We start from the raw sequence: 57342 nt of genomic DNA, 5'->3' as shown, positions 1-57342 counted from the left end.
TCTCCTGGCTCGACGACCCCGACAACCCCGACCGCGGACTCATCCGCACCAACTGGGGCCACCGCTGAGCGGTGGGTCCGGCTGCACGTCGACCGGATCCACCGCTCAGCGGACGATTCGAAGCGGCTGGCTGGCCGCGACCTGGATGGCGCCGATGACGCTGGGCAGAGTCTCAGGGTGAGCCCTCCAGCTCCGCGAGATCCTCGGGTCGGAACCAGGCAAGATCGTCATGCTCTTCCAGCGCTGCGTTGACCGGTTCTCCTCTCCAATCGGTCACGAGGAACCCGTGCATGCCTACACCTCAGAGCCGTGGGTGGCCCGACGGCCGACCACGAAGCCCAGCACGCCGCTCAGCAGCACCACGCCGACCAACGACACCACCAGCGCTGCCTGTCGCCGTTCCGAGATGAGGAAGACTCCCGGCGAGGGCTGCTGGTCCAACGGTGAGTAGGCGAACCAGCCGAACTCCGTCTCCGCGCCACCGATCCACAGGACGGCCCCGGTGACGAGCAGAACGAGGACCAGGGCGACCAGACCGGCGACCTGCCGACGAGAGCTCATGCCGCAAATCTAGGTCGGGAACACGGATGTCGTCAGGCCATCCTGCGATCCTGCGGCCCCCGCGATGTCACGCCCGACCCCAGGTCCCGGAGCACCCGGTGACCCCTCGCTCGGCCTACGTCGCCGGGTCGGGCGGGTCGACCCGGACCTGCACGCTGACAGGTTCCTTGCGCGCACTGCGCTTGGCCCGCATCGCGGTCAGGGACGTCGCCAGTGCGTCCCGGTCGGCGAGTGGCACCCGGAGCAGCATGCGCACCGCGTCGTCCGGCAGCGGCAGCGGCCCGAGCCGTTCGGTGCCGTCGGCGAGGTCGGCCTGCTGCACCGCGGCGTCGACCGCACGGCGTTCGCCGCTGACGGCGGCCATCACCACGGTGGGTGGCAGCGACAGGGCGGCGCGGTCGGCGAGCTCGCGGGCGGCGAACCACGCCGGGTCCCAGCGAACCAGGGCCTCGACGACCGGCAGGGTGGTGTGGCCGGGCGCCCCGCACAGGACGACCTGCCCACGTGATGCCGAACCCCGGGTCAACGCAGCAGCCGCCAGCCACCGACGCAGCGCTTCCTCCCCCGCGTCGAGCGTCGGGCGGTCGAGCGAGGCCCAGGCGTCGAGCAGCAGCGTGGCGGCGTACCCACCCTCGGCCACGGGCTCTGCCCCCGGGGTCGCGATGACCAGCGACGGCGCGGCCGCGACCCGCTCGAGCACCGCTCCCGCACCCGAGGTGTGCACCGGCACGCCGGGGAACGCCCGTCCCAGCTCCTCCGCCGTGCGCCGGGCGCCGACGACGGACGACCGCAGCTCACGTCCACCGCACTGGCGGCACTCGAACCGACCGACCCCCCGCCCACACCAACGGCACCCCGGCTCGGCACCGCGCCCGGTCACGGCGATCGGGCCGGAGCAGTGGGCGCAACGAGCGGGGGCGCGACAGGTCTGGCAGGCGAGCGACGGCACGTACCCCCGCCGCGGCACCTGCACGAGCACGGGCCCGGACTCCAGGGCGGTCTTGGCGGTCCGCCACGCGATGGACGGCAGGTGCGCGCTGGCCGCAGCCGGGTCTCGCTCGAGCTCCAGTCCCTCCCCCGCGACGACCACCCGCGGCACCGCGGCGCGCACCGCGCCGGCCGCGGCGATGGGGCGCAGCGCGCCGGTCTCCACCAGCTGCTGCACGGCCACCGTCCGCGTGAACCCCCCGGACAGCACCGCCGCCCCCTCGACGGCGGCCCGGGTCAGCAGCACCTCCCGGACGTGCGGGTATGGCGCGCGAGGCTCCTCGTGGTTGTCGTCGCCGTCGTCCCACCAGGCGACGAGGCCCAGGTCCTTTACGGGGGCGAAGGCTGCGGCCCGGGTGCCGACGACGACGGACACGTGCCCGCGCAGCACCTTGAGCCACGCGGTGTAGCGCGCCTGCGGGCCCTGGTCGGCGGTCAGCCGCACGTGCCTTCCCGGTCCGAGGGCGGCGGTCAGGGCGGCATCCACCCGGGTGACGTCCCGGTGGTCGGGGACGACGAGGACCGCGCCGCGGCCACCGGCGACGGTTGCCGCAGCAGCCGTCGCGAGGGCCGCCGGCCAGTCCTCTGCCGGGTCGGTCGAGGGCAGGGCCAGCCATGACGCGGCCGGGGTCTCCCCCGAGGTGAGCCGGGTGAGGTAGGCCGGCCCGGCGGCATACCGGGTCCAGGCGGGGCCGGGACCGGAAAGGGCCGGCAGGGGGTCGGGCACCGGCGGCTCGAGGGCCAGGGCCTTCTCCGCAGCGGCGTGGCGCGGCGGGACGGACAGGCGCAGGACGTCACCGAGGGTGCCGGCGTAGCGGGCGGCGACCGCCCGGGCCACCGACAGCTGGCGGGCGGTCAGGACAGGCTCGGGCGACACGACCCGACGGATCGGCGCCAGCCGGCCGTCGTGCTCGGCCGCCGCCTTGCGCTCGACGACGAACCCGTCGAGGTCCTGCCCGGCGAACCGCACCTTGACCCGTGCGCCGGGCACGGCGGTCTCGCCGAGCGCCGTCGGCACGAGGTACTCGAACGGGCGGTCCAGGTGGGCCAGCCCGGTGTCGACGACCACCGCCGCGACGGGGTCGACCTCGGCCGTGTCGGTCGCCTTCGGCGGGCGCGGGGCCTTGGGCAGCGCGGCGCGGATCAGCGACAGCTGCTCGACGGCTCCCGGTTCGGACACGTGTGAAAACTAGTCGACCCGGCCGACACTCCTGCGGGGCAGGGGTCGGCCGGGTCGACCGGACGCTGGGTGCGAGGAGCCGGTCAGCCCTTGACCGCGCGCTGCAGCGCCTCGACGCGATCGGTGCGCTCCCAGGTGAAGGCGTTGTCGACGCCCTCGACCGAGGTGCGGCCGAAGTGGCCGTAAGCGGCCGTCGCCTTGTAGATCGGGCGCAGCAGGTCGAGCTGGTCGACGATCGCTCCCGGGCGCAGGTCGAACACCGAGGTGATCGCGGCCTGGATCTTGTCGATCGGCTCGGTCTCGGTGCCGAACGTCTCGACGTAGAGACCGACCGGCTGGGCCTTGCCGATGGCGTAGGCGACCTGGACCTCGCAGCGGCGGGCGAGGCCGGCCGCGACGATGTTCTTGGCGACCCAGCGCATGGCGTAGGCGGCCGAGCGGTCGACCTTCGACGGGTCCTTGCCGGAGAACGCGCCACCACCGTGGCGGGCCATGCCGCCGTACGTGTCGACGATGATCTTGCGGCCGGTGAGGCCGGCGTCGCCCATGGGGCCACCGATCTCGAAGCGGCCGGTCGGGTTGATCAGGCTGCGGTACCCCGAGATGTCGAGGTCGGTGCCGGTCTCGGCGAGCTCGGCCAGGACCGGGGCGATGACGTGCTGCTCGATGTCGGGCGCGAGCAAATCGTCGAGCGAGATGTCGGAGGCGTGCTGCGTCGACAGCACGACGGTGTCGAGGCGGACGGCCTTGTCACCCTCGTAGCCGATGGTGACCTGGGTCTTGCCGTCGGGGCGCAGGTAGGCGACCTGACCGGACTTGCGGACCGCGGTGAGGCGCTCGGCCAGCCGGTGCGCGAGGTAGATCGGCAGGGGCATGAGCTCGGCGGTGTCCTCGCACGCGTAGCCGAACATCAGGCCCTGGTCGCCGGCACCCTGCTTGTCGAGCGGGTCGACTCCACCGGTGCGGTTCTCGTGGGCCGTGTCGACCCCCTGCGCGATGTCCGGCGACTGCTCGCCGATGGAGATCGAGACGCCGCAGGAGGCGCCGTCGAAGCCCTTCTCGGACGAGTCGTAGCCGATGCCCTTGATGGTGTCGCGCACGATCTGGGCGATCGGGACGTAGCTGCGGGTGTCGACCTCGCCGGCGACGTGGACCAGCCCGGTGGTCACCATCGTCTCGACGGCGACCCGGCTGTCCTTGTCCTCCGCCAGCATGGCGTCGAGGATCGAGTCGGAGATCTGGTCACAGATCTTGTCCGGGTGACCCTCGGTGACGGACTCGGACGTGAACAGGCGTGCGGACACTCAAAACTCCTTCGGGGGCAGCGGCTGCTGACTGGGGGCCGCGAGCCGGAGCCGCACGGACCTCGCGAGTGTACCTACGTCACAAGATCTGCTGGACGGCATCCCACACTGCGGCGGAGATCTGCTCCTTGGGGGCGGGCCCCGCATCGATCACGTGGCTCGAACCCAGCCGCAGGATGTGGACGGTGTTGTCGTCGAGCCCGAACGTCTTGTCGGTGCCGACCTCGTTGACCACGAGCAGGTCGCAGCCCTTCCGGGCCAGCTTGGCGCGCGCGTGGTCGAGGACGCTGCCGTCCTGATCGCCGGTCTCCGCGGCGAACCCGACGATGACGGGGCTCGCGTCGTCGCCGCGGCGGGCGACCAGCCCGGCCAGGACGTCGGGGTTGCGCACCAGCTCGATCGTCGGCGCGGCGTCCGGGTCGTCGGCGTCGTGGGTCTTCTTGATCTTGGCGTCGGTGTAGTGCGCCGGGCGGAAGTCGGCGACGGCAGCGGCCATCACGACGACATCGGCCCCGGGCGCAGCCGCGGCGACGGCGGTCTCGAGCTCGAGGGCGGTCTGCACCGGGACGACGAGGACCCCCGCGGGAGCCGCCAGGGTCGTGTTCGCGGCGATGAGCACCACCTCGGCACCCCGCCGGGCAGCCACCGTGGCCAGCGCGAACCCCTGCTTGCCCGAGCTGCGGTTCCCGAGGAACCTCACCGGGTCGATCGGCTCCCGGGTCCCTCCGGCGGTGATGACGACCCTGCGCCCCTCGAGGCCACCCTCGGCGAGCCCCTCGTCCTCGGGTATGGCGCGGAGCTCGGTCGCGTACTTGGGCGGTACCACCGCGGCGGTGCCGTGGGCGAGGATCCGCTCGCACACGGCATACAGGTCGGCGGGCTCGGGGAGCCGGCCGGGACCGGTGTCCGCGCCGGTGAGGCGACCGGACGCCGGCGGGATGACGTGCACCCCGCGCTCCATGAGCGTCGAGATGTTGGCCTGGGTCGCTGCGTGCTCCCACATCTCGGTGTGCATCGCGGGCGCCACCACGACCGGGCAGCGTGCGGTGAGCAGGACGTTGGTGAGCAGGTCACCGGCCAGGCCGTGCGCGGCCTTGGCGACCAGGTCGGCGGTGGCCGGGGCCACGACGACGAGGTCGGCGGACTGGCCGAGGCGCACGTGCGGCACCTCGTGCACGGACTCCCAGACCCCGGTCGCGACCGGCTTGCCGGAGAGCGCCTCCCACGTGGGGGCACCCACGAAGTGCAGGGCCGACTCGGTCGGCACCACGGTCACGTCGTGGCCGGCCTCGGTGAACAGGCGCAGCAGGGAGCAGGCCTTGTAGGCCGCGATGCCACCACTGACACCGAGGACGATGCGCGCCATCGCGCTGTCGCTCCCTGCTCCCCCGCCGGGCTCAGCTCTCGATCGGCTCGGAGGTGACCAGGCCCTCGTTGATCTCGCGCAGGGCGATGGACATCGACTTCTCGTGGACCTGGCTGTCGACGAGCGGTCCGACGTACTCGAGCAGGCCCTCCTGGAGCTGGCTGTAGTACGCGTTGATCTGGCGGGCGCGCTTGGCGGAGTAGATGACCAGGGCGTACTTGGAGTCGGCCTTGGTGAGGAGGTCGTCGATCGGGGGGTTGGTGATGCCGATCGGGTTCGCGACGGTTCCGGACACGGGGGAAATCACTCCTGTTGTTGTTTCGGGGCGCAAGAAGTCAGTGGGTTCGCATCAATGATACGAGTTCTTCGGCAGCGCGACGAACATCGTCGTTGACGATGGTCACGTCGAACTCGTCCTCGGCGGCCAGCTCGACCTTCGCGGTCTCCAGGCGGCGGGTGCGTTCCTCCTCGTCCTCGGTGCCCCGACCGACCAGCCGGCGGACCAGCTCGTCCCAGCTCGGCGGGGCGAGGAACACGAACAGCGCCTCGGGCATCGTGGCCCTGACCTGGCGCGCCCCCTGGAGGTCGATCTCGAGCAGGGCCATACGGTGCTCGGCCAGGGCCTGCTCCACCGGCCCGCGCGGCGTGCCGTAGTGGTTGCGGCCGTGCACCACGGCTGACTCGATGAGCTCGCCGTCCTGCTCCATGCGGGCGAACTCGGCCTGGTCGACGAAGTGGTAGTGCGTTCCCTCGACCTCACCGGGTCGGGGAGCCCGGGTGGTGGCGCTCACCGACAGCCACACCTCGGGGAAGTGCTCGCGGACGTAGGCGGAGAGGGTGCCCTTGCCGACCGCGGTGGGTCCGGCCAGGACGACGAGGCGCCGGGGGCGTTCCTCGCCGGCAGGTGCGGGGCGGCTCACGCCTCGTCGAAGCGGGTGAGCAGCGCGGAGATCTGGTTGGCGCCCAGGCCACGGACGCGGCGGCTCTCGGAGATGCCGACCTCCTCCATGATCTGGCGAGCACGCACCCGGCCGACGCCGGGCATGGACTCGAGCAGCGCGGAGACCTTCATCTTGCCGACGACGTCGTTGCCCTTGCCGTCCGCGATGACCTCCTTGAGCGAGCCCTGCGCGTACTTCAGGCGGTTCTTGACGGCGGCGCGCTCGCGGCGGGCCACGGCGGCCTTCTCCAGGGCCGCTGCTCGCTGCTCGGGCGTCAACGGGGGAAGTGCCACAGCTGTACTCCTTGTGAGGCGTGCGGGAGGGGTCGTGCGAACGTCGTTCACTGGTTCACTCGACTCTAGCAACCGAACGAGCTCGTTTCTCGTCGAGGTGGGGAGGCCGCGGCAAGCCGCAGCGCGGAGGGTGGACCGCGTCAGCGGAGCAGGTCGGCGAGGTGCTCGCTGGTGCGGACGGCCTGCTCCCGGAGCCGGACGACGTCCGGTCCGGCGGAGAGGACCTCACGGCTGGAGGACGGCAGGACGTTCGGCAGGGCGTCACCGAAGACGCGCCGCAGGTCCTCGCTCGTCCCACCCTGCGCCCCGACGCCCGGGGCGAGCAGCGGGCCGTTGCAGCCGGCCAGGTCCAGGCCGAGCTCCTGGACGGCGGACCCGACGGTCGCGCCGACCACGAGCCCCACCGAACCGAGGTCGCCGTGCGACCGGGCCGCTGCGTTCTCCGTGGCGGCGCCGCCCACGATGCTCTCCGCGACGCTCACGTCGCGCAGGGTGGCGTGCTGCACGGTGCGTCCCTCGGGGTTCGAGGTGAGGCCGAGGACGAAGACACCACGACCGGTCTGCGCCGCGAGGTCGAGCGCCGGGCGCAGGGACTCGAACCCGAGGTAGGGGCTCGCGGTGAGGGCGTCAGCGGGCGCCACGGCGTCGTCGCCGAGGTAGGCCTCGGCGTAGGCCGACATCGTCGAGCCGATGTCGCCGCGCTTCGCGTCGAGGATGACCAGCGTGCCGGCCTCGCGCAGGGCGAGGATGGCGCGCTCGAGGACGGCGACGCCTCGGGACCCGAAGACCTCGAAGAAGGCGGACTGCGGCTTGACCACGCCGACGTGCCCGGCGAAGGCCTCGACGCACGTCTCGGTGAACCGGGTCAGCCCCTCGACGTCGTACGTCAGGCCCCACGACTCCACCAGGGCGCGGTGCGGGTCGATCCCGGCACACAGCGGTCCGAACCGGTCGGTGGTGGCCCGCAGCCGCTGGCCGAACGTCACCCGCTCGTGCGCCTGGTCGTGCGCCTGGTCCTGTGTCTCGTCCTGCCGCGCCTGGTCCGCCATCAGCGTGCCACCCTCTCGTGGGCGATACCGACCACGTCGGCAAGTCGCTCGAATCCCTTGTCGTGCAACAGTCCCGCGAGCTCTCGACCGACGCGCACCGGCGCCGACGGGTCGTTGAACGTCGCGGTGCCGACCTGCACGGCGCTCGCGCCGGCAGCGACGAGCTCGAGCGCGTCGCGCCCGGTGCGCACTCCCCCGACGCCGATGATCGGGACGAACGGCAGCCGCCCCTCGAGCATCGCGGCGCGGGTCTGCCAGACCGCGCGGACGGCGACGGGCCGGACGGCCGGGCCGGACAGCCCACCGGTCACTCCCGCGACCTGCGGTCGGAGCAGGTCGGTGTCGATGACCATGCCGAGCAGGGTGTTGATCATCGTGAGGCCGTCGGCACCCGCCTTCACGCAGGACTGCGCGACGCTGACGATGTCGGTGACGTCGGGCGTCAGCTTGGCGAAGATCGGCACGTCCCGCGGCAGCTGCTCCCGCACCAGGGCGATCACCTTGGCCGAGGCCAACGGGTCGCAGGCGAAGACAAGCCCGCGGTTCGCGACGTTCGGGCAGGAGATGTTGACTTCGACACCGACCACCGCGTCGAACGCGTCGCTGGCCCGCAGCGTGGCAGCGACGTCGGCGAACTCGCCGCTGGTGTTGCCGGCGATGGAGACCAGCGTCCTGGCCCCGGCCTGCTTGAGCCAGGCGAGGTCGTTCTCGACGAACGAGGTGATGCCCGGGCCCTGCAGGCCGATCGAGTTGAGCATCCCGGAGGGCGTCTCGGCCATGCGGGGCGTGCCGCGGCCGGACCGCGGGTCGGCCATGACGGACTTGGTGACGAACGCCCCGAGCTCGGCGACGTCGAAGAACCGGCCGAGCTCGCGGCCGTTGGCGGCGCAGCCGGAGGCGGTCATCATGGGGCTCGGCAGGTGCCGACCGGCGAGGTCGACCGACATGTCCACGGCGGACACGGCGGACGCTGCGGACATCGCGGGCGTGGCCGGCACGGTGGTGGTGGTGGTGGTGGTCATCAGTGGCCTCCTGCCCTCGGCGCACCGACGGCGTCGTCGGGCACCCGGCACAGTCCGTCGGAGAACGCGTCCCAGCGCACCCGGTCTCCGCGGAACACCGGTCCCTCGACGCAGGACCGCACCATCTTGGTGACGCCCGACGCGTCGACGACCGGCATGACGCAGGTCATGCAGACCCCGACACCGCAGGCCATCGACTCCTCGACCGCGACCTGGGCCACCGCACCCTCGGCCGTGGCCACGTCGGTGATCGACCTGAGCATGGCCATCGGTCCGCAGCCGTACACGACGGCGGCGCCCGTGCGGCGGATCACGTCGGGCAGCACGTCGGAGACCCAGCCCTTGGTGCCCATGGACCCGTCGTCCGTGGTCACCGTGACCCCGTCCGCGTAGCGGCGCGCCTCGACGACGCCGAAGAGCCTGGACTCGGTCGCCGCGCCGAGGACGACCTCGACGTGGCAGCCGCGGGCCCGCAGCGCCTCGGCCAGCCAGAACAGCGGGGCGCTGCCGTACCCGCCGCCGACGAGGACGCAGGGCACCGGCTCCTTGGGGAGCGGGAAGGCGCGGCCGAGCGGTCCGACGATGTCGACCTCGTCATGGGCGCGCAGCTCGGAGATCCACTGGGTGCCCGGGCCGTGCGCCGCGACGACGACGTCCACCGTCCCGCCGTAGGTCCCGGAGGGGCTGACCTTGTGGATCGAGAAGCAGCGGCGCAGCAGGTTCGCGCTCGTCGGCCCGCCCACGGCGAGGGCGACGAACTGGCCGGGCCGGGCGAGCTCGGCGATGCCCGGCGCCACGAAGGTGAGGTGGTGGTAGGCGCCGGCGCGCCGGGTCGCGATGAGCTCACCGGTCACCTGCACGACTCCCCCACCGGGACGGGTATGGCGCGTGGTGGCCTCGCTCACGCCACACCACCGTCCAGGTCGGCCTGGGTCCGGCCGTAGAGGTCGAGGTCGCGGGCGTGCTCCTGCAACGGCTTCACGGTGAACTCCCCCTTCATCTGGGCCTCGATGCCCTGCACGGCTGCGGCGAGCTCCTGCACCGTGGTGACGATCGGGCGGTCCATCGAGGTGGTCGCCGCCCGGATCGCGTAGCCGTCGGCACGGGCGTTCGGGCCGCTCGGCGTGTTGACGACCATGGCGATCTCACCGTCGAGGATGAGGTCGACGATGCTGCCCTCCGCCGTGGCCCGCTCACTGTGCTTGTGCACGACCTGCGAGGCGATCCCGTTGCGGCGCAACACGTCCGCGGTGCCGGTGGTCGCCACGATCGTGAAACCGAGGTCGGCGAGGCGCTTGACCGGGAAGATCATCGCGCGCTTGTCGCGGTTGGCGACCGACACGAAGATCTTGCCCTCGCGCGGCAGCCCCGACCCGGCGGCGAGCATCCCCTTCGCGAACGCCGTCCCGAAGTCCTGGTCGATACCCATGACCTCACCGGTGGAGCGCATCTCCGGGCCGAGCAGGCTGTCGACGACCTGGCCGTCCTTGGTGCGGAACCGCTTGAACGGCAGCACCGCCTCCTTCACGGCGACCGGCGCGTGGCTCGGCATGGTGCCGCCGTCGCCGAACGGCGGCAGCATGCCCTCCGCGCGCAGCTCCTTGATGCTCGCGCCGAGCATGACCCTGGCAGCCGCCTTGGCGACGGGCACACCGGTCGCCTTGGCGACGAACGGCACCGTGCGCGACGCACGGGGGTTGGCCTCGAGGACGTAGAGGACGTCCTGGGCGAGGGCGAACTGCACGTTCATGAGTCCACGCACGCCGATGCCCTCGGCGAGCTTGAGCGTCGCCTCGCGGACCCGCTGCAGCTCGGCGACACCGAGCGTCACCGGCGGCAGGGTGCAGGCCGAGTCGCCGGAGTGGATGCCGGCCTCCTCGATGTGCTCCATGATCCCGCCGAGGTACATGTCGGTGCCGTCGTAGAGGGCGTCGACGTCGATCTCGATCGCGTCGTCGAGGAACCGGTCCACGAGCACCGGGTGCTCGGGGCTGGCGATGGTCGCGCGGGTGACGTACCCCGAGAGGGTCTCGTCGTCATACACGATCTCCATGCCGCGCCCACCGAGGACGTAGGAGGGGCGCACGAGGACCGGGTAGCCGATCTCCTGGGCGACGGCGACGGCTTCCGTTGCGCTGTATGCGGTTCCGTGGCGAGGGGCCGGAAGGTTCGCCTCCGCGAGGACGCGGCCGAAGGCACCGCGGTCCTCCGCGAGGTCGATGGCCTCGGGGCTGGTGCCGACGATCGGCACACCGGCCTCCTTGAGCGCCTTCGCGAGCCCGAGCGGCGTCTGGCCGCCCAGCTGGACGATGACGCCGGCGACCGGACCGGCCTGCTGCTCGGCGTGCACCACCTCGAGGACGTCCTCGAGGGTCAGCGGCTCGAAGTAGAGGCGCGAGCTGGTGTCGTAGTCGGTGGAGACCGTCTCGGGGTTGCAGTTGACCATCACAGTGTCGTAGCCGGCGTCACGCAGGGCGAAGCTGGCGTGCACGCAGGAGTAGTCGAACTCGACACCCTGGCCGATGCGGTTGGGGCCGCTGCCGAGGATGAGGACGGCCGGCTTCTCGCGCGGCTGGACCTCGGTCTCCTCGTCGTAGGTGCTGTAGTGGTACGGCGTCAGGGCCGCGAACTCCGCGGCACAGGTGTCCACCGTCTTGTAGACGGGACGCACGCCCAGCGCGTGGCGCACCCCGCGCACGACCGCCTCGGGCATGGCTCGCAACGACGCGATCTGGGTGTCGGAGAACCCGTGCCGCTTGGCCAGGCGCAGCAGCGCCGGGGTCAGCTCGGGCGCCGCGGCGACCTGCTCGGCGATGGCGTTGATGAGCTCCATCTGGTCGAGGAACCACGGGTCGATGCCCGTCGCCTCGTGGACCTCCTCGACGGACAGCCCCCCGCGCATCGCCTGCTGGACCGTGACGATGCGGCCGTCGGTCGGCGTCTTCGCGGTGTGCAGGTAGGTCCGGGCCTGCTCGACGCTGGGCTTCGGGCCGTCCCAGTGGAAGCTGCTGCCCTTGCGTTCCATGGAGCGCAACGCCTTCTGGAGGGCTTCGGTGAAGTTGCGGCCGATGGACATGGCCTCACCGACGGACTTCATCGTCGTCGTGAGGGTCGGGTCGGCAGCAGGGAACTTCTCGAACGCGAAGCGCGGCACCTTGACCACGACGTAGTCGAGGGACGGCTCGAACGACGCCGGCGTCTCGCGGGTGATGTCGTTGGGGACCTCGTCCAGCGTGTAGCCGATGGCCATCTTCGCGGCGATCTTGGCGATCGGGAAGCCGGTCGCCTTGGACGCCAGGGCGCTCGACCGCGAGACGCGCGGGTTCATCTCGATGACGATGATCCGGCCGTCGGCGGGGTTCACCGCGAACTGGATGTTGCAGCCACCGGTGTCGACGCCGACCTCGCGGATGATCGCGATCCCGAGGTCGCGCAGTCGCTGGTACTCGCGGTCGGTGAGGGTCAGGGCGGGCGCGACCGTGATCGAGTCACCGGTGTGGACACCCATGGGGTCGAGGTTCTCGATCGAGCAGACCACCACGACGTTGTCCGCGTGGTCGCGCATGACCTCGAGCTCGTACTCCTTCCAGCCGAGGATCGACTCCTCCAGGAGCACCTCGGTCGTGGGGCTGTACTGCAGGCCGGCCCCGCCGATGCGGCGCAGGTCGGTCTCGTCGTAGGCGAAGCCGGAGCCCAGGCCGCCCATGGTGAACGAGGGGCGCACCACGACCGGGTAGCCCAGGTCGTCGGCGGCTGCCAGCAGTTCGTCCATGGTGTGGCAGATGAGCGAGCGGGCCGACTCGCCGCCGCAGCGCTCGACGACGCCCTTGAACTTCTCGCGGTCCTCACCGAGCTGGATGGCCTCGACGTTGGCGCCGATGAGCGGGCAGCCGTACTTCTCCAGGACGCCGGCCTCGTGCAGCGAGATCGCGCAGTTGAGCGCCGTCTGGCCGCCCAGGGTCGCCAGCACGGCGTCGGGACGCTCGCGGGCGATGATCGACTCGACGACCTCAGGGGTGATCGGCTCGACGTACGTCGCGTCGGCGAACTCCGGGTCGGTCATGATCGTCGCCGGGTTGGAGTTGACGAGGATGACGCGGATGCCCTCCTCGCGCAGGACGCGGCACGCCTGGGTGCCCGAGTAGTCGAACTCGCACGCCTGGCCGATGACGATCGGCCCGGAGCCGATCACGAGGACGCTCTTGATGTCTTCCTGCTTCGGCATGTCTAGAGACCGTGTCCCTTCTGCTGGTTGGCCTTCATGAGCTCGACGAACCGGTCGAACAGGTAGCCCGCGTCGTGGGGACCGGCTGCTGCCTCCGGGTGGTACTGCACGGAGTAGGCCGGCAGGTCGAGGCACTCGAGGCCCTCGACCACGTCGTCGTTGAGGCAGACGTGCGAGACCCGCACCCGCCCGTATGCCGTGCCGTCGGCGTCCGCGGGGGCGGTCACCTCCCCGTCCAGGGGCGCGTCGACCGCGAAGCCGTGGTTGTGCGCGGTGACCTCGACCTTGCCGGTGGTGCGGTCCATCACCGGCTGGTTGATGCCGCGGTGGCCGTACTTGAGCTTGTAGGTGCCGAAGCCCAACGCGCGCCCGAGCAGCTGGTTGCCGAAGCAGATCCCGAAGAACGGGATGCGCGCGTCGAGCACCTGGCGCAGCACGGCGACCTCGGCGTCCGCGGTGGACGGGTCACCGGGACCGTTGGAGAAGAACACCCCGTCCGGCCCGTCCTCGCCGATCGCGCGGATCTCCTCGAAGGTCGCGGTGGCCGGGAGCACGTGCACCTCGATGCCCTGCTGCGCGAGCAGGGTCGGCGTCATCGCCTTGATGCCGAGGTCGAGGGCCGCGACCGTGTAGCGCTTCTCCCCCACCGCCGGCACGACGTACGCCTCCTCGGTGGTGACCTCGGCGGCCAGGGCGGCACCGGCCATGAGCGGCGCCTCCTGCACGGTCGAGGTGAGCTGCGCGACGGACTGGTCGGCCCGGTCGCCGGAGAAGATCCCGACGCGCATGGCGCCGCGCTCACGCAGGTGGCGGGTCAGGGCCCGGGTGTCGATGCCGCTGATCCCCACGACCCCCTGCTCGCGCAGGTCGTCCTCGAGCGACTTCTGCGAGCGCCAGTTCGACGGCCGCAGCGCGGGGTCGCGCACGACGTAGCCGGCGACCCAGATCCTGCGGGACTCGCCGTCCTCGTCGTTGACGCCGGTGTTCCCGACGTGGGGGGCCGTCATGACGACGACCTGCCGGTGGTAGCTCGGGTCGGTGAGCGTCTCCTGGTACCCGGTCATGCCGGTGGAGAACACCGCCTCGCCGACGGTCTGGCCGGTGGCGCCGTAAGCCTCACCGTGGAAGGCCCGCCCGTCCTCGAGGACGAGGACGGCGGCACCGCGCGGTGCGAGGTGGGCGGGACTGGTCATGACGTGGATCGTCCTTCTGTCGCAGGGGAATCGGGGTCGTGAGCCGGGTTCTCCGACTCGCGGGACTCGCCGGTGTGCCACCACAGGGCGGACTCGACCCGGTCGAGGTCGGCCTTGTAGCGCGGCAGGAACCCGGTCTCGTAGAGCGCGTCGTCATCGGCCCGCCACTGCAGGATGAGCATCTTGTTGCTGCCGACGAACTTGCCGACCATGCCGCGGTCGCGGCGCACCGCCACCAGGCGCGGTCCGGTGATGACCACGGTCGACTCGCCCTGGCGTTCGATGCGGACCAGGTCCTCGGGGGTCCCACGGTTGATGACCAGGGTCGCCCTGGCGCGGTTGCCGAGTCCCTCGACGGTGACCCGCTCGAGCCGGCTGACGGCCGTCGTGGTGCTGACGTACGTGCCCTCGACCGACAGCCGGGCTGCCGCAGCCTTCGGCTCCTTGCCGTCGTCGGTGACCTCACCGCTCCGGGTGCGCTCGCGCTCGGCGACGATGGCCGCCGAGGCGTGACGGCGGCGCTTGCGCAGCCACGCGGCATACAGGAGCGCGTAGATGAGGCCGAGCGCCACGAGGAGCACCCCGACGGCCTGGAGTCGCGTCACGCGAGGGCTCCCTTCTGGGCGGTGACCCGGCCACCGAAGAAGGTGGCGTGGACCGCACCGCGCAGGGTCCGGCCGTGCCAGGGGTTGTTGCGGGACAGGGACACGCTCGCGCTGCGGTCGACGGTCACCTCGGCGGAGGGGTCGACCAGCGTGAGGTGGGCCGCGTCGCCGACCGCCAGCGCCGACCCGTGGGCCGCGAGCCCGGCTATGCGGGCCGGGTTCTGCGACATGACGCGCGCGACGCCGGCCCAGTCGAGGAACCCGCCGTGGACCATGACCTCGCTCACCACGGACAACGCGGTCTCGAGGCCGAGCATCCCGAACGCCGCGTCGACGAACGCGTGCTCCTTGTCGTGCCGGGCGTGCGGGGCGTGGTCGGTGGCGACCGCGTCGATGGTGCCGTCGGCGAGCGCGGCGCGCAGGGCGTCGACGTCCTCCTGGGGCCGCAGCGGCGGGTTGACCTTGAAGGTGGGGTCGTAGCCGGCCAGCAGGTCGGTCGTCAGCACGAGGTGGTGGGGCGTGACCTCGGCGGTCACGTCGATGCCCTGGGCCCTGGCCCAGCGGATCACCTCGACCGTGCCCGCGGTGGAGACATGGGCGACGTGGACGCGCGAGCCGGTGTGGCGGGCGAGCATGACGTCACGGGCGACGATCGACTCCTCGGCGATACCCGGCCAGCCGGGCAGCCCGAGTCGACCGGACAGCTCGCCCTCGTGGGCGCAGGCCTGCGGACCGGCGAGGTTCGGGTCCTGGGCGTGCTGGGAGACGACGCCCCCGAAGGCGCGGACGTACTCCAGCGCGCGGCGCATCACCCGTGCGTTGTGGACGCACCTGCCGTCGTCGGAGAAGAAGGTGGTGCGTGCACGGGAGCGGTGCATGAGACCGAGCTCGGCGAGCTCCTCACCGTCCAGGCCCTTGGTGACCGCACCCACGGGCACGACGTCGACCAGGCCGGTGGCCCGTCCCAGGTCGAGGATGCGTTCCGCGGCCTCTGCCGTGTCGGTGACGGGGTTGGTGTTGGCCATGGCGAGCACCGCGGTGAACCCGCCGACCGCGGCGGCCGCGGCACCGGAGGCGATCGTCTCCGCGTCCTCGCGGCCGGGCTCGCGCAGGTGGGTGTGCAGGTCGACCAGTCCGGGCAGCGCCACGAGCCCGTCGGCGTCGAGGACGTCGGCCCCCTTGGCCGAGCGGATCGAGCCGACCTCGGTGATGACGCCGTCCTCGACGAGGATGTCGGCGCGTCCGTCGGAGCGTCCGTCGCTGTCGCGGCCGACGAGGTCGGCTCCGGTGATGAGCAGGCTGGCCATCAGCTGTCCTCTCCCTCGCCGCCGGCGAGCAGGTGGTAGAGCACGCTCATCCGCACCGCGACCCCGGCGCTGACCTGGTCGAGCACCAGCGACGCGGCGGCGTCCGCGGCGTCCGGCGAGATCTCGAGGCCACGGTTCATCGGGCCGGGGTGGCAGATGACGGCGTCGGGGTTGGCGGCCATGAGCACGTCGAGCCGCGGCCGGGTCAGGCCGTACCCCACGGTGTACTCGCGCGGCGTCGGGAAGAACCCTCCGCTCATGCGCTCCCGCTGCACCCGCAGCATCATCACGGCGTCCACGGTCGGCAGCACCGCGTCGAAGTCGTTCGACAGCGCGAACCCCTCCGCCGCTGCCCACGCACCGATGCCGCTGGGCATCAGGGTCGGCGGCGCGACCAGGGTGACGCGGGCCCCGAGGGTGCGCAGGGTGATGAGGTTCGACCGGACCACCCGGGAGTGGGTCAGGTCGCCGACGATCGCGACGTGGCGACCCTCGAGGTCCCCGAGCCGGCGCTCCATCGTGTACGCGTCCAGCAAGGCCTGCGTCGGGTGCTCGTGGGTGCCGTCGCCGGCGTTGACCACGTGCGCGTCGACCCACTGGCTGACCTGCTGGGCGGCGCCGCTGGCGTGGTGGCGGATGACGAGCGCGTCGACCCCCATGGCCGCCACGGTGAGGACCGTGTCACGCAGCGACTCACCCTTGGAGGTCGAGGACCCCTTGCCGCTGATGTTGATGACGTCGGCCGAGAGCCACTTCCCGGCGATCTCGAACGAGCTGCGGGTGCGGGTCGAGTCCTCGAAGAACAGGTTGACCACGGTGCGCCCCCGCAGGGTCGGGAGCTTCTTCACCTCACGCTGCTGCACGCCGTGCATCTCGGCGGCGGTGTCGAGGATCTCGCGGACCTGCGCGCGGTCCAGGTCCGCCGAGGACAGCAGGTGACGACGGGTGTGCCGCGTGGTCGCCTCGCGCGACAGGGCGATGGTCATCTCGACTCTCCTCCGGCGATCGTGACCTGGTCCTCGACGCCGTCGTGCTCGCTGAGGCGCACCGAGACGCGCTCCGCGCTCGAGGTGGGCAGGTTCTTGCCCACGTGGTCGGCGCGGATCGGCAGCTCGCGGTGACCCCGGTCGACGAGCACGGCCAACCGCACGGCGCGGGGACGGCCGAGGTCCGACAGGGCGTCGAGCGCGGCGCGCACGGTACGGCCCGAGTACAGGACGTCGTCGACGAGCACGACCACCTTCTCGTCGATCCCGCCGCCGGGGATGTCGGTGTGCCGGGGGCTGCGGGTGGGCTGGCGGCGCAGGTCGTCGCGGTGCATCGTCACGTCGAGCGCGCCGACCGGGACCGGCTTGCCCTCGACGCTCTCCATCACGGCGGCGAGCCGCTGGGCGAGGACGACGCCGCGGCTCGGGATGCCGAGGATGACGAGGTCGGTCCCACCCTTGTTGTGCTCGAGGATCTCGTGGGCCACGCGGCGCAGGGCGCGGGAGATGTCGCTGGCCGAGAGCACCGTGCGCGACGGTGACGGGGTCGGGGCACCGGGAGCCGGGGAGGCGTCGACCGGGACGGGTACGGCTGAGTCAGGACGCACGGGCGTCAGGACCTCCTTCCCTGCCTCACAGGACAGGTCGTTAAAGGATGTCGATCGCTGGCCACTGTAGCGGCCGATCCCCTGCGGACGCACACCGGGCTCGCCGCACGCTCCCCCGATGCGACTTTGGGTGCCTGGACGGTCGGAATTCCGACCGTCCAGGCACCCAAAGCGGGACGACAGGGGTCTCAGGCCAGGGTCGGCTTGACCTCGGCGAGGCGGCCCAGCAGGCCGTTGACGAACTTCGGCGAGTCGTCCGTGGACAGCGACGTGGCCAGCTCGACGGCCTCGGAGATCGCGACACCGTCCGGGATGTCGTCGGTGTAGAGGATCTCGTAGGCACCCAGGCGCAGGATCGCGCGGTCGACGCTCGGCATGCGCTCGATCGTCCAGCCCTGGGAGTAGGTCGAGAGCAGCTCGTTGATGTCGGTCCAGTGCGACACGACACCCTCGACGAGGTCGGCGGTGTACTGGTTCAGCGGTGCCTCGGTGACCGGCTTCGCGAGCCGGTCGGCGAGCAGGTCGCGGGCGTTGAGCCCGCGCTGCTCGGCCTCGAAGAGGATGTCGATCGCGCGCTTGCGCGCCTTGGAACGAGCAGCCACTTAGTTCACTCGGCCGAGGTACGAGCCGTCGCGGGTGTCGACCTTGACCTTCGTGCCCTGCTCGAGGAACAGCGGGACGTTGATCGTCGCACCGGTCTCGAGGGTGGCCGGCTTGGTGCCACCGGTGGAGCGGTCGCCCTGCAGGCCCGGCTCGGTGTACGTGATCTCGAGGACGACCGAGGTCGGGAGCTCGACGTAGAGGACGCTGCCGTCGTGCGTGGCGATCTGCGCGACCTGGTTCTCCAGGAGGTAGTTGGCGGCGTCGCCGACGATCGTCTCCGGGATGTGGATCTGGTCGTACGTCGTCCCGTCCATGAAGACGAAGTCGGTGCCGTCCTTGTACAGGTACTGCATGTCACGACGGTCGACGTTGGCGGTCTCGACCTTGAGGCCGGCGTTGAACGTCTTGTCGACGACCTTGCCGGACAGGACGTGCTTGAGCTTGGTGCGCACGAACGCCGGGCCCTTGCCGGGCTTGACGTGCTGGAACTCCACGACGGACCACAGCTGTCCCTCGAGGTTCAGGACCAGGCCGTTCTTGAGCTCGTTGGTCGATGCCACGTGTCAATCGCTTTCGATGAGCCGGTACCCAGCGGCGCAGTCGCGCGCGAGTGCTCCGGAAGGTTCGGGGTGGGAATCGCCGTTCAGTCTAGCCGCCGGGGTGGGTCTCCCCCGAATCGCTGCGGGGCCCGGGCTGGGTCGCGACGTGGTCGCCGCCCTGCCGGGTGGGGGTCCTGGCGCCGACCTAGGGTGGTGGCATGAGCGACATGGAGTACCGCCCCCTGGGCGGCAGCGGCCTGATGGTCAGTGCGGTCGGACTCGGCTGCAACGCGTTCGGGCGACGCGTCGACCAGGACGGCCTCGTCGACCTCCTCCGGGCGGCGCGGGACACCGGTGTCACGCTGCTGGACACGGCCGACATCTACGGCGGCCACCCCGGGCAGAGCGAGGAGATGCTCGGCGAGGCGCTGCGCGGCCAGCGGGACGAGTTCGTGGTGGCGACCAAGTTCGGGATGGACATGCAGGGCGCGAACGGTGAGGACTTCGGTGCCCGCGGCTCGCGGCGCTACGTCCGCCGGGCCGTCGAGGCCAGCCTGCGCCGGCTGCAGACCGACCACATCGACCTCTACCAGCTGCACCGCCCGGACCCGCTCACCCCGATCGGCGAGACCCTGGAGGTCCTGACCGACCTCGTGAGGGAGGGCAAGGTCCTGTATGTCGGGTGCTCCAACTTCGACGGGTGGCAGGTCGCCGACGCCTCGTGGACCTCGGCGACGGCCGGACTGGCCTCGTTCGTGTCCGTGCAGAACGAGTACTCCCTGCTGGACCGGACGGTCGAGCACGAGGTGACGCCGGCGTGCGAGCGCTTCGACCTCGGCCTGCTGCCCTTCTTCCCCTTGGCCCGCGGCCTGCTCACGGGTAAGTACCAGCGCGGTGCCGCGGCGCCCGAGGGTTCCCGAGCCGCCCTCGAAGCGGACCGTGCGAGCTGGCTCGTCGACGCCGACTGGGACCGCGTCGAGGCCCTGCAGGCGTTCGCCGCCGACCGTGGCCTCGAGCTGCTCGACGTCGCCATCGGCGGGCTGGCCGCCCAGCCGCAGGTCGCCTCGGTCATCTCCGGGGTGACGAGCGCCGCACAGGTCGAGCGCAACGCCCGTGCCGTCGCCTGGCAGCCGAGCCTGGCCGACCTCGCCGCCCTCGACGAGCTCTGAGGCGACGTGCAGGCGATGCTGACCGTCGCCGTGACCGATGCCTCCGACCTCTCCGACGAGGTCGTGACGCAGGGGGCCGCGATCTGGGCCCGTGCCCGCAACCACCGCGACGGTGCAGCGGCCCCGTCGGCGGCGGACTGTGAGGGCGCGATCGCGGGGGTGCGGCGGCGCCTGGCCCTGCTGGGTGCGAGGATCCTGCTCGCCCACCGGGATGAGGCGGTGGTCGGCTTCGCACTGTTCGCACCGAACGCACGGGCCACCGAGGTGTTCTATCTCGCGGTCGACCCCGAGGCCTGGGGCGGCGGGATCGGCACCGCCCTCCTCGCAGCCGTCGACGACCTCGCGCGCCAGGACGACCGGCCGTTGGAGCTGTGGGTGATCGACGACAACGCCCGGGCGATCGCCGTGTACGAGCGCGCGGGGTGGCTGCCCACCGACGAGGTCGTCCGCGACGGGGCGTCCGGACGACTGGAACGTCGCTTCGTCAGACCCCGATGGTGAGGTTCGCGACGTACCCGTCGGTGACGTTCCCCGTCACCGTCGCCAGCTGGTGGATCCCGCCGTCGTTCCCGAACACCATGTCCTGGGTCAGGGAGGTCCGGGCGAGGTTGGCGACGCTGGCCTCGTAGCCGGTGGTCGCGTAGACCTCCTTGCAGGCGGCCTCGGGGAGGGCGATCTGCGACGTCTTGACGATCTGGCCGCTGCTCGTGGCATCGGCCACTGACGAGTAGACCTCGAAGTGGATGTGCGGCCAGCGGCCGTCGTACGCCGCCGGGTAGATGCTCGTCCAGGACGCCGTCCCCGAGGCGCTGGTCGCCTGGACGCCGCGCAGGTAGTTCTCGTCCTCCACTCCTGGGGAGTAGAGCGAGTACTGGCCGTCACGGTTGCAGTGCCACAGGTAGACGGCAGCGCCCTCCATGGCGGAGTAGCCGTTGCCCGCGTCGGTGACGGTGAGGTTGATCGTCAGTGGGATGCCCTCGGCCTTCGTCGTGGACGTGCCGTAGCTGGTGGTGATGTCCGACCGGACGATGCCGGAGTCGTCCAGCACGTTGGGTCCGTTCGACCCGTCCCCCGGGTACGGGCCGCCGGTCTCGTCCGGCACCTCGGCCGCGGGCGTGCCGGCCCCCGACGAGGTCGACGTCGTGCTGCTGGCGGACGACGACGAGGACGCCGGGCTGCTCGTCGTCGACGTCGCGGCCGTGTCCGACCCGGTGCCGCAGGCCGCGAGTGCCGCACCTGCTCCCAGCGCACCAAGGATCCCGAGCATGCCGCGCCGCCCGAGGAGGGTGGCGACGTCGAACTCGAGGCCCCGGTCGTGGCGGTCGTCGTGCAGGTTCCCGAAGTGGTCGGTTCCGTGGTCCTCGTGGTTGCTCATGTCGACGATGGTGCCCCGCGCACCCCGTGGTGCCCTGTGCCGTCGCTGTGGGGTTGCTGTGGGGCGACCTCCCCCGTTTGGCCACGTTTGACCGCGAGTGCACCACGGGAGCCGTCGCGATGTCACCATGGCTGCCGTCGACGCATCCCCCCACCGTCGACCCCGCCAGTCCCCGGAGCTCCTCGTGCCAGACCGCATCGTCCCCCGCCTCTCCGTCCGCCCCGCCGGCCGACCCCGCCGTATGGCGCGTGGCGCCGTCAGGGGGCCCGTCGCCGCGGCGCTCGGCCTGACCTGCGCAGCCGCCCTCCTCGCCACCGGCTCGGTGGCGTCCGCAGCCACCACCTCGAAGGTCTGGTCGGCCAAGGTCACCTACGGGACCTACGACCACACGATCGACGGGGACACCGTGGCGATCCGCGTCGACGGCGACCCCAGCTCCCTGACTCCCCCGCACATCCGCAACACCGGCATCCAGACGATGGAGATCGGCAGCTGCCACGCCGACGAGGCGACCGCGGCGATGGATCGCATGGTCGCCGGTCGCCGGGTGCGCCTGACCACCAACTCGACCACCGCCTCCAGCCTCGGTCGGCCGGTGCGCCACATCGACGTCTCGACGAGCACCGGCTGGCTCGACACCCAGCTGGCCCAGCTCAGGGCCGGGCACGCCCTGCCGATCATCCTGGCCAACGACGACACCCGCTGGAAGGCGTACTTCACCGCGGCGGAGCAGGCGGCCCGCGCCGGCAAGAACCTGTGGGACACCGACTACTGCCGCTCCGGCCCGGCCCAGAGCACCCCGCTCAAGGTCTGGGTCAACTGGGACGCCAACGGCGACGACGGCGGCAACGTCAACGGTGAGTGGGTGCGGGTCCTCAACAGCGGCACCACGACCCTGTCCGTCGCCGGCTGGCAGATGCGCACGGGCGGCCAGGACTGGTTCACCTTCCCGTCCACCGCGGTCGTCCCGGCCGGTGGGCTGCTGACCCTGCACGTCGGCAAGGGCACCGCCACGACGACGTCGTTCTACTGGGGCGGCACCGCGCCGAAGTTCCCGAACGCGAGCATCGCCGCGAACCGGCACGGCAGCGGCGCCTACCTCTTCGACCGCGACGGCGACCTGCGCGCCTGGTCGATGTACCCCTGCATGTCCGCGTGCACGAGCCCCCTCGCTGGCAAGGTCCGGATCAACGCCGCTCCCGACGCTCCCGGGGTCGACGCGGACAACCTCAACGGCGAGTACATCAGCCTCCGCTCGGCAGGCACGTACTCGGTCGACGTGTCGTACCAGACGCTCTCGAACAACGGGTACACGTGGGAGATCCCGCGCGGGACCGTCATCAGGCCCGGCGAGGTCTACACCCTGCGGGTCGGCAAGGGCACGAACTCACGGCTCACGAACTACTGGGGCAGCACCAAGCCGATCCTGTCGAACACCGGCAGCTTCGTGGAGCTGCGCACCGCCGAGGCCGTGCGGATAGCCTGCAAGGCCTGGGGCACCGGGCGCTGCTGACGGCCGGCGACGTCAGAGCGAGATCGCCCCGCCACGGGCGACCTCGGAGCTGACCTCGGCGTAGGCGGCCTGCAGGATCGCGGGGTCCGGACCCTCGAGGCGGGCCGGCTTCGCGAGCCCGGTGAGCACGACGAACCGCAGCAGCGAGCCCCGGGACTTCTTGTCGCGCTTCATCGCGTCGAGCAGCTGCGGCCAGCGGTCACCGCGGTAGGTGACGGGGAGGCCGAGCGAGGTCAGGACGGCCCGGTGCCGGTCGACGAGGTCGTCGTCCAGCTTCCCGGCGAGCCGGGCCAGCTCGGCGACGTAGACCATGCCGATCGAGACCGCGGCGCCGTGCCGGAACGCGTAGCGCTCGACCTGCTCGACGGCGTGGCCGAACGTGTGGCCGTAGTTGAGGACCTCGCGCAGCGACGACTCCTTCAGGTCCTGCGCGACGATGTCGGCCTTAACACGGACGGCTCGCTCGATCAGCTCGCGGACGTGCTCGCCTGACGGTGAACGCACCCCCACCGGGTCGGCCTCCACGAGGTCGAGGATCACGGGATCGGCGACGAAACCGCACTTGACCACCTCGGCCAGTCCGGCCGTGAAGTCGTGCTGCGGCAGGGTCTCGAGCGTCGCGAGGTCGCAGAGCACCCCGGCTGGTTCGTGGAACGCGCCGACGAGGTTCTTGCCCTCGCTGGTGTTGATGCCGGTCTTGCCACCCACCGCGGCGTCGACCATGCCGAGCAGCGTCGTCGGCACGTGCACGACGCGGATGCCCCGCAGCCACGTCGCTGCGACGAACCCGGCGAGGTCGGTCGTCGCCCCCCCGCCCACGCTGACGACGGCGTCGGAGCGGGTGAAACCCGCCTGCCCGAGGACACCCCACAGGAACGCGGCGACCTGCGCGGTCTTGGCCTCCTCCGCATCGGGAACCTCCGCGGCATACGCCTCGAAACCCTTGGCGGCCAGGTCTTCCCGCACTGCCTCGCCCGTGGTCGCCAGGGCACGGGGGTGGATGACGAGGACGCGCTGGACGCCCTCCCCCACCAGGCCCGGCAGCTCGTCGAGGAGACCGGTGCCGATGACGACGTCGTACTGCCCGCCGACGCTGATCCGCGTGGCGTCACTCATGACTGCTCCTCCGGGTCGGTGGGGGGCGTGACGCGGGCGGGCGCGGCGTCGGCAGGGGTGTGGCCCAGCGCGGCGACGACCTCCGCCACGATCTCGGCGGGCTTGCGGCCGGCGGTGTCGACGCGGACGGTCGACAGTCGCTCGTAGGTGGCGCGGCGCTCGTTCATCATCTTGGTCCAGGTGGCCCGCGGGTTGACCATCAACAACGGACGGTTCCCCTCGAACCCGATCCGGCGTGACGCGTCGGCGATGCCCACGTCGAGGAACACCACGGTGTGCCCCGCGAGCAGCTCCTGCGTCTGCGCGTCCATGGGCGCGCCGCCGCCGAGGGAGACGACCACGTCACCCTCACGCAGGGCGCGTGCGACCTCGGCGCGTTCGAGGGCGCGGAAGTGGTCCTCGCCGTGGTCGACGAACAGGTCGGAGATGGAAGCGCCCTGGGCCTCCTCGATCGCCGAATCCGTGTCGTGCCAACGCACTCCGAGCGCCGCAGCGAGGCGACGACCGATCGTGCTCTTGCCCGCGCCGGGCGGACCGATGACGACGGCGACGGGGCGCACCGTGGCGCCCTCGTCGTGGGAGGAGGTCACCACGTCCGCATCGCCTCAGGGATCGCCGCGAGGTATGCCGCGTGGTTGCGGGCCGTCTCGGTCACCGAGTCGCCGCCGAACTTCTCGACACAGGCCTGCGCGAGGACGAGCGCGACCATCGCCTCGGCCACGACGCCCGCAGCGGGCACGGCGCACACGTCGGAGCGCTGGTGGATCGCCTTGGCCGCCTCGGCGCCGGTGGTGTCGATCGTGTCGAGCGCGCGCGGGACCGTGGAGATGGGCTTCATCGCGGCCCGGACGCGGAGCACCTGCCCGGTGGACATGCCGCCCTCGGTGCCGCCGGCGCGCCCCGTCCTGCGGCGGATCGTTCCGCCCGCGTCGCGCTCCATTTCGTCGTGGGCGGCCGAGCCGCGGCGGGCGGCGGTGCGGAAGCCGTCGCCGACCTCGACCCCCTTGATGGCCTGGATCCCCATGAGGGCGCCTGCCAGCTGGGAGTCCAGCCGGCGGTCCCAGTGCACGTGCGAGCCCAGGCCCGGGGGCAGCCCGTAGGCCAGCACCTCGACCACGCCGCCGAGGGTGTCGCCGTCCTTCTTCGCCGCCTCGACCTCGGCCACCATCGCCGCGGAGCCGTCGGCGTCGAGCGTCCGCACGGGGTCTGCGTCGATCTGCTCGACCTGGTCCGGGGTGGGCAGCTCGGCGTCGTCGGAGACACCGGCCGTGCCGATCGCCACCGTGTGGGAGACCAGCCGGATCCCGTACGCCTGCTCGAGGAACCGGGCCGCGACCTCGCCCAGGGCGACGCGGGCGGCGGTCTCGCGGGCCGAGGCCCGCTCGAGCACCGGGCGGGCGTCGTCGAAGCCGTACTTCTGCATCCCCACGAGGTCGGCGTGCCCCGGACGCGGCCGGGTCAGGGGCCGGTTGCGGGCGACCTCCTTCTCCGCGTTCACGTCGTCGGACGCGGCATACGCCTCGTCGGAAACGGGATCGGGGGACATGACGGTCTCCCACTTGGGCCACTCGGTGTTGCCGATGCGGATCGCCAGGGGCGAGCCCATCGTCACGCCGTGGCGCAACCCACCGAGGAACTCGACCTCGTCCTGCTCGAACTTCATCCGGGCCCCACGACCGAAGCCGAGGCGACGACGGGCGAGGGCGGCGGCGACGTCCTTGGAGGTCACCTCCACACCAGCGGGCAGGCCCTCGATCGTCGCGAGGAGGGCCGGGCCGTGGGACTCACCTGCGGTCAACCAGCGAAGCATGGCTCGATCCTCCCACGCAGCCCGTGGGCCCCTTCCGCTAGGCCACCAGCTGGTACTCGAACGCCAGCGCGAGGAACGTGCCGACGAGCAGCGAGGGGCCGTACGCGATGTGCGAGCGCAGCCCGACCCGCTGCCCGACGAGCATGAGCAGGGCCACGACACCACCCACGACGAACCCGGCCACGATGCCGCTCACGGCCTCCTGGACCCCGAGCCAGCCGAGCAGCAGCCCGATCAACCCGGACAGCTTGACGTCCCCGAAGCCGAGCGAGGCCGGCGAGACCAGGTTCATGAGGAAGAACAGCGTGAAGACCGCGGCGAGGCACAGCAACGCCCGCACGGCGGCGTGCCAGTCCCCCAGGCCCAGCGTGGCCACCAGCAGCAGGATCCCGAGTGCGGGGTAGGCCGGGAGCACGAGCCCGTCGGGCAGGCGGTGCACGTCGGCGTCGATCCACACCAGGGCGACGGTGAGCCAGGCGAACAGCAGGAAGGCCGGCAGCGCCGCCCACCCCGCGTAGTCACCGATCCGCCACGCGAGGAAGCCCCAGAGCAGGGCGAGCACGGGTGCTGGCCACCACCAGACCCGCGGCAGCGCACCCGCCTTGTCGTACTCGGTGCGGTACCCACCCTCGGACAGCCTGCGTCCGGTGAGCCCGCCGAGGAGGAGACCGGCCAGGGCGAGGACGGCGACGACCCAGACGGGGGCGCCCACACCGGCGGAACGGGCGATCACCGGCCCAACGCCTCTCGGCCGGCAGCGAGCATGACCTCGACGGGGGCGGCCTGCCCGGTGAACAGCTCGAACTGGCGAGCCGCCTGGTGCACGAGCATCTCCAGGCCGCTGACGACGTCGGCGCCGGCCGCTTCCGCTGCGCGGGCCAACGGGGTGGGCCAGTCGGCGTAGACGACGTCGAGGAGGGTGGTGCCCGCCAGGTCACCGTCCGGCGGGAGGTGCACGGCAGCGGCCTCGGCCGCGGGCGGGGGCAGGGTGGACACGACCACTCCGCCCGGGCCGGCGGCCCACTCCCCGAGTGGCACCGGCACGGCGTGGACGTCGAGCGAGTCCAGCAGCGCGACCACCTCGGTCGCCGTCACGACGTTGCGTGCCGCGACCCGGACGCGCGAGACCCCCAGCTCCGACAGGGCGACGGCGGCCGACCTTGCCGTCGCGCCGGACCCGAGCAGGGTCGCCGCCCCGCCGTGGTCGACGTGCGCCAGCGCGGCCACCAGCCCGTGGACATCGGTGTTGTGGGCGTCCCACCCGAGGTCCTCGCGCCGGACGAGCGTGTTGACGGCCCCCGTGAGCCGCGCGGTCTCCGACACCGTGGCGGCCACCGCGAGGGCAGCCTCCTTGAGCGGCATCGTGAGGCTCAGGCCACGCCACCCCTCGTCACGGTCGGCCACCCAGGGAGCCAGCTCGTCGGCGCCGAGGTCGTGCGCGCCATACGTCCAGTCGCGCAGGCCCAGCGCACGGTAGCCGGCGGTGTGCAGCAGGGGTGACAGGGAGTGGGCGACGGGTCGCCCGAGGACGGCGGCGTTCAGCACCGGTCCGAGTGGTCCCTGCACCACGCCTGGAACTCCTTGACGTTCTGGTCGTGCTCGGCCTGCGTCGTCGCGAACTTGGTCTCACCGGTGTCGGGGTCGACCGTGACGAAGAAGAGCCACGAGCCTGCCGTGGGTGAGGCGGCTGCCTCGATCGACGCGGCGCCGGGGCTGTTGATCGGCGCCGGCGGGAGGCCCTGCTTCTTGTACGTGTTGAAGGGGCTCGGGCTCTGCCGGTCGGTGTTGCTCGTGCCGGCGCGGCCGCGCTTCTGCACCGCGTAGTGGACCGTCGAGTCCATCTGGAGCAGGCCGTAGTTGGGCGCGCCCTTGGTGCGCAGGCGGTTCTCGATGACGCGGGCGACCTTGCCGCGGTCGGCGTCGCCGCTCACCTCGCCCTCGACGATGGACGCGACGATGAGGGTTCGTTCCCGGTCCGCCTCGGCGACACCGGCCTGGTCGAGCTCGCTCAGGGTCTTGGCCACCATGGTCTTGAGCTGCGTGGTCGCGGTCGCCTTCGCGGGGAACTCGTACGTCGACGGGAAGAGGTACCCCTCGACGTTCCCCTTCGCCACGGCCGGGAGGCCGATCGCCTGCGGGTCCTTGATCGCGGCGGTGTACTCCGCCACGGGAACCCCGGTGCCCTTGGACAGCGCGGCGAAGATCTCGTTCTTCCAGAGCCCCTCGCGGATCGTCACGCGGGGGACGCTGCGGTTGGCCGAGTCGACGAGCAGCGCGAGGGCGCCCTTGGCCGACATCTGCTTCTTTAACGTGTAGGTGCCGGGCTGGATCCCGGCCGACCGGCTGTCCGCGGACGCCGCGTCGAGGAAGGCCTTCGCCGACTTCACGACGTCGGCCTTCTCCAGGGTGGTCCCGATGGCGCGGCCGGTGTCGCCGTCGTTGACGACGACCTTCACCTCGCCCGCGCCGGGGCCGGCGTAGTCGTTGCTCTCCAGGAAGCCGTCGACCACCGGACGCAGCACGGTGTATGCCGCGAAGCCGGCCAGGGCCACGATCACCAGGGCGACGACGAGGATGCCCCGGCGACGTCCGCGCCTGCGGCGACGCGGGCGGGCCTGCTGACGCGTCTGGGCGCGGCTGACCGGTCGTCCGGCCGCGTCCCCGTGCGGGTCGTGGCCCTCGTCCGGCTGTCCCCCGAAGATCGAGTGCTCCAGATGGGGCTCGGTCATCGGTGCCTGTCCTTCGTCCGGGGCTTGCGCCCGCCAGTCCTGACCAGCTCACCGGGCGGTCGCCCGGAGGCTCGCTCCGCGTCGAGGGCGGCCTGCAGGATCAGGACCGCCGCCGCCTGGTCGATGACCGCGCGCTGCTTGCGGCCGTCGACCCCGCTGTCACGGAGGGAACGGTGCGCATCGACCGTGGTCAGTCGCTCGTCGATCAGGCGCACCGGCACGGGGGCGATACGGACCGCCAGCCGCCCAGCATACGTGCGGGCGGTCTCGGCGGCGGCACCTTCGGCCCCCGCGAGTGTCCGCGGCAGGCCGACCACGACCTCGATCGCTGAGGTCTCGTCGACGATGCCGGCGATCTCCTCGAGGTCCGTCGGCTCGGCGGCCGGGGGTTCCTGCTGGTCACGGCCCACGGTGCGGACCGGGGTCGCCAGCAACCCCGACGGGTCGCTGGCGGCCACCCCGACCCGGACGCTGCCGACGTCGACGCCGACCCGCACCCCGGTCCTGGTGACCGCCTGCGTCACGATGTCGTCCGCGGTCAGCCGGTGATGCCGGCGGCTTCGCGCACCGCGGCGTCGATGCGGCCGAGCGCGTCACCGGTCCTGGTGGGGTCGGTGCCACCACCCTGGGCGAGGTCGTCCTTGCCACCTCCGCCGCCGCCGAGCGTCTGGGCCGCGACGCGCACGAGCGCACCCGCCTTGACGCCGCGCGCACGCGCTCCGGCGTTGGTCGCCACGACGACACCGGGCCGGCCCTTGGCCACGCCGGTGAGCGCGACGACCACGGGGGTCGCCTCGCCAAGGCGGCCACGCAGGTCCAGGGCCATGGTGCGCAGGTCGTCGGCGCTGGCGCCGTCACCCGCGTCGTGGGTGAGGACCCGGATGCCACCGAGGTCACGGGCGTACTCGACGAGCTTGCCGGTCTGGGCCTGCACCTGCTCGCGACGGACCTTCTCGAGCTCGCGCTCGGCGTCGCGCACCCGCGCCACGAGGGCCGCGACGCGCTCCTTGAGCTCGCCCGGCTGGACCTTGACGATCTCCGTGAGCTCCGCGACGAGGGCGCGTTCCTTGGCGAGGTAGCGCAGGGCGTCCATGCCGACGAACGCCTCGAGGCGACGGACACCCGAGCCCACGGACGACTCGCCGGTCACTGAGAGGGCACCGATCTGCGAGGAGTGGCCGACGTGCGTGCCACCGCAGAGCTCACGCGACCACGGGCCACCGATCTCGATGACTCGGACCTGCTCGTCGTAGGTCTCGCCGAACAGCGCCAGCGCCCCGAACTCGCGCGCCTGCGGCAGGGTCATGAACTGCGCCGACACGGGGAGGTCCTGGCGGACCGCGAGGTTCGCCACCTCCTCGATCTCGCTGCGCGTCTCGCTCGACAGGGACTGGCCCCAGGCGAAGTCGAGGCGCAGGTAGCCGGGCTTGTTGTAGGAGCCGGACTGCAGGGCCGTCGGGCCGAGCACCTGGCGCAGGGCGGCGTGGACGACGTGCGTGCCCGAGTGCGCCTGGCACGCCGAGATGCGCCACTCCGGGTCGACCTCGGCCGACACCTCCTGGCCGGTGCGGACCGGCCCGGTGAGCACCTCGACGGTGTGCGCGACCAGGCCCTTGACGGGCCGCTGGACGTCGACGACCCGCAGGTGCGCGCCGTCGGCGGTGATGATGCCCTCGTCACCGACCTGGCCACCGGACTCGGCGTAGAAGGGGGTGCGGTCGAGCACGACCTGGCCACGCTGGCCGGGCTCGAGCTCCTCGACGCGCACGCCGTCGACGACGAGGCCGACGACCTTCGCCTCGCTGGTCAGCTGCGAGTAGGCCCGCCAGTCGGTCGCGCCGAGCGCGCGCAGGTCCCGCCACACCTCGGTGTTGGCGTGCCCGCCCTTCTTGGACTTCGCGTCCGCCTTGGCGCGCTCGCGCTGCTCCTGCATGAGCCGCGTGAAGCCCGCCCGGTCGACCTCGAGGCCCTGCTCCTGCGCCATCTCCAGGGTCAGGTCGATCGGGAAGCCGTACGTGTCGTGCAGCTGGAACGCCTGGTCGCCCGGCAGCGTCGTGCCGCCGGAGTCCTTGGTGCGGGACACGGCCGTGTCGAGGATCGTCGTGCCCGAGGCCAGCGTGCGGCGGAACGCCTCCTCTTCGGCGTACGCGATCTGCGAGATCCGGTCGAACCCGGCCTCGAGCTCGGGGTAGGAGTTCTTCATCCGCTCGACGGAGACGGGGAGCAGCAGCGGGAGGCTGGGCTCGTCATACCCGAGCAGGCGCATGGAACGCACCGCGCGACGCAACATGCGGCGCAGCACGTAACCACGACCCTCGTTGCCGGGGGTGACGCCGTCGCCGATGAGCATGAGGCTCGAGCGGACGTGGTCGGCGACGACGCGCAGGCGCACGTCGTCGGGGTGGGACTCGCTGGCGGCGTGACCGGAGTGCGCGCCGTACTTCTTGCCCGTCAGCTCAGCCGCGCGGTCGAGGACCGGGTAGACCTCGTCGATCTCGTAGAGGTTGTCGACGCCCTGGAGCAGGGTGGCCATGCGCTCGAGGCCCATGCCGGTGTCGATGTTCTTCTTCGGCAGCTCCGAGGCGATGTCGAAGTCGTCCTTGGCGCGCACGGCCGACAGCTCGTACTGCATGAAGACGAGGTTCCAGAACTCGAGGTAGCGGTCCTCGTCGACGGCGGGCCCACCCTCGCGGCCGTAGTCCGGGCCACGGTCGAGGTAGAGCTCGCTGCACGGGCCACCGGGACCGGGAACACCCATGTGCCAGTAGTTGTCGAGCTTGCCGCGGCGGGTGATCCGCTCCTTGGGCACCCCGATGGTGCGGTGCCACAGGTCGTAGGCCTCGTCGTCGTCCTCGTAGACGGTGGGCCAGATCTTGTCGGCGTCGAGGCCGTAGCCACCCTGGTCCTGGGAGGTGGTGATGAGCTCCCAGGCGAACCGGATGGCGCCTTCCTTGAAGTAGTCCCCGAAGGAGAAGTTGCCGCTCATCTGGAAGAACGTGCCGTGGCGGGAGGTCTTGCCGACCTCCTCGATGTCACCGGTGCGGACGCACTTCTGCACCGACGTGGCACGGTCCCACTGCGGGGTCTGCTGCCCGAGGAAATAGGGCTTGAACGGCACCATGCCTGCGTTGACGAACAGCAGGTTGGGGTCGTCGTAGACCAGCGGGGACGACGGGACGACCGTGTGGCCCTTGCTCTCGTAGAACGAGAGGAAGCGGCGCCTGATCTCGGCGGTTTCCATGGATGTACTCAGTCCTTTGCGCATGCCCTGGAGGGGTGGGCGGGCATGACGAATCGTACGGGTAGGGGTGAGCGGTGTGCGGGGACGGGACGCGCGGGTGCGCGAACGCCCCTACCGAGCTCGGAAGTCCCGGTCGGCGCGGCGGCCCATGGGGTCGTCCAGGAGCGCCCGTGCAGAGGCGGCGTCGAGGCGTGCGGCGCTGGCCTCGGGGTCGTCGGCGGTCCCGGCGTCGATGCCGAGGGCCAGCCGCAGCTCGCCTTCGCGCTCGGCCATGCCCTCGCGGACGGCGGCGGCGAGCTCGCGCAGGCCGTCACCGAAGTCGGACAGGCCGTCGGCCACGCCGGCGGGCGTGTACGCCTGGGCGGCCTTGCCGACCTTGCGCACCGCGTAGACACCGGCGGCCGCGCCCAGCCCGAGCCAGAAGAGTCGTGCCACGGCGATCAGCCCCTGCGGCGGCGGCGGCCACCGGTCGACTTGGTGCCGGCCCCGCTCAGGGCCGACCGGACGCCGTACGTGAAGGCCGCGACCTTGACCACCGGGCTGCCGAGCGTCGCCGCGAAGAGGGCGGTGAGGGCGCTGGCGTTCGTGGTGATGGCCGAGACGTTGGTCGTGATGCCGTCGACCCGGGCCAGCTGCTCGTTGGTGAGGCTGACCGTGTCGGTGAGCTTGATCAGCGTCGGCTGGACGTTCTCGGTGGTCGTCCGCAGACCGATCCGCGTCTCGTCGAGGATCTTGCCGGCCTTGCCGATCACGCTGCCCAGTCTGAAGACCAGGAACGCGAACGCCAGGGCCGCGATCATTCCGGCGATGTCGCCCAGACTCACATCCATGTCGGCAACCCTACCCGGTTGTGGGTGACGCCATCCGACACCGCGAGCCCCGGCTCAGGTGCCGCGGATCCTGGACTTCAACCAGGCCCACCGCGGACCGAGGCGCTCCTCGAACCCACGGTCGGTCGGCCGGTAGTAGTCGGTCTTGCCCTGGAGGTCGTCGGGCAGGTACGCCTGCTGGGCGACGCCGTCCGGCTCGGAGTGGGCGTAGACGTAGCCGTCGCCGTGCCCGAGGCGGGCCGCGCCGGCATACCCGCTGCCACGCAGGTGCGGGGGCACCGCCCCGCCGCGTCCCGCGCGCACGTCCGCGATGGCTTCGTTGATGCCGGTGTATGCCGCGTTGCTCTTGGGTGCGAGGGCGTTGTGGACGACCGCCTGGGCCAGGATGATGCGCGCCTCGGGCATGCCGATCTGGGCGACGGCGTGCATCGCGGCGACGGCGGTCTGCAGGGCCGTGGGGTCGCCCATGCCGACGTCCTCGCTGGCGGAGATGACGATGCGCCGGGCGATGAAGCGCGGGTCCTCCCCCGCCTCCAGCATCCGCGCGAGGTAGTGCAGGGCGGCATCGACGTCGGAGCCGCGCATCGACTTGATCAGCGCCGAGGCGACGTCGTAGTGCTGGTCGCCGGTCTTGTCGTAGCGCACACTGGCGAAGGCGACCGCCTGCTCGGTGTGCGCCAGGGTGATCTCGACCGGGCCGTCCACCTCGGCACCCGGGGCGATCTCGTCCAGGGCGACGCCGGCCGCGGCCTCCAGGGACGTGAGGGCTCGCCGCGCGTCTCCGCCGGCGATCCGCACCAGGTGGACGCTGGCGTCGTCGGCCAGGCTGAACTCCCCCGCCAGCCCACGCTCGTCCGCGACGGCCGAGACGAGCACCTCGGCGACCTCCGAGTCCGAGAGGGAGCCCAGGGTGATGAGCATCGAGCGGGACAGCAGGGGCGCGATGACGGAGAAGGACGGGTTCTCCGTCGTCGCCGCCACGAGGATGATCTGCCGGGTCTCGACGCCCGGCAGCAGCGCGTCCTGCTGGGCCTTGGTGAACCGGTGGATCTCGTCGAGGAAGAGCACGGTCTGCCGGTCGTACATGTCGCGGTCGCGGGCAGCCTGGTCCATGACCTGGCGCACGTCCTTGACGCCTGCCGTCACCGCCGACAGCTCGACGAACCGGCGACCGGCCGCCGTCGCCACGAGGTGCGCCAGCGTGGTCTTGCCCGTGCCCGGCGGGCCCCAGATGATCGCCGACAGCGGCCCGGCAGCTCCGGCCGAGCCCTCGATCAGGCGGCGCAGCGGGCTCCCCGGGCGCAGCACCGAGGACTGGCCCCGCACCTCGTCGAGGTTTGCCGGCCGCATCCGGACGGCGAGCGGGGGCAGCGCCGCACCCGACGGCAGGCGGGCCCCGTCGACGGCCGCACCGGGACCACCTGCGGTCCCGCTGGCCGCCGCGAAGAGGTCGTCGCCATCGCCTGTCACCACGGATGGCAGGCTATCCCGCGTGACCGACGCGCCCGACCACCCCGACCGGTCGACCTCAGCCCTGTCCCACCTCGGCGGCCTCGTCGGGCGCCACCCGCGCACCGTGGTCCTCATCTGGCTCCTGGCCGTGGTCGCGTCGTTCGCCGGGGCCACCGGGGCGTTCGGCAACCAGTCGCTGTTCGAGCGCCTCCAGTCCGGCGACCCGTCCGTCGCCGGGGAGAACCTCCAGGGCCGTGACCAGCTCGTCGCGGCGGGTCGCTCCGCGACGAGCACCCACCTGCTCCAGGTCACGGACGCCGACGCCGCCGCCCCGGCGACCGTCGCCGCGGTGAAGGCTGCTGCGAGCGCGATCAGCGGCATCGACGGTGTCGCCTCGGTCGCCGCACCCCAGCTGGGGCCGGCAGGGCTCGACAGCCCCCAGGCGAAGACCTTGCTGCCGACGTCGGGTGACGGGTTCGCGGCCGTGGTGACGTTCGACCCCGGGCTCGAGGGCGATGCGCGGGACCGCGCCCAGGCGCAGGTCGACCAGCAGCTCGACGCCCTCGTGGCAGCCATCCCCGGCGCGCACGGCACGACCGGCGGCCTGGCCGACCTCATCCACGCCATCACCTCGCAGGTCGAGAAGGACCTGCGAGCCGGTGAGGGCATCGCCCTGCCGATCAGCTTCCTCGTCATGGTCCTGGTGTTCGGCGGGTTCGTCGCGGCAGGCATGCCGATCATCGGCGCCATCGCCTCGATCGCCGGCGCGCTCGCCTCCCTCCTCGGCTTCTCGCACGTGATCGACCTCGACGCGACGGTGGTCAACGTCGTCACCGTCCTCGGCCTGGGCCTGTGCATCGACTACGGACTGCTCACGGTGAGCCGGTTCCGTGAGGAGCTGCGCAGCCGGGTGCAGGGCCGCCCGGCGTCGGAGATCACCCAGGAGGAGGTGCTCGCCGCCATCGTCCGGACCGTCGACTCGGCCGGCCGCACCGTGGTCTTCTCCGGGCTCACGGTCGCCATCTCGCTCGGGGGCCTGCTCGTCTTCGAGGCGTCGATCCTCAAGGCGATCGGCTCGGCCGGGTTGTCGGTGGTCCTCGTCGCGATGCTCGTCGCCCTCACCCTGGTCCCGGCGTTGTGCGTCCTGGGCGCCAGGCGGCTGCTCAAGCGCGGCACCGAGCAGGCGCCGGAGGAGGGCGTGTTCTCGCGGCTCGCGACCCGCGTCTTCCGGCACCCCCTCCTGGTGATCGTCGCCGTCCTCGCCGTCCTCGGCACCCTCGCGGCGCCGGCCTTCGACCTGCGGCTCACCTCGTCGGGCAAGGAGCTCCTGCCCGTGAGCGCCCCCCAGCGCGAGTTCTTCACGACCCTCGAGGCCCGCTACCCGGGCCTGGCCGGCCCCGACGTCCAGGTCGTGGCCACCGCGACCCCCGAGCAGGCGCAGGCGTATGCCGCGGCGCTGCCCGTCGTCGGCGGCACCCGCCTCACCGGCCGGGTCGAGGCGGTGTCAGACCGGCTCAGCGTCATCGCCATCGACACCCCCGGCGGCCCCCTGGACGACGGCGCCCGCGACGCCGTCACCGCCCTGCGCGCGGACCGACCGGACTTCCCCACCAAGGTGATCGGGCAGGCGTCCGGCCTGCGCGACTTCACCGACTCCCTGCGCGAGCGCGCGCCATACGCCTTTGCGCTCGTGGCCCTCGCGACGCTCGTGCTGCTGTTCCTCATGACGGGCTCGGTGGTCATCCCCGTCAAGGCCCTGCTCATGAACGTCGTCTCGCTCGGCGCCAGCCTCGGGATCGTCGTCTGGGTCTTCCAGCAGGAGCACCTCCAGGGGTTGCTGGGGTTCGACTCGGTCGGGGGCATCGAGTCGACGATCCCGATGCTCGTGCTGGCCTTCGGGTTCGGGCTGTCGATGGACTACGAGGTGTTCCTGCTGTCGCGCATCGTCGAGCTGCACGAGCGCGGCGCGGACAACGACCACGCCGTCATCGCCGGGCTGCAGCGGTCCGGGCGGATCATCACGTCGGCGGCGATCCTCGTCGTCATCGTGTTCTCGGGGTTCGTGGCGGGGCAGCTGCTCATCATCAAGGAGACGGGTGTCGGCCTGGCCGTGGCCGTGCTGCTCGACGCCACCCTCGTCCGCATGCTGCTCGTGCCGGCGACGATGGCCCTGCTCGGCGACTGGAACTGGTGGGCGCCGGCGCGGCTGAAGAGGTGGCACGCGCGGTTCGGGATCACGGAGTGACGCACGCGTCCGGCTCCTGCGCGAACAACGCTGTGCTGCAGGAGATCTCGAGCCACGAGGAGCTGTTGGCGTTCAGCGGTGGGAGCGCGTTCCTGCGGTGGGACATCCCCTCGCCCCTCGTGGGCGCCGCTCACTGCCTCGGTGCCGCGATGGCCCTCCCCCGCCAGACCCACACCCGCCGCCACGGGCTCCTCGTCATGGGTCCGCCCACGGACGTGGACGCGCTCGTGGGCGAGCTGGTGGCGGCCCGGCTGCTGCCTGATCCGCTGGGTTCGGTGACGGTCGAGCGCGGGTCGCTGACCTCGGTCGCCCGCCACCTCCCGGTCACCGAGGGCAACGAGTGGGAGTGGTTGTGCGCGACGCAGCCACCGTCGCAGGTCCCTGCCGAGGACCGGCTGGAGGTCCTCGGCGACGCCGACGAGGCCCCCATCCGTACCCTGCTGGCGCTGGCCAACCAGCGCACCGAAGCAAGGCCGTTCGAGCGGGCCGACCAGCACTGGGTCCGGGTCCGCGCCGACGACGGCAGCCTGCTGGCCTGCGGCGTCCGCGAACCCAACGTGGCCGGCTACCCGCACCTGTCCGGCATCACGGTCCACCCGACGGCGCGTGGCACCGGTCTGGGCCTCGCCGTGACGGCCAAGCTCACCCGCGAGGCCGTCCGTGACGCCGGGGTCTGCACCCTCGGGATGTACTCCGACAACGAGGTGGCCCGCCGCCTCTACACGGGCCTCGGGTACGGCGAGGCACACCTCTGGTCGAGCCGACGGTTGGCGACCGCCTGAGCGGGCGGCTGCACGGACCGTTGCCCACCCGGTCCCGGGCGAGGATCGTGGACCCATGGCACTCGACCTGCACGACCAGTGGTTCCGCGGCCTGTCCGAGCTGCGCCTCACCCGCACCACGAAGCGGCTGCGCGCCACCCGGCACGGTCACCTCCTCGTCGACACGACCGATGCCCTGCTGGTGTGGGAGCCGCGCCGGGTGGTCCCGGAGTATGCCGTGCCGCCGGACGCCTTCGCAGCCAACGGGATCGAGCTGGTGGACCTCCCCCGTCGTGAGCTCCCCGACGGGCTGCCCCCGGTCCTCGGCCCGCTGCACTTCGAGCTGCACACGTGCCCGGGAACCCCGGTGGCCGTGCGGGAGGGAGCACCCGACGACGATGCCGGTGGGCTCGTCGAGGTGGGCTTCCGCCCCGACGACCCGGACCTGGGTGGTCGTGTCGTCCTCGACTTCGCCCTGTTCGACTGGGTGGAGGAGGACCAACCGGTCATGGGCCACGCGCACGACCCGTGGAAGCGGATCGACGTGCTGCGCAGCGACCGGCACGTCGTGGTCAGCTTGGCTGGGACGGTGCTCGCAGAGTCCCGCAGGGCCCTCGCCGTCTACGAGACCGCTCTGCCGACCCGCTGGTACCTGCCCGTCGACGACGTCCGGATGGACCTCCTCACGCCGTCGCAGACGCACACCGTCTGTGCCTACAAGGGGCGGGCGAGCTACCTCGGCACCGGGGACGACGTCGGCGCGGACATCGCGTGGTTCTACCCCGACCCGCTCGACGACGCCGTCCGACTGCAGGACCACGTCGCGTTCTGGTCCGAGCGCTGCGAGGTGCTCGTCGACGGCGAGCGCCTCACCGGTGGGATGCCGGACGCCGAGCGCCCGGCAGCCGGCAGCCTGTGACGGCAGCCCCACGGGTGCGGGAGGTCCGCAGATCTGCAGAGACCCCGGGATGTGCTTAGGGTCGAATGGTCCAGCATTCGATTGAAAGGTGAACCACATGCCCACCGTCAAGGGATCCTCCGGCCTGCTGTCCAAGGACGTCGAGCTGCACTACGAGGACACCGGCGGCACCGGCCGCCCCGTCGTGCTGATCCACGGCTGGCCGCTCAGCGGCAGGTCCTGGGCCGACCAGGTGCCCGCGCTCACCGAGGCCGGCTACCGCGTGGTGACGTACGACCGCCGCGGCTTCGGCGAGTCCGACAAGCCCGAGAAGGGCTACGACTACGACACCTTCGCGGACGACCTCAAGGCGGTCGTCGAGGAGCTGGACCTGCGTGATGCCTCGCTCGTGGGGTTCTCGATGGGTGGCGGCGAGGTCGCCCGCTACATCGGCAGGCACGGCACCGACCGGGTGCACAGCGCCGTCTTCGCCTCAGCCATCCCGCCGTTCCTGCTCAAGAGCGACGACCACCCCGACGGTGGCCTCGACAAGGACACCGTGGCCGGCATGCAGGACGACCTGCGCAAGGACCCGCCGGCGTTCTTCGACGGCTTCACCACCGGGTTCTTCAGCGCCGGTGACGAGCTCAAGGTGAGCGAGGCCCAGCGCCAGGAGGCACTGGGCCTGGCTGCCCAGGCCGACCCCGAGGCCGCCGCCCAGTGCATCGCCGCCTGGGTCGAGGACTTCCGCGACGACCTCGCCAAGGTGGACGTGCCGACGCTGGTCATCCATGGCGACAGCGACGGCACGGTGCCGTTCGAGGTCTCCGGGCAGCGGACCCACGACGCGGTCGCCGGCAGCGAGCTGCACGTCGTCAAGGACGGCCCGCACGGCATCAACGTCTCCCACAAGGACGAGTTCAACAGCGCACTGCTGACGTTCCTCGCGAAGTAGCCAGCACCTCGGGCACGGATCAGCTGGTGGCGGAGGTCGCCGCCTCGGCGCCCTGGGCAGCGGGGGCGGCCGGCTTGGCGTCCACGCCGGCCTCCTTGCGCTGCTCCGGGGTGATCGGCGCCGGCGCGGCGGTGAGCGGGTCGTAGCCGCCACCGGACTTCGGGAAGGCGATCACGTCGCGGATCGAGTCGGTTCCTGCGAGCAGGGTGACGACGCGGTCCCAACCGAAGGCGATGCCGCCGTGCGGCGGGGCGCCGAAGGCGAAGGCGTCGAGGAGGAAGCCGAACTTCTCCTGCGCCTCCTCCTCCGACAGGCCCATGACCTTGAAGACCCGCTCCTGCACGTCGCGGCGGTGGATACGGATCGACCCGCCACCGATCTCGTTGCCGTTGCAGACCATGTCGTAGGCGTACGCCAGGGCAGGGCCGGGGTCGGTGTCGAAGGTGTCGAGGAACTCGGCCTTGGGCGAGGTGAAGGCGTGGTGCACCGCGGTCCAGGCGCCCCCACCGACGGCGACGTCACCGGCGGCGACGGCCTCGGAGGTCGGCTCGAACAGCGGGGCGTCGAGCACCCACAGGAACGACCAGGCGTCCTCGTCGATGAGCTCGCAGCGCTTGCCGATCTCGAGGCGGGCCGCGCCGAGGAGCGCCCGGGACGCCTTGGTCGTGCCCGCGCCGAAGAAGACGCAGTCACCGGGCTTCGCGCCCACGTGGGCGGCCAGCCCGTCGCGCTCGGCGTCGGTGAGGTTCTTGGCCACCGGACCGCCGAGCGTGCCGTCCTCCTGGACGAGCACGTAGGCCAGGCCCTTGGCGCCGCGGCTCTTGGCCCAGTCCTGCCAGGCGTCGAGCTGCTTGCGCGGCTGCGAGGCGCCCCCGGGCATGACGACGGCCCCGACGTACTCCGCCTGGAAGACCCGGAAGGGGGTGTCCTTGAAGTACTCGGTGCACTCGACGAGCTCGTTGCCGAACCGCAGGTCGGGCTTGTCCGAGCCGAACCGGCGCATCGCGTCGGCATAGGTCATCTGCAGGAACGGCGTCTGCAGCTCCACGCCGATCAGCTTCCAGACCTCGCGCACGATCTCCTCACCGAGCTCGAGCACGTCGGACTGCTCGACGAACGACATCTCGATGTCGAGCTGGGTGAACTCCGGCTGGCGGTCGGCGCGGAAGTCCTCGTCGCGGTAGCAGCGGGCGATCTGGTAGTAGCGCTCCATACCGGCGACCATGAGCAGCTGCTTGAACAGCTGCGGGCTCTGCGGCAGGGCGTACCAGGAACCGGGCGCGAGTCGAGCGGGCACGAGGAAGTCGCGGGCACCCTCGGGCGTGGACCGGGTCAGGGTCGGGGTCTCGATCTCGACGAAGTCGCGGGCACCGAGCACCGAGCGGGCCGCGGCGTTGACCTTGGACCGGAGGCGGACCGCGGCCCCGGCCGACGAGGCACCCGGGCGACGCAGGTCGAGGTAGCGGTGCTTGAGGCGGGCCTCCTCGCCGACGGTGACGCGCTCGTCGATCTGGAACGGCAGCGGCGCGGAGGCGTTGAGCACCTCGATCTCGCCGGCGATGACCTCGATCTCGCCGGTGGGCAGGTCGGCGTTGGCGTTGCCCTCGGGACGGGTCCGCACCTCGCCGACGACACGCACGCAGTACTCGTTGCGCAGGTCGTGGGCGCCACCCTGCTCGAGCACCTCGTCACGGACGACCACCTGCGCGACGCCACTGGCGTCCCTCAGATCGAGGAACGCGACTCCGCCGTGATCGCGCCGACGGGCGACCCAGCCCGTGAGCGTGACGGTCTGGCCGGAGTGGTCGGCACGCAACGTGCCGGCCTCGTGGGTGCGAAGCACAGGAGATCCTTCGAGGTCGGGGACAGAACGCTCTGACGAGCCCGCCCATCCTACGGACCGAGTCGCAACCCCCACGAATCGGTTTCCGCCTCCCCGGCAGACGACTCGTCAGTCGCGGACGACACCGTCGAGGTAGACCCACCGGCCGGCCCGACGGACGAACCTGCTGCGCTCGTGCAGGGGCCCGTCCACGTGCGTCGCGACGAACTCGACCTCTCCGGTCCCGTCGTCCTCCCCACCGCCGACGACGTCGAGCACCTCGAGCCGCAACCAGCCGGGGTCGGGAGCGACCTCGAGCGGGTCCGGCCGGTGGCGGGGGTGCCAGGTCCGCACGAGGTATGGCGCGTCGCCACGCACGTACGCGGCATACCGGCTGCGCATGAGCTGCTCGGCCGTGGTGGCCACGGACTCGCCGGCGTGGAGCGGGCCGCAGCAGGCGGCATAGGGCTCACCGGTGCCGCAGGGGCAGTCACCGGCGGCAGTGACCCCCGACGCACCGACACCGAACGTGCCGGCCACGTCAGGAGCCGGCAGGGTCGCGGTGCGCGGGGTGGCTGGGCCAGGGCGCGTCGACGGGGCGCAGCGTCGTCCACCCCTGGTCCCGGGAGGCGAGGGCGGCCAGGGCGGCGATGCCCATGGTCGCGTTGTGCAGCTGACCGGCCAGGAACGCGTCGCGCACCTGCTCGAGCGGCACCCAGCGCAGCGGCATGCCGAGCTCCTCGCCGTCGCGGTCGTGCCGCTCGTCGTGGGGCACCGCGGAGAGGTCACGGGCGAGGTAGATGCGCAGGGCCTCGTCGAGCCCTCCGGGCGAGCTGACGTAGTCGGCCAGCACGTGCCAGGTGGCGGCGACGAGGTCGGCCTCCTCGTGCAGCTCGCGGGCGGCCCCGACGTGCGGCGGCTCCCCGTCGACGTCGAGCAGCCCGGCCGGGATCTCCCACTCGAACGCCCGGATCGGGTGGCGGTACTGCTGGATCAGGCACAGCCGCCCCTGCTCGTCGACGGCGGCGACCGCGACGGCCCCGGGGTGGCGCACGAACTCGCGCGTCACCTCACCGGCCGCGCCGAGGTCGACCGTCTCGCTGACGACGTCCCACACGCGTCCCTCGAAGACCGTCGAGGAGGCCACCACCGGGCGCGCCTCGAACCGGTCGGCCAGCGACTCGAGCGGGGACCCGCTCACGCCGTGGCGGTCGCGTCGGCAGTCGCCCGCGGGCGCTCGACCTCGACCAGCCGGGCAGCGCGCTGCGCGTTGATCGCGGCCTCGACGAGACCGGCGAACAACGGGTGGGCGCGGTGCGGGCGGGACTTGAACTCCGGGTGCGCCTGGGTCGAGACGTAGTAGGGGTGCACCTCGCGCGGCAGCTCGACGAACTCGACGAGGTTGCCGTCCGGGGACAGGCCGGAGAACACCAGACCGGCCTCCTCGAGCTCCTTGCGGTAGCCGTTGTTGACCTCGTAGCGGTGCCGGTGGCGCTCGTCCACGGCCACGGCGCCATACGCCTCGGCGATGACCGAGCCCTCGGCGAGCTTGGCGGGGTAGGCACCCAGGCGCATCGTGCCGCCCAGGTCGCCGGCACCCTCGACGAACGCCTTCTGCTCCTCCATGGTCGCGATGACCGGGGCCGGGGTCTGCGGGTCGAACTCCGTGGAGCTCGCACCCTCGATCCCGGCGACGTTGCGCGCGTACTCGATGACCATGCACTGCAGGCCCAGGCAGATGCCGAGCGTCGGCACCTGCTTCTCGCGGGCCCAGCGCAGGGCGCCGAGCTTGCCCTCGATGCCGCGGACGCCGAAGCCGCCGGGCACGAGCACCGCGTCGACGCCGCCCAGCGCACGCTGTGCGCCGGCCTCGGTCTGGCACTCGTCGCTGGCGACCCAGCGGATGTGGACCTTCGCGTCGTTCTGGAAGCCACCGGCACGCATGGCCTCGGTGACCGACAGGTACGCGTCGGGCAGGTCGATGTACTTGCCGACCAGGGCGATCTCGACGGTGTGCTCGGGGCTGTGCACGCGGCGCAGGAGCTCGTCCCAGTCGTGCCAGTCGACGTCCCGGAAGTTCAGGCCCAGGCGACGGATGACGTACGCGTCGAGGCCCTCCTTGTGCAGCACCTTCGGGATGTCGTAGATGCTCGGGGCGTCGACGGCAGCGGCGCAGGCCTCGGTGTCGACGTCGCACATGAGCGAGATCTTGCGCTTGATGCCGTCGGGGATCTCACGGTCGGCACGGAGCACGAGCCCGTCGGGCTGGATGCCGACCTGGCGCAGGGCTGCGACGGAGTGCTGCGTGGGCTTGGTCTTGAGCTCACCGCTGGGGGCGAGGTACGGGACCAGCGAGACGTGGAGGAAGAAGACGTTGTCGCGGCCCACGTCGTGGCGGACCTGGCGGGCGGCCTCGAGGAACGGCAGCGACTCGATGTCGCCGACCGTGCCACCGATCTCGGTGATGATGATGTCCGGCGCCTCGGACTGCGGGACGCCGGGGCTGCCGGCGGCCTGCGCCCGCATGCGTTCCTTGATCTCGTTGGTGATGTGCGGGATGACCTGGACGGTGTCGCCGAGGTACTCCCCGCGACGCTCCTTGGCGATCACCTGGTTGTAGATCTGGCCCGTCGTGACGTTGGCGCTGCCCACGAGGTTGCTGTCGAGGAACCGCTCGTAGTGCCCCACGTCGAGGTCCGTCTCGGCCCCGTCGTCGGTCACGAAGACCTCGCCGTGCTGGAACGGGTTCATCGTCCCGGGGTCCACGTTGAGGTACGGATCGAGCTTCTGCATCGTGACGCGTAGACCACGCGACCGCAGAAGAAGGCCGAGGCTCGACGCCGTCAGACCCTTGCCCAAAGAGGAGGCAACGCCCCCGGTTACGAAGATGTGTTTCGTCTGCTCCACCACGGGATTCAAGCCTACGTCATCCCGGGCAGGCCTGAGTACCACTCGCGCCAGCGACGCGCGGTCGCGAGCCCGTCGTCCCAGGATGTGGCGCGCTCCCGCCCCTGCTGGGAGAGCCTCCCGCGCCGCTCGCCGTCCCCGAGGATCTCGTCGACGGCGGCCGCGAACCCGGGCGCGTCGCCGACCGGGACGAGCACACCGGCACCCTCCACCACGTCGTGCAGTCCGCCGGTGTCGCTGGCCACCACGGGCACACCGGCGGCCATCGCCTCCTGGACCACGAGCGCCCGCGCCTCCCACCGGCTCGGCAGGACGAACACCTCGGCGGCCCGCAGCCACGGTGTCGGGTCCGCGACCGCGCCGACGAAGTGCACCGGGGCGCCGTCGTCGGCCGCGCGCCGCCGCAGCTCGGACAGCAGCGCGTCGTCGCCGTCACCGACGACGACCCACGCCACGGGCGCGGCCACCAGGCCGGCCGCCTCGACGAGCACGTCGAGGTTCTTCTGGGGTGCGATGCGCGAGATCGTGAGCACGAGCGCGCCCGGTCCGGGTATGCCGTGGGCCTCCAACAGCGCGTCGGCCGCGGCCCGGCGTGCGGCCACGTCGGCGAGCGGCGCCGCCACGAGGGCCGGGACCCGTGGGGACGGCACCGGCGCCAGCCGCGCGCCCTGCGCCCCGTACGCGGCGGCTTCCTCGACCAGGTCGCTCGAGGCGCCGGTGACGAGGGCCGAGCGCCGGGCGACGAGCGACTGCAGGACGGTCGAGATCACCCTCCGGGGGCCCCGGGCGCCGAGCACGGCGTTGTGCTGGCTGACGACCACGGGGGTGCCCGTGCCGGTCGCCGCCAGGACGGCGAGCAGTCCTGCCTGGTGGCCGTGCGCGTGCACGACGTCGGACGTCCGCGCCAGCCCGTGCAGCCGCCACAGCGACCGGACCGCCGAGGGGAGGCCACCCGCGCGCGACGGCCACCAGCGCAGCGCCCCGGGCAGCTCGAACCGGTCGGCCGTGAGGTCGTCGGTGACGAAGACCACCTCGTCGCCCATGGCCCGCAGGTGCGTCGCGAGGTCGACGGCGTGCAGGCCGATGCCCCCGGTGGAGCGACCGACCACCATGGCCACCCTCACGCGGCGCTCCCCCGCCGACGGCTGCGGCCCCGGTCGCGCAGGGTCTTGACGGTGCTCCGGTCGGCCACCGCCATGACGAGCAGGTAGGTCCCGAGGGTGGTCAGGGCCACGACGAACCCGCTGCCCAGCGCGCTCCAGAGGGAGGTGGCGGGGATCGCCCGGCTGACCACGTCGCCGATGGCCAGCGCGACGGCGACGGCGACGACGGCAGTGCCCAGCGTCCGGCCGCTGCCGTGGGTGGCCTCGGCGCCCCAGGCCCGGCGCACGAGCACGCCGAGCAGGACGGCCGAGACGGTCATGCCGACCGACGACGAGACCCCCAGGATGCCCAGCGTGGTTCCGGCACCCGAACCCTCCGGCAGCAGGCCCAGCGGCAGGAGCGCGGAGATCGCCCACCCGGCGGCCACGGCCGCGGCGGCGAGCGACGGACGCCCCCGGACGTACAGCGCCCGTGTCAGGAGGGCTGCGACGCCGAAGCCCAGGAGGCCAGGGGCATACGCCGACAGCGTCCCCGGCAGGGCCGCGAGAGCCACGCCACCGCCGGCGCGGGCACCGCGGTCGAGGTGGTCGAAGAACACCCCGACCGCCGGGGCCACGGTCATGAGGACGGCTGCTGCACCGGCGGTCAGCAGGATGATGCCCTGCAGCGCCCTCGCGAGGGTGTCGCGGGACGCCGTTCCCGCGAAGCCGGCCGACTCCTCGGCCGCGGTGTGGGCCAGCGCCGGGAAGGCCGACGTCGCGATCGGGACGGCCAGCACGGCATACGGGAGCAGGTAGACGGCCTGGGCGTAGGTGTAGACGTTGACCGTGCCCACCACGTCGGTCCGGTGGTGGGTGATCCACAGGACCGTCAGGACGGAGGCCTGCTGGGCGATGAGCGCCACCACCCCGGCGCCCGCGAGCGAGCGGGCCCGGCGGGCCAGCCCGTCGGGGAAGGTCAGGGTGGGGCGCAGGTGCACCCCCGACCTCAGCACGGGGACGAGCAGCGGGAGGCTCAGGACGACCACCCCGAGGGTGGTGCCGCCGGCGAGGGCCCAGACCGCCGGGTCCGGGACGTCGGACGGCGAGGTGGCGTGGTCGACCATGACCGCATAGGCGATGTAGGCCCCGATCACGACGAGGCTCGACAGGAGCGGCGCCAGTGCCGCGGCGAAGAACCTGCGTCGCGCCTGGAGGACGCCGGACAGGACGATCCCCACGCCGTAGAGCAGGACCTGGGGGGCGAAGAGGACGAGCATGTGCGAGCCGAGCGCGACGTCGCCGGAGGTCGCGCCGGCCCCGAGCAGTGCTCGGCTCAGCCAGGGGGCGAGCACACCGAGCAGCAGGCTCAATGGCGCAAGGACCACGACGGCCCAGCCGAGCAGTGCCGACGCGGTGCGGTCGGCCTCCTCGGTGCGACCCAGCCCCAGCTGGCCGGCGATGAGTGGCACGGCCACCGCCGCGAGGACCCCGCCGGCTGCCACCTCGTAGACGACGTTGGGGAGGATGTTGATGGTCTGGTAGATGTCGCCGACCTCGGTGGTGCCGACACCCTTGGAGAAGACCAGGGTCCGGCCGAAACCCACCACGCGGGCTGCCAAGGTGACGAGGGCGATCACCCCCGCGGCCTTCGCGACGGACAGACCGACCGACCGGGCGTTCGAGCGTTCTTCCGGGCGATCGTCGGAGCGGGCGTCCGAGCGGTCGGCGGAACCGGGCGCGGCGGAGGTCACCGGCGGCCCAGGGCGTCGAGGTCGCGCAGGACGGGGGTCGACTCGATCACGGAGGTGAAGGACACCTTCTCCGAGGCGAGGGTCAGCGCGGTCAGGGCCGCGAGGGCGGCGAGCCGGCCCCGGCGCCCGGTCGACTGGACCAGCGCCGTGCCGAGCAGGGCGCCCGCGCTGTTGGCCCCGGTGTCACCGAGCATGGCCTCGCCGGCCAGGTCGGGCTTCAGCAGCCCCGAGGCTGCACCCGCGGCCGCGGCGGCCGCAGAGGCCCCGCGTGGACGCGTCGCCGCGAGGGCACCCCAGAGCAGGGTCACCTTGAGCGCGCGCCCGGGGCGCAGGTCCAGCAGGTTGAGGAGGTTCGCCGAACCCGCGACGACGGCCCCACCCACGAGGGTGTCGACGACCGTCGGTGTCACGGAGCCGGGGCCGAGCCTGCGCGCGCGGCGGTCGACGAGGGCGGCCGAGGCCAGCCCGGTCAGCCCCAGCCCGAGGATCTTCACCGCGCCGGTAGTGACCTCGCCGCGGGCCAGGGCACCCAGGTGGCCCTTGAAGCCCTTGCTCGACGAGTCGCCCACGAGGTCGTCGAGCGCACCGAGGCCGGCCGCCGCCGTGGCCGCGACCACCGGCCCGGGCCCCCCGCCGGCGAGGGCTGCCGCGCAGGCGGCACCGACGGCATACGCGGGGCCCTCGAGGAGGGTCACCGTTCCACCCGCGTGGTTGGTGCGGTCCCACCGGTCCGCGCCACCTGGCGGCACCACCCGCAGCAGGGCCAGCGCGCCGGCGGACACGACGCCGGCGAGCGCACCGGTCACCAGGGGGTGCAGCGCACGCACGGCAGGGCCTACTTCGTCGCCAGCTGCGGGAAGGCCGCGGTGGCGTCGCCGGCCAGCCCGTATGCCCCGGCCTTGCCCGCCTCCTGCTCGAGGATGCCGAACACCACGCTTGCCTGGCCCATCGGCAGCTCGCCGTCGTCGACGGTGGACAGCACGTCGGACAGGTCGTTGTCGTCGCGCACCGCGGTCACCACCGAGGAGACGCCCGTGGCGCCCGGGGTGCTGGTCGTGCTGGTCAGGACGGCACCGGCGCCGGCCGCGTCCATCGCGACCGAGAGCTGGGCGAGGGCGGTGGTCCGGGCCGTGCGCGCTGCCGAGTCCGACCCGGTGACCGGTCCGGAGACGACGACGGCGACGCTGGCGGGGGTGACGGCGTCGGAGCTGTACTTGATGAGGTCACCCGTGCGCATCACCTCGAGCGCTGCCGCGGCACCGGTCGAGGCCGAACCCGCCTTGGTGAGGACCGAACGCGCGAGCACGGTGTCGATGACGTTGCCCTGGGCGTCCAGCGGCACACCGACCTGGCTCGCGAGCTGCTGGCCGAGGCTGGCGCGGAACGACGCCTTGTCGGGGTCGACCCACGCGTCCTGGACCTGGATCGAGGAGCCGATCTTGGCCCCGGCAGCCGTCAGCGTCTCGGTCGTCGACTTCACGAGGCCGGCATCCGCACCCGGCAGGACGATCACGGCGACCGTCGTGTCGGTGAGGCGGCTCGCGAGCAGGCTGCGGTTGCTCGCGGTCGTGAACTCGTCCCGCGCCTTGGTGCCGCGGTCGGCCGCGTCGAGCTGCGCCCGCAAGGTGGCCTTGTCGGCGCGCAGGTTCTTCACCTCGGACGTCAGGGTGTTGCCCAGGTCCTCCTTGAGGGGACCGGCACCGAGCACGATGCCCACGGCGAGTGCCAGGAAGATCGAGACGATGGAGACGAGGTGGTACCGGAAGTCGATCACGTGACAATTCCTACGACGAAGGACCACAGGTCGTCCCAGCGAGCGCCGAGGACCTGCAGGAGGGCGCGCCCACCCGTCGTCGACCAGAGCGCCGCGAACAGGGCACTCAGGCCGACGAGCAGCATGAACATGAGGGTGAGGTTGGAGATGCGGGAGCGGTAGAGCCGGCTGACGCCCTTGGCGTCGACGAGCTTGCCACCCACCCGCAGCCGGGTGAGGAAGGTGCTGGCCATGCCGCTGCGACCCTTGTCGAGGAACTCGACGAGGGTGGCATGGGTTCCGACGGCGACGATGAGCTCGGCGCCCTTGTCGTCGGCGAGGAGCATGGCGACGTCCTCGCTGGTGCCGGTGGCCGGGAAGACGACGGGTTCGATCCCGAGGCGCCGGACGCGCTCGAGGCCGGGGGCGTTGCCGTCGCGGTAGGCGTGGACGACCACCTCTGCACCGCACCGCAGCGTCGCGTCCGACACGGAGTCCATGTCGCCGACGATGAGGTCGGGCTTGAGGCCGACCTCGAGGAGCGCGTCGGCGCCGCCGTCGACACCGATGAGGACCGGGCGGTACTCGCGGATGTAGCTCCGCAGCGTCTGCAGGTCCTCCTTGTAGTGGTACCCGCGGACGACGATCAGCGCGTGCCGGCCGTCGATCTCGGTCGTGATGTCGGGAACCCCGACACCGTCGAGCAACAGGTCCCGCTCACGACGGAGGTACTCCATCGTGTTGGCGGCGAACGCCTCGAGCTGCACCGCGAGCCCGGCCCGCGCCTCGGTCATGGCGGCTGCGACGATCTCGTGGTCGAACGCCTGGCCGCTGGCCACGACCTGGTCGCCGAGCCACAGGTCGTCGCCGTCCAGCCGGACCTGCTGGCCGTCCTGGAGGTCGTGCATGACATCGGCACCGACGTTGTCCAGCAACGGGATCCCAGCATCGATGAGGATCTCGGGCCCGAGGTTCGGGTACCTCCCGGAGATCGACGGGGCGGCGTTGACGACGGCGGCCGGCTTGCAGGCCAGCAGCGCCTCGGCGCTCACCTTGTCGATGTCCTGGTGGTTGATCACGGCGATGTCGCCGGGACGCAACCGCTTGGTGAGGTTCTTGGTCCGGGCGTCGACGCGGGCCAGCCCACGGACCCCGGGGCTCTCGGGTTCGCGGGCTCGCTGGCGGGGAATCTTCAGGGGCATCGCGGCCATCCTCCCACGGCGGCAGCGCTGTTCAGCGCGCCCCACGCGGGGGTGGCGCCGGTCGACCGGGACGGGTCGGGAGGCTCAGGAGGCTGCGGCCGCGGTGCGCCGTGCGGACGTGCTGGCGACGAGCTCACGGGCGTGGTCCAGGGCCGCCTCGCTCTCGCCACCGGACATCATCCGGGCCAGCTCGCGCAACCGCTCGTCGCCTTCGAGGGCGTGGATCCCGCTCGACGTGATGTGCCCGTCGCTCGCCTTGCGCACCACGAGGTGCCGGTCCGCGTATGCCGCGACCTGCGGCAGGTGGGTGACGACGACGACCTGGGCGTGCTCGGCCAGCGCGGCGAGGCGCGCACCGACGTCGAGGGCGGCGGACCCGCCGACTCCTGCGTCGACCTCGTCGAACACGAACGTCGGGACGTCGGCACCACCGGCAGCGCCGGTGACGACCTCGAGGGCGAGCATGACGCGGGAGAGCTCACCACCCGACGCCGCCTTGGCCACCGTCCGCGCCGGGCTGCCGGGGTTGGCGGCGAGCAGGATCTCGACGTCGTCAGCGCCGTGCCGACCGAGCCCCGCGCTGCGCGGCGTGACGGCTACCTCGACGGTCGCCTGTCCCATGGCCAGGTGGGACAGCTCGGTCGTCACGGCCTTGGCCAGCCTCGCGGCGGCCTTGCTCCGCGCCCGGGTGAGGGCCGCCGCGGCGACCGTGCGCTCACGGTCGAGCTCGGCCACGCGTGGCTCGAGCTCGGAGATCCGGCTGTCGGAGCCGAGCAGCAGGTCCAGCCGCTGCGCCGCCGTGCGACCCCACTCCAGCGCGTCCTCGACGGTCTCCCCGTACTTGCGCGTCACCGCAGTGAGGTCGGCGCGCCGCTGCTGCACCCAGGCGAGGCGGGCGGGGTCGACGTCGACGTCGGTGAGGTACGAGCTCAGGTCGGCGGCCAGGTCCGCCACGAGGTAGCCGATGTCGGCGAGCCTGCGGTCGAGCTCGCGCAGGGCCGGGTCGTGCCCGACCTCACCGGTGAGGGCCTGGCGTGCGGCCGCGATCGTCTCGACCGCGCTGGGACTGGGCTCCGCGGCATACTCCTGGGCGCCGCCGAGGTGGTCGTGCGCCAGGGCAGCAGCCGTCCGCAGACCCTCGGCGTGGCTGAGCCGCTCGTCCTCGATGCGCAGGTCGGCGTCCTCGCCGGGCTGCGGGTCGAGCTGTTCGAGCTGCTCGAGCCCGTGCTGGAGCACCTCGACCTCGCGGGCCCGGTCACGGGCCTGCTCGCGCAGGTGGGCGAGCTCCGCGCGGGCGGCCTCGTGCTCGTCGTGGAGCTCGGTGTAGCGGCCCAGCGCCTTGGCGACCGGGGCCCCTCCGAACTGGTCGAGCATGGCCCGGTGCTGGTCGCCGTGCCGCAGCCGCCACTGGTCGGCCTGGCCGTGGACCGCGACCAGGTGCTCCCCCACCTCGGCGAGGACGCCGACGGGGGCACTGCGCCCACCCACGTGGGCGCGCGACCGGCCCTCGGCCGACACCGAGCGGATGAGGACCAGTCCGTCACCGACCTCCGCGCCGGCCTCGGCGGCACGCACCGACGCGGGATGGTCCGGCCCGACCTCGACCAGGCCCTCGACCACGGCAGACGCCGCCCCGGCGCGGACCAGGCCGGCGTCCGCGCGGGCACCGAGCAGCAGACCGAGGCCGGTGACGACCATGGTCTTGCCGGCGCCGGTCTCACCCGTGAGCACGTTGAGCCCGGGGTGCAGGTCGAGCACGGCGTCGTCGATGACGCCGAGTCGCTGGATCCTCAGTTCCTGCAGCACGGGGCCACCCTCTCACGCGCCCACGACGCCACCGCGCCACGCGTCCCACGTCGCGTCGAGGTCACGACCGGGCAGGGAGGACGCAGAACTCGTTGCCGGAGGGGTCGGTGTAGCTGCGCCACGGCAGGTCGCCCCAGCCGGGGTGCCACCGCTTCCCTCCCCGCTCGACGATCCGGGACTCGATCTCGTCGGGGTCCTCACCGGCCTCGAGGCGGAGGTCGAGGTGCACCCGGTTCTTCCCGGGTCCCTTGGGCTCCGCTTCGGTGCACAGCTCGAGGAGCGGTCCGCGCAGCGACGGGTGGCGCAGAGTCTGCGGAGCCGCACCCGGCGCAGGGACCCAGCCGGTCAGCCAGGCCCAGAACTCCGCGTCCAGCCCGGGGTCGGCCGAGTCGAGCGGCAGCGCCGCGATGGGGCCGGTGTCGGCATACACCGAACGCTCCTCCATGACGCAGCAGGGATTGCCCTCCGGGTCGGCCAGCACGACCCACGGCACGTCCTGCTGCCCGATGTCGAGGTGGCGGGCGCCCAGCCCCAGCAGCCGCTCGACCTCGGCCGCCTGACGGTCGCCGCCGAGGAGGTCGAGGTGCAGCCGCAGCGGCTCGGACGGCGACTCGGGGACGCGCTGGAAGCACAGGTCGAGCACGGGGCCGCCGTCGATGGCCAGGCGGGTCTCGAACCCGTCGGGCTCGTCGGTGAGGCGCTCCCCGCCCACCACGGCCTCCCAGAACCGCCCTGTGCGCTGGGGCTCGACGGCGTCGAAGACGAGGTTCTCCAGGAACATGCGCCCACCCTAGGACTCGGAGGTGACACCTCGCCCGGCGCGGGCGGCCTCCTCGCGACGGGCCTGACCGCGCCAACCGTGGACGTTCAGGTCGAACTTGGCCACGAGGCGGTCGGTGAACGGCGAGGTGCTGAGCCGGGCCAGGCGGACCGGCGTCTCGGACCGGACCACCTGGATGCGGGCTCCTGGCGGCAGGTCCACGGCGCGGCGGCCGTCGCACCACAGCGCACCGGTGCCGAGCGTGTCCGGCACCACCTCGAGCGCCAGGTGCGACTGGGGGCCGAGGACGAGCGGACGGGCGAACAGGGCGTGCGCACTGATCGGCACGAGCAGGAGGGCCTCGACGTCGGGCCAGACGACCGGGCCACCGGCCGAGAAGGCGTAGGCCGTCGAGCCGGTCGGCGTCGCGACGACCACCCCGTCGCACCCCCAGGTCGTGAGCGGCCGGCCGTCGACCTCGGCCACGACCTCGAGCATGCGTTCGCGGTTGGCCTTCTCGACGGTCACCTCGTTGAGGGCCCAGCTGGAGTAGACGGGCGTCCCGTCGACGTGGGCGGTGACCTCCAGGGTCATCCGCTCCTCCACGGTGTAGGTACGGGCGACGATGTGCTCGACGGTCGAGCCGAGGTCCTCGCGCTCGGCCTCGGCGAGGAACCCCACGTGGCCGAGGTTCACACCGAGCAGCGGTGCGCCCGTGCCGCGGGACATCTCCGCTCCGCGCAGGATCGTGCCGTCGCCGCCGAGCACGCAGATCAGCTCGCAGCCCTCCGCGGGGTTGTCCGCCGTCGCGAGCCGAACGCCGGGGTGGTCGCCCAACCCGAGCAGCTGGGCCTCCTCCGGCTGCATGACGACCTCGATGCCCGCCGCGTGCAGCCGCTTCACCACGTCGATGGCGATGTCGTGGGCCTCCTGCCGGCGCGGGTGGGCGACGAGCAGGATCCGGCGCTGGTCTGCAGTGCTCACGGGGCTCCCTTCAGGCTCACCAGGTCTGCGGTCCTCACCAGAGCCTCCCATCCCAGGGATTCCTCGGCGCGCGGGGTCAGCCACAACAGGTACTCGGCGTTGCCCTCTCCCCCACGGATCGGGCTCTCGGCCAGGCCCTTCGGGTGCAGCCCTGCCTCGATCGCCGCTCGGGTCACCTCGGTCACCGCCCAGGCGCGGTCCCCCTGGCTGCGGACGATCCCGCCCTTGCCCAGGCGGGTCCGCCCCACCTCGAACTGCGGCTTGACCAGCACGAGGGCGTCCCCCGAGTCCTGGACGAGCGCACGGAAGGTCGCGAGGACCAGGGTCAGGGAGATGAAGCTGAGGTCGGCCACCAGGAGGTCGACCGGTCCACCGATGTCGGTGGGCTCCAGTCCTCGGACCGTCGTCCGGCTGCGCTCGGTGACCCGTGCGTCGTCCGCGAGCTCGGCGACGAGCTGTCCGTGCCCGACGTCCAACGCCACCACGTGCGCCGCCCCCTGGTGGAGCAGCACCTGGGTGAACCCACCCGTCGAGGCTCCGACGTCGAGGCACCGCTTGCCCGCCGCCGTCAGACCCTGCCCCCCGAACGCGTCGAAGGCCCCCACGAGCTTGTATGCCGCGCGGCTCACCCAGCCCGGCCCGGCCTCACGGACGTCGATGTCGTCGCCGGGGCGCACCGGGGTGGAGATCTTGGCTGCCTCGGTGCCGTTGACGTGGACGTCCCCGGCCTCGACGAGCGCCCGGGCATGGCCGCGCGACCGGGCCAGCCCGCGGCGGACGAGCTCGACGTCGAGCCGGGTGGTGTCGCTCACTCGCCGCCGAGGTGGGACAGCCGACCCTGGAGCGTCTGGTGCACCCGACGGCCGGCCTCGATCTGGGCGTCCAGGTCGTCCGCCGGGGCGTCCCGCAGGTCCTGCAGGGCGGAGTCGATGACGATGTCACCGGTGCCGTGCTCACCGAGGTCGGGAGCGTCGGTCTGCCCCGGTGCACCGGGTCCAGGTGCAGGCGGCGCGGGCGCACTGGGCGCGCGCGGGCCGGGGACCGGCGGACCCGGGACCGGGACCGGGGTCGGCGTGCTGGCAGGAGTGGGTTCGCTCACGAGGTCGCCTTCTTGGTCGCGGTCTTGCGGGTCGTGCTCTTCGTCGCCGTGGCCTTGCGGGCCGGCGCAGCCTTCGTCGCGGGAGCCGCCTTCCTGTCCGGCGCAGCCTTTGTCGCGGGAGCCGCCTTCGTCGTCGCAGCAGCCTTTGTCGCGGGAGCTGCCTTTGTGGCCGGCGCAGCCTTCTTCGCAGCAGCCTTCTTGGCCGGCGCAGCCTTCTTCGCAGCAGCCTTCTTGGCCGGCGCGGCCTTCTTCGCAGCAGCCTTCTTGGCCGAAGGCGTGGCGGGTGACGGCGTGCTGGTGGCAGGCGCTACGGGTCGGGCGGAGGTGGACACCGCACCGGACCTGCCCAGGCCTCCGCGGGAGGCACCGGCGACGGCCGAGGCGCCGGTGGTCACCACGAGGACTCGCAGGTCTGCGAGCTCCTTGCTCACCCCGGCCAGGGCGGTCCGCGCCGCGTCGAGGTCGGCCACCCGTGCCACGTCGGCACGCTTGAGCGCCGTCTCCACCTCGCCCTGGATCAGGGCCACGAGGTTGGCGCGGTTGGACTTCGCCACGTCGAGCAGCTCCTCGGCCACGGTGGAGGCCTGGACGACCTTGCGGGTCACCTCATCTGCACCGGGTAGGGCCAGCAGGCCCTGGGCTGCCTCCATCGCCTTGGCCATGGTCAGCTCCCCCAGTCCGCTCGCGAGCTGGATGTAGCCGCGCAGTGACTCGAATGCCATGGGAGACCTCCTGGGTGGAGCGGCTGGACGCCGCTGCTGGTCGTTCACGCTACTGCCAGTCGTCGAGGTCCCGCACGAGACGTCGCACCGTCTCGGTGTCGAGGTCACCGTCGTCGAGCCCCTGGTGGAGCGCGGCGATCCCGGCCCGAGCCGCCTCCATCGCGGCCCCTTGGCTCGCCACCTCCCACCGACCGTCGACAACCCGTCGCCGGTCGTTCCCGCATACCCACCAGGAGTAGTCGGTCTCGGCGTCGTCGTACTCGTCCTGCAGTGACCGCAGGTCCTCGACGAGGTAGGTGGGTCGCAGCTGCCTGGGTGCCGTCGCGAGCGTGGTCACCGAGTCGACGCCCGTGAGCACCAGGACAGAGTCCATCCCCGCGCTGACCGCACCGGCGATGTCGGTGTCCAGACGGTCCCCGACGGCCAGCACCCGACGGACCTCGATCCCGAGGCGCCCGGCGCACAGGTGGTACAGCGGCGCCTCGGGCTTGCCGACCACGACGGGGTCCCGGTTCACCGCACGGCGAACGGCTGCCACGAGGGTGCCGTTGCCCGGGGCGGTGCCGCGGTGCGTCGGGAGGGTGCCATCGGTGTTGGTGGCCACCCACATGGCTCCGGCGGCCACGGCATACGCGGCCTCGGCGAGGTCGGCAGCGGTCACGTCGGGGCCGTAGCCCTGCAGCACGCCGGCCACCCGCTGGCCGGGGTCGTCGCGCACCTGGGCGGGCTGGAGGACACGGAACCCCTTGGCCTGCAACGCCTCCCGCACACCCACACCACCGACGGCGAGCACCCGCGCGCCGTGGGGCAGGTGGGCAGCGAGCTCCTCGGCACCGGCCTGCGAGCTGGTGGCCACGTCTCGGCCACTCGCGTGCAGACCGAGGTCGGTCAGGTGCGCCGCAACCTCCTCGGGAGGACGGGACGCGTTGTTCGTCGCGTAGACGATCGGCACGGTGAGGCCCGAGAGCGCGCCGACCGCGTGGTCGACGGCATCGGGGCCGCGGTAGACCACACCGTCGAGGTCACAGACGACCGCGGCGTACCGCTCGATCAGGCTCGCCACCTAGCGGACGTCCTCGTCGCGTCCACGGCCACCCTCGACCTCGGACCGGTCAGCACCGCGGTCACGGGGGTCGGAGACGTCGGTGTCGTCGTCCTCACCCTCGAGCAGGTCGGTGAGGATGACCCCGTCGAGCTCGGCCAGCCGCTCGGCGGCGTCGGTCTCGAGCTCGTGGTCGGCGTCGGCCGCGCGGGCGAACCACTCACGCGCGTCCTCCTCGCGACCCGTGGCGAGCAGCGTCTCGGCGTAGGCGTACGACAGGCGGGCGGCCCACGGCTTGCGGCTGGAACCCTTGAGCTGCGGGATCTCCAGGGCGAGACGGGCAGCATCGAGCTGACCCAGGTCACGGCGGATGCCGGAGATGACGATGGCCAGCTCGACCCGGTCCTCGACGGCCAGGGACCGCGCCTCGGGCGACATCGCGAGCTCCAGCGCGCGCTCCGGGCGGCCCAGGCCCCGCTCGCAGTCGACCATGAGGGCCAACATGTGCGAGGAGCCGCTGAGGCGGCGCGCCGTACGGAACTCGCTCAGGGCCCGCGCCCACTCCCCCTTGCGGTAGGCGACCAGTCCCAGCGCCTCGCGGGCGGCCGGCACCCGGCCGGCCCGCCGGACAGCGGTCTCGGCGTGGGCCTCGGCCCCGATGAAGTCGTCGACCTCGAGGAGCGCGGCAGCCATCACGAGGTGCTGGGCGACACCCTCGGCGTTCTCCTTGCTCAGGGTGCGCAGCTGCACGTGGATGGAACGGTCGAGCTCCTTGCCCGTGACGCCTTCGGCGATGCGGGGTTCGGGGAGCTTGGGCTTCTTCGGAGCCAGGCGCGGCCCACCACGACGCTCGCTGTTGTCGAAGCTGCCGGCGTCACGGTCGTCCCGACGGCCCACGCCGCCGCGACGCTCGGAGCCACCCGGCGGGCGACCACCGGGACGGCCGCCGCCCGGACGTGCACCACCCTGGCCGCGGTAGCCGCCCTCGGAGCCACCACGCTCCGCACCCCGGTCGGACCCACCGGAGGGGCCACCGCGATAGCCGCCGCGGTCGGCACCACCGGAACCGCCCGAGGAACCACCGCGATAGCCGCCGCGGTCGGCACCACCGGAACCGCCGGAGGAACCACCGCGGTACCCACCGCGGTCAGCACCACCGGAACCGCCCGAGGAGCCGCCAGAGGATCCACCGCGATAGCCGCCGCGGTCAGAACCACCGGAGGAGCCACCGCGGTACCCACCGCCTGCGCCGCCCTGACCACCGCGCGAGCCTCCGGCGCCACCAGGACGTCCGCCGCCCGAGGATGGACGACGGCCCTGGCCGTCACGACCTGACTGGTTCTCGGACACGAAATGCTCCTCGCTGTGCAGTAATCGACTCGCAGTCTACGGACTCGTCCGGACCCGGGCACTCCCGGTGCCCCCTGGGCTGTGACTGCGATGAACGGTGTTCCCGTGTGCGGGTGCGCAAAGCACCGCAAAAGCCAAAAGGGCCTTCCCGTGTGGGAAGGCCCTTTTGAAAGTATGTCCGGCTGCGTCCTACTCT

General features: G+C 72.3%; 54 protein-coding genes. 7 read left to right on the top strand and 47 right to left on the bottom strand.

What is annotated here, in order from left to right; translation table 11 throughout:
* Positions 1-294 precede the first annotated feature (294 nt).
* The 18 genes from ASD62_RS00270 to efp all read right to left on the bottom strand — a co-directional run bounded on the left by ASD62_RS00270 (position 295) and on the right by efp (position 18790).
* Entirely contained in the window at positions 295-561 is a 267-nt protein-coding gene (locus tag ASD62_RS00270; RefSeq protein WP_056914249.1) for a hypothetical protein, read from the bottom strand.
* A 115-nt stretch (positions 562-676) separates the two neighbouring features.
* Complete coding sequence (locus tag ASD62_RS00265; RefSeq protein ID WP_082580483.1) at positions 677-2728, bottom strand: primosome assembly protein PriA; 2052 nt, start codon at positions 2726-2728, stop codon at positions 677-679.
* Between the two features lie 83 nt (positions 2729-2811).
* Entirely contained in the window at positions 2812-4032 is a 1221-nt protein-coding gene (gene metK / locus ASD62_RS00260; RefSeq protein ID WP_056914248.1) for a methionine adenosyltransferase, read from the bottom strand.
* A gap of 79 nt (positions 4033-4111) precedes the next feature.
* The gene (locus ASD62_RS00255) at positions 4112-5398 is read right to left on the bottom strand and encodes a phosphopantothenate--cysteine ligase family flavoprotein (protein WP_056914247.1); all 1287 of its coding nucleotides are present in this window, start codon (positions 5396-5398) and stop codon (positions 4112-4114) included.
* 31 nt (positions 5399-5429) lie between these two features.
* A complete protein-coding gene (gene rpoZ, locus ASD62_RS00250; RefSeq protein ID WP_056914246.1) occupies positions 5430-5693 on the bottom strand; it encodes a DNA-directed RNA polymerase subunit omega in 264 nt (87 codons plus the stop codon).
* Positions 5694-5733: 40 nt separating this feature from the next.
* The gene (gene gmk / locus ASD62_RS00245; protein ID WP_056914245.1) at positions 5734-6318 is read right to left on the bottom strand and encodes a guanylate kinase; all 585 of its coding nucleotides are present in this window, start codon (positions 6316-6318) and stop codon (positions 5734-5736) included.
* Positions 6315-6632: an integration host factor, actinobacterial type gene (mihF, locus tag ASD62_RS00240; RefSeq protein ID WP_056882257.1), complete on the bottom strand. Its 318-nt coding sequence runs from the start codon at positions 6630-6632 to the stop codon at positions 6315-6317. The genes gmk and mihF overlap by 4 nt, the downstream gene beginning before the upstream one ends.
* 140 nt (positions 6633-6772) lie before the next feature.
* On the bottom strand, positions 6773-7681 hold the full coding sequence (pyrF, locus tag ASD62_RS00235) for an orotidine-5'-phosphate decarboxylase (RefSeq protein ID WP_082553076.1): 909 nt from the start codon (positions 7679-7681) through the stop codon (positions 6773-6775).
* A complete protein-coding gene (locus ASD62_RS00230) occupies positions 7681-8703 on the bottom strand; it encodes a dihydroorotate dehydrogenase (protein ID WP_235530589.1) in 1023 nt (340 codons plus the stop codon). The genes pyrF and ASD62_RS00230 overlap by 1 nt, the downstream gene beginning before the upstream one ends.
* On the bottom strand, positions 8703-9608 hold the full coding sequence (locus tag ASD62_RS00225) for a dihydroorotate dehydrogenase electron transfer subunit (RefSeq protein ID WP_082553075.1): 906 nt from the start codon (positions 9606-9608) through the stop codon (positions 8703-8705). The genes ASD62_RS00230 and ASD62_RS00225 overlap by 1 nt, the downstream gene beginning before the upstream one ends.
* Positions 9605-12928 (bottom strand): carbamoyl-phosphate synthase large subunit, encoded by a 3324-nt coding sequence (gene carB, locus ASD62_RS00220; protein WP_056914243.1) that lies wholly within the window; start codon positions 12926-12928, stop codon positions 9605-9607. Before carB ends, ASD62_RS00225 begins: the two co-directional genes overlap by 4 nt.
* A gap of 2 nt (positions 12929-12930) precedes the next feature.
* Positions 12931-14121 (bottom strand): glutamine-hydrolyzing carbamoyl-phosphate synthase small subunit, encoded by a 1191-nt coding sequence (carA, locus tag ASD62_RS00215; RefSeq protein WP_056914242.1) that lies wholly within the window; start codon positions 14119-14121, stop codon positions 12931-12933.
* Positions 14118-14726 carry a hypothetical protein gene (locus tag ASD62_RS00210; RefSeq protein WP_056914241.1) on the bottom strand — a complete coding sequence of 203 codons (609 nt, stop codon included), beginning with the start codon at positions 14724-14726 and terminating at the stop codon, positions 14118-14120. The genes carA and ASD62_RS00210 overlap by 4 nt, the downstream gene beginning before the upstream one ends.
* Positions 14723-16033 (bottom strand): dihydroorotase, encoded by a 1311-nt coding sequence (locus ASD62_RS00205; protein WP_056914240.1) that lies wholly within the window; start codon positions 16031-16033, stop codon positions 14723-14725. Before ASD62_RS00205 ends, ASD62_RS00210 begins: the two co-directional genes overlap by 4 nt.
* Positions 16033-17019, bottom strand: coding sequence for an aspartate carbamoyltransferase catalytic subunit (locus ASD62_RS00200; RefSeq protein WP_056914239.1), 987 nt, complete (start codon positions 17017-17019; stop codon positions 16033-16035). The genes ASD62_RS00205 and ASD62_RS00200 overlap by 1 nt, the downstream gene beginning before the upstream one ends.
* Positions 17016-17627 (bottom strand): bifunctional pyr operon transcriptional regulator/uracil phosphoribosyltransferase PyrR, encoded by a 612-nt coding sequence (gene pyrR / locus ASD62_RS00195; RefSeq protein WP_082580482.1) that lies wholly within the window; start codon positions 17625-17627, stop codon positions 17016-17018. Before pyrR ends, ASD62_RS00200 begins: the two co-directional genes overlap by 4 nt.
* Positions 17628-17815: 188 nt before the next feature.
* Positions 17816-18229: a transcription antitermination factor NusB gene (gene nusB, locus ASD62_RS00190; RefSeq protein ID WP_056914238.1), complete on the bottom strand. Its 414-nt coding sequence runs from the start codon at positions 18227-18229 to the stop codon at positions 17816-17818.
* Entirely contained in the window at positions 18230-18790 is a 561-nt protein-coding gene (efp, locus tag ASD62_RS00185) for an elongation factor P (RefSeq protein ID WP_056914237.1), read from the bottom strand. It abuts the gene before it with no gap.
* A gap of 206 nt (positions 18791-18996) precedes the next feature.
* On the opposite strand from efp, the gene ASD62_RS00180 reads away from it, so the two are divergent.
* Positions 18997-19938, top strand: coding sequence for an aldo/keto reductase (locus ASD62_RS00180; RefSeq protein WP_200956908.1), 942 nt, complete (start codon positions 18997-18999; stop codon positions 19936-19938).
* 15 nt (positions 19939-19953) lie between these two features.
* Positions 19954-20439, top strand: a complete 486-nt coding sequence (locus ASD62_RS00175; protein ID WP_157581156.1) for an N-acetyltransferase — start codon at positions 19954-19956, stop codon at positions 20437-20439.
* On the opposite strand, the gene ASD62_RS00170 is transcribed toward ASD62_RS00175, so the two are convergent.
* On the bottom strand, positions 20423-21313 hold the full coding sequence (locus ASD62_RS00170; protein ID WP_056914234.1) for a 3,4-dioxygenase subunit beta: 891 nt from the start codon (positions 21311-21313) through the stop codon (positions 20423-20425). The two genes, ASD62_RS00175 and ASD62_RS00170, sit on opposite strands and share 17 nt — an antisense overlap.
* 127 nt (positions 21314-21440) lie before the next feature.
* Between ASD62_RS00170 and ASD62_RS00165 the strand changes: the two genes are divergently transcribed.
* Complete coding sequence (locus ASD62_RS00165; RefSeq protein WP_056914233.1) at positions 21441-22826, top strand: lamin tail domain-containing protein; 1386 nt, start codon at positions 21441-21443, stop codon at positions 22824-22826.
* 12 nt (positions 22827-22838) lie between these two features.
* Here ASD62_RS00165 and aroB read toward each other — a convergent pair whose 3' ends face one another.
* From aroB to ASD62_RS00110, 11 genes are all read right to left on the bottom strand, one after another.
* On the bottom strand, positions 22839-23942 hold the full coding sequence (aroB, locus tag ASD62_RS00160) for a 3-dehydroquinate synthase (protein ID WP_056914232.1): 1104 nt from the start codon (positions 23940-23942) through the stop codon (positions 22839-22841).
* Positions 23939-24532, bottom strand: a complete 594-nt coding sequence (locus tag ASD62_RS00155; RefSeq protein WP_235530588.1) for a shikimate kinase — start codon at positions 24530-24532, stop codon at positions 23939-23941. Before ASD62_RS00155 ends, aroB begins: the two co-directional genes overlap by 4 nt.
* On the bottom strand, positions 24529-25752 hold the full coding sequence (gene aroC / locus ASD62_RS00150; protein WP_056914231.1) for a chorismate synthase: 1224 nt from the start codon (positions 25750-25752) through the stop codon (positions 24529-24531). The genes ASD62_RS00155 and aroC overlap by 4 nt, the downstream gene beginning before the upstream one ends.
* A gap of 37 nt (positions 25753-25789) precedes the next feature.
* On the bottom strand, positions 25790-26485 hold the full coding sequence (locus tag ASD62_RS00145; RefSeq protein WP_056914230.1) for a prepilin peptidase: 696 nt from the start codon (positions 26483-26485) through the stop codon (positions 25790-25792).
* Positions 26482-27321 carry a shikimate dehydrogenase gene (locus ASD62_RS00140; RefSeq protein ID WP_235529139.1) on the bottom strand — a complete coding sequence of 280 codons (840 nt, stop codon included), beginning with the start codon at positions 27319-27321 and terminating at the stop codon, positions 26482-26484. The genes ASD62_RS00145 and ASD62_RS00140 overlap by 4 nt, the downstream gene beginning before the upstream one ends.
* Positions 27291-28481 (bottom strand): endolytic transglycosylase MltG, encoded by a 1191-nt coding sequence (gene mltG, locus ASD62_RS00135; protein ID WP_056914229.1) that lies wholly within the window; start codon positions 28479-28481, stop codon positions 27291-27293. The genes ASD62_RS00140 and mltG overlap by 31 nt, the downstream gene beginning before the upstream one ends.
* Entirely contained in the window at positions 28478-29005 is a 528-nt protein-coding gene (gene ruvX, locus ASD62_RS00130; RefSeq protein WP_082580480.1) for a Holliday junction resolvase RuvX, read from the bottom strand. Before ruvX ends, mltG begins: the two co-directional genes overlap by 4 nt.
* A 14-nt stretch (positions 29006-29019) precedes the next feature.
* A complete protein-coding gene (gene alaS, locus ASD62_RS00125) occupies positions 29020-31722 on the bottom strand; it encodes an alanine--tRNA ligase (protein ID WP_056914228.1) in 2703 nt (900 codons plus the stop codon).
* A gap of 111 nt (positions 31723-31833) precedes the next feature.
* Positions 31834-32157 carry a DUF6167 family protein gene (locus ASD62_RS00120; RefSeq protein WP_056914227.1) on the bottom strand — a complete coding sequence of 108 codons (324 nt, stop codon included), beginning with the start codon at positions 32155-32157 and terminating at the stop codon, positions 31834-31836.
* 5 nt (positions 32158-32162) lie between these two features.
* Positions 32163-32546, bottom strand: coding sequence for a DUF948 domain-containing protein (locus tag ASD62_RS00115; RefSeq protein ID WP_056917035.1), 384 nt, complete (start codon positions 32544-32546; stop codon positions 32163-32165).
* A 60-nt stretch (positions 32547-32606) separates the two neighbouring features.
* A complete protein-coding gene (locus ASD62_RS00110; RefSeq protein ID WP_082580916.1) occupies positions 32607-33902 on the bottom strand; it encodes a replication-associated recombination protein A in 1296 nt (431 codons plus the stop codon).
* Positions 33903-34044: 142 nt separating this feature from the next.
* Here ASD62_RS00110 and ASD62_RS00105 point away from each other — a divergent pair, with 142 nt between their 5' ends.
* From ASD62_RS00105 to ASD62_RS00090, 4 genes are all read left to right on the top strand, one after another.
* Positions 34045-36249: an MMPL family transporter gene (locus ASD62_RS00105; protein WP_056914226.1), complete on the top strand. Its 2205-nt coding sequence runs from the start codon at positions 34045-34047 to the stop codon at positions 36247-36249.
* Positions 36246-37031 (top strand): GNAT family N-acetyltransferase, encoded by a 786-nt coding sequence (locus ASD62_RS00100; protein ID WP_056914225.1) that lies wholly within the window; start codon positions 36246-36248, stop codon positions 37029-37031. The genes ASD62_RS00105 and ASD62_RS00100 overlap by 4 nt, the downstream gene beginning before the upstream one ends.
* A gap of 55 nt (positions 37032-37086) precedes the next feature.
* Positions 37087-37929: a DUF427 domain-containing protein gene (locus tag ASD62_RS00095; RefSeq protein WP_056914224.1), complete on the top strand. Its 843-nt coding sequence runs from the start codon at positions 37087-37089 to the stop codon at positions 37927-37929.
* 97 nt (positions 37930-38026) lie between these two features.
* Entirely contained in the window at positions 38027-38863 is an 837-nt protein-coding gene (locus ASD62_RS00090) for an alpha/beta fold hydrolase (protein WP_056914223.1), read from the top strand.
* Between the two features lie 19 nt (positions 38864-38882).
* Here the strand turns inward: ASD62_RS00090 and aspS are convergent, their stop codons facing one another.
* The 17 genes from aspS to ASD62_RS00005 form a co-directional block, all read right to left on the bottom strand.
* Complete coding sequence (gene aspS, locus ASD62_RS00085; protein ID WP_056914222.1) at positions 38883-40706, bottom strand: aspartate--tRNA ligase; 1824 nt, start codon at positions 40704-40706, stop codon at positions 38883-38885.
* A 108-nt stretch (positions 40707-40814) separates the two neighbouring features.
* Entirely contained in the window at positions 40815-41225 is a 411-nt protein-coding gene (locus ASD62_RS00080; RefSeq protein ID WP_056914221.1) for a YchJ family protein, read from the bottom strand.
* A gap of 1 nt (position 41226) precedes the next feature.
* A complete protein-coding gene (locus ASD62_RS00075; protein ID WP_056914220.1) occupies positions 41227-41886 on the bottom strand; it encodes an NUDIX hydrolase in 660 nt (219 codons plus the stop codon).
* Positions 41883-43595 carry a CTP synthase gene (locus tag ASD62_RS00070; protein WP_056914219.1) on the bottom strand — a complete coding sequence of 571 codons (1713 nt, stop codon included), beginning with the start codon at positions 43593-43595 and terminating at the stop codon, positions 41883-41885. Before ASD62_RS00070 ends, ASD62_RS00075 begins: the two co-directional genes overlap by 4 nt.
* Positions 43596-43606: 11 nt before the next feature.
* Positions 43607-44716 carry a glycosyltransferase family 4 protein gene (locus ASD62_RS00065; protein WP_235529138.1) on the bottom strand — a complete coding sequence of 370 codons (1110 nt, stop codon included), beginning with the start codon at positions 44714-44716 and terminating at the stop codon, positions 43607-43609.
* Positions 44713-46314, bottom strand: coding sequence for a murein biosynthesis integral membrane protein MurJ (murJ, locus tag ASD62_RS00060; RefSeq protein WP_162254737.1), 1602 nt, complete (start codon positions 46312-46314; stop codon positions 44713-44715). The genes ASD62_RS00065 and murJ overlap by 4 nt, the downstream gene beginning before the upstream one ends.
* Before the next feature lie 110 nt (positions 46315-46424).
* Positions 46425-47255 (bottom strand): hypothetical protein, encoded by an 831-nt coding sequence (locus ASD62_RS00055; protein WP_056914216.1) that lies wholly within the window; start codon positions 47253-47255, stop codon positions 46425-46427.
* Between the two features lie 8 nt (positions 47256-47263).
* On the bottom strand, positions 47264-48202 hold the full coding sequence (locus tag ASD62_RS00050) for a copper transporter (RefSeq protein ID WP_056914215.1): 939 nt from the start codon (positions 48200-48202) through the stop codon (positions 47264-47266).
* A complete protein-coding gene (gene steA, locus ASD62_RS00045; protein ID WP_056914214.1) occupies positions 48199-49383 on the bottom strand; it encodes a putative cytokinetic ring protein SteA in 1185 nt (394 codons plus the stop codon). Before steA ends, ASD62_RS00050 begins: the two co-directional genes overlap by 4 nt.
* Before the next feature lie 84 nt (positions 49384-49467).
* The gene (gene recN, locus ASD62_RS00040; RefSeq protein ID WP_056914213.1) at positions 49468-51189 is read right to left on the bottom strand and encodes a DNA repair protein RecN; all 1722 of its coding nucleotides are present in this window, start codon (positions 51187-51189) and stop codon (positions 49468-49470) included.
* 61 nt (positions 51190-51250) lie between these two features.
* Positions 51251-51970: a VOC family protein gene (locus ASD62_RS00035; RefSeq protein WP_056914212.1), complete on the bottom strand. Its 720-nt coding sequence runs from the start codon at positions 51968-51970 to the stop codon at positions 51251-51253.
* Positions 51971-51979: 9 nt separating this feature from the next.
* Positions 51980-52933, bottom strand: coding sequence for an NAD kinase (locus ASD62_RS00030; protein WP_056914211.1), 954 nt, complete (start codon positions 52931-52933; stop codon positions 51980-51982).
* Complete coding sequence (locus ASD62_RS00025) at positions 52930-53745, bottom strand: TlyA family RNA methyltransferase (RefSeq protein WP_056914210.1); 816 nt, start codon at positions 53743-53745, stop codon at positions 52930-52932. Before ASD62_RS00025 ends, ASD62_RS00030 begins: the two co-directional genes overlap by 4 nt.
* Positions 53742-54032 carry a hypothetical protein gene (locus tag ASD62_RS00020; protein ID WP_056914209.1) on the bottom strand — a complete coding sequence of 97 codons (291 nt, stop codon included), beginning with the start codon at positions 54030-54032 and terminating at the stop codon, positions 53742-53744. Before ASD62_RS00020 ends, ASD62_RS00025 begins: the two co-directional genes overlap by 4 nt.
* Entirely contained in the window at positions 54029-54754 is a 726-nt protein-coding gene (locus tag ASD62_RS20405) for a hypothetical protein (protein WP_200956825.1), read from the bottom strand. The genes ASD62_RS00020 and ASD62_RS20405 overlap by 4 nt, the downstream gene beginning before the upstream one ends.
* 49 nt (positions 54755-54803) lie before the next feature.
* The gene (locus ASD62_RS00010) at positions 54804-55817 is read right to left on the bottom strand and encodes an HAD-IIA family hydrolase (protein ID WP_056914208.1); all 1014 of its coding nucleotides are present in this window, start codon (positions 55815-55817) and stop codon (positions 54804-54806) included.
* Positions 55818-56693, bottom strand: a complete 876-nt coding sequence (locus ASD62_RS00005) for a lipopolysaccharide assembly protein LapB (protein ID WP_235530587.1) — start codon at positions 56691-56693, stop codon at positions 55818-55820.
* Between the last annotated feature and the right edge of the window lie 649 nt (positions 56694-57342).

Origin of the sequence: Phycicoccus sp. Root563 (assembly GCF_001427915.1) — a bacterium.
GTDB lineage: Bacteria > Actinomycetota > Actinomycetes > Actinomycetales > Dermatophilaceae > Pedococcus.
This window is presented reverse-complemented; position numbering and strand designations above follow the sequence as displayed.

What these genes read in the sequence shown, in the direction of transcription:
- ASD62_RS00270 (WP_056914249.1), bottom strand. Translation starts at nt 561, where the DNA reads ATGAGCTCTCGTCGGCAGGTCGCCGGTCTGGTCGCCCTGGTCCTCGTT.
- ASD62_RS00255 (WP_056914247.1), bottom strand. Translation starts at nt 5,398, where the DNA reads ATGGCGCGCATCGTCCTCGGTGTCAGTGGTGGCATCGCGGCCTACAAG.
- pyrF (WP_082553076.1), bottom strand. Translation starts at nt 7,681, where the DNA reads ATGGCGGACCAGGCGCGGCAGGACGAGACACAGGACCAGGCGCACGAC.
- ASD62_RS00230 (WP_235530589.1), bottom strand. Translation starts at nt 8,703, where the DNA reads ATGACCACCACCACCACCACCACCGTGCCGGCCACGCCCGCGATGTCC.
- carB (WP_056914243.1), bottom strand. Translation starts at nt 12,928, where the DNA reads ATGCCGAAGCAGGAAGACATCAAGAGCGTCCTCGTGATCGGCTCCGGG.
- carA (WP_056914242.1), bottom strand. Translation starts at nt 14,121, where the DNA reads ATGACCAGTCCCGCCCACCTCGCACCGCGCGGTGCCGCCGTCCTCGTC.
- ASD62_RS00205 (WP_056914240.1), bottom strand. Translation starts at nt 16,033, where the DNA reads ATGGCCAGCCTGCTCATCACCGGAGCCGACCTCGTCGGCCGCGACAGC.
- ASD62_RS00200 (WP_056914239.1), bottom strand. Translation starts at nt 17,019, where the DNA reads ATGACCATCGCCCTGTCGCGCGAGGCGACCACGCGGCACACCCGTCGT.
- ASD62_RS00180 (WP_200956908.1), top strand. Translation starts at nt 18,997, where the DNA reads ATGGAGTACCGCCCCCTGGGCGGCAGCGGCCTGATGGTCAGTGCGGTC.
- ASD62_RS00175 (WP_157581156.1), top strand. Translation starts at nt 19,954, where the DNA reads ATGCTGACCGTCGCCGTGACCGATGCCTCCGACCTCTCCGACGAGGTC.
- ASD62_RS00170 (WP_056914234.1), bottom strand. Translation starts at nt 21,313, where the DNA reads ATGAGCAACCACGAGGACCACGGAACCGACCACTTCGGGAACCTGCAC.
- ASD62_RS00165 (WP_056914233.1), top strand. Translation starts at nt 21,441, where the DNA reads ATGGCTGCCGTCGACGCATCCCCCCACCGTCGACCCCGCCAGTCCCCG.
- aroB (WP_056914232.1), bottom strand. Translation starts at nt 23,942, where the DNA reads ATGAGTGACGCCACGCGGATCAGCGTCGGCGGGCAGTACGACGTCGTC.
- aroC (WP_056914231.1), bottom strand. Translation starts at nt 25,752, where the DNA reads ATGCTTCGCTGGTTGACCGCAGGTGAGTCCCACGGCCCGGCCCTCCTC.
- mltG (WP_056914229.1), bottom strand. Translation starts at nt 28,481, where the DNA reads ATGACCGAGCCCCATCTGGAGCACTCGATCTTCGGGGGACAGCCGGAC.
- alaS (WP_056914228.1), bottom strand. Translation starts at nt 31,722, where the DNA reads ATGGAAACCGCCGAGATCAGGCGCCGCTTCCTCTCGTTCTACGAGAGC.
- ASD62_RS00110 (WP_082580916.1), bottom strand. Translation starts at nt 33,902, where the DNA reads ATGCGGCCGGCAAACCTCGACGAGGTGCGGGGCCAGTCCTCGGTGCTG.
- ASD62_RS00095 (WP_056914224.1), top strand. Translation starts at nt 37,087, where the DNA reads ATGGCACTCGACCTGCACGACCAGTGGTTCCGCGGCCTGTCCGAGCTG.
- ASD62_RS00090 (WP_056914223.1), top strand. Translation starts at nt 38,027, where the DNA reads ATGCCCACCGTCAAGGGATCCTCCGGCCTGCTGTCCAAGGACGTCGAG.
- steA (WP_056914214.1), bottom strand. Translation starts at nt 49,383, where the DNA reads ATGCCCCTGAAGATTCCCCGCCAGCGAGCCCGCGAACCCGAGAGCCCC.
- ASD62_RS00035 (WP_056914212.1), bottom strand. Translation starts at nt 51,970, where the DNA reads ATGTTCCTGGAGAACCTCGTCTTCGACGCCGTCGAGCCCCAGCGCACA.
- ASD62_RS20405 (WP_200956825.1), bottom strand. Translation starts at nt 54,754, where the DNA reads ATGGCATTCGAGTCACTGCGCGGCTACATCCAGCTCGCGAGCGGACTG.